General features: G+C 71.6%; 56 protein-coding genes (2 of these 56 cut by a window edge). 23 read left to right on the forward strand and 33 right to left on the reverse strand.

Features of this window, described 5'->3' with window-relative positions; genetic code table 11:
- From R9Z33_RS19870 to R9Z33_RS19880, 3 genes are all read left to right on the forward strand, one after another.
- Nucleotides 1-4, forward strand: the 3' portion of a protein-coding gene (locus tag R9Z33_RS19870; RefSeq protein ID WP_318648299.1) for a Bug family tripartite tricarboxylate transporter substrate binding protein. The gene continues 977 nt to the left of window position 1, outside the view; only the last 4 of its 981 coding nucleotides appear in the window; the start codon falls outside the window, past its left edge; the stop codon is at nucleotides 2-4.
- 61 nt (nucleotides 5-65) lie between these two features.
- Nucleotides 66-665: a glutathione S-transferase N-terminal domain-containing protein gene (locus R9Z33_RS19875; RefSeq protein WP_318648300.1), complete on the forward strand. Its 600-nt coding sequence runs from the start codon at nucleotides 66-68 to the stop codon at nucleotides 663-665.
- 72 nt (nucleotides 666-737) lie between these two features.
- Nucleotides 738-1298, forward strand: a complete 561-nt coding sequence (locus R9Z33_RS19880) for an HD domain-containing protein (RefSeq protein ID WP_318648301.1) — start codon at nucleotides 738-740, stop codon at nucleotides 1296-1298.
- Between the two features lie 6 nt (nucleotides 1299-1304).
- Here R9Z33_RS19880 and R9Z33_RS19885 read toward each other — a convergent pair whose 3' ends face one another.
- The gene (locus R9Z33_RS19885) at nucleotides 1305-2282 is read right to left on the reverse strand and encodes a Bug family tripartite tricarboxylate transporter substrate binding protein (protein ID WP_318648302.1); all 978 of its coding nucleotides are present in this window, start codon (nucleotides 2280-2282) and stop codon (nucleotides 1305-1307) included.
- Entirely contained in the window at nucleotides 2279-3625 is a 1347-nt protein-coding gene (locus tag R9Z33_RS19890) for an LLM class flavin-dependent oxidoreductase (RefSeq protein WP_318648303.1), read from the reverse strand. The genes R9Z33_RS19885 and R9Z33_RS19890 overlap by 4 nt, the downstream gene beginning before the upstream one ends.
- A 105-nt stretch (nucleotides 3626-3730) precedes the next feature.
- Here R9Z33_RS19890 and R9Z33_RS19895 point away from each other — a divergent pair, with 105 nt between their 5' ends.
- A complete protein-coding gene (locus tag R9Z33_RS19895; RefSeq protein ID WP_318648304.1) occupies nucleotides 3731-4690 on the forward strand; it encodes a Bug family tripartite tricarboxylate transporter substrate binding protein in 960 nt (319 codons plus the stop codon).
- Between the two features lie 4 nt (nucleotides 4691-4694).
- The gene (locus tag R9Z33_RS19900; RefSeq protein WP_318648305.1) at nucleotides 4695-5657 is read left to right on the forward strand and encodes an NAD(P)-dependent oxidoreductase; all 963 of its coding nucleotides are present in this window, start codon (nucleotides 4695-4697) and stop codon (nucleotides 5655-5657) included.
- On the opposite strand, the gene R9Z33_RS19905 is transcribed toward R9Z33_RS19900, so the two are convergent.
- Genes R9Z33_RS19905 through R9Z33_RS19915 form a run of 3 tightly spaced genes read right to left on the reverse strand, consistent with a single transcriptional unit; the run spans nucleotide 5654 to nucleotide 7828 of the window.
- The gene (locus R9Z33_RS19905) at nucleotides 5654-5959 is read right to left on the reverse strand and encodes a hypothetical protein (RefSeq protein WP_318648307.1); all 306 of its coding nucleotides are present in this window, start codon (nucleotides 5957-5959) and stop codon (nucleotides 5654-5656) included. The two genes, R9Z33_RS19900 and R9Z33_RS19905, sit on opposite strands and share 4 nt — an antisense overlap.
- A gap of 6 nt (nucleotides 5960-5965) precedes the next feature.
- Entirely contained in the window at nucleotides 5966-6844 is an 879-nt protein-coding gene (locus R9Z33_RS19910) for an N-formylglutamate amidohydrolase (protein ID WP_318648308.1), read from the reverse strand.
- 18 nt (nucleotides 6845-6862) lie between these two features.
- Nucleotides 6863-7828, reverse strand: coding sequence for an isocitrate lyase/PEP mutase family protein (locus tag R9Z33_RS19915; RefSeq protein ID WP_318648309.1), 966 nt, complete (start codon nucleotides 7826-7828; stop codon nucleotides 6863-6865).
- A gap of 69 nt (nucleotides 7829-7897) precedes the next feature.
- Between R9Z33_RS19915 and R9Z33_RS19920 the strand changes: the two genes are divergently transcribed.
- Complete coding sequence (locus tag R9Z33_RS19920) at nucleotides 7898-8701, forward strand: DUF169 domain-containing protein (RefSeq protein WP_318648310.1); 804 nt, start codon at nucleotides 7898-7900, stop codon at nucleotides 8699-8701.
- 36 nt (nucleotides 8702-8737) lie between these two features.
- Here the strand turns inward: R9Z33_RS19920 and serS are convergent, their stop codons facing one another.
- From serS to argS, 10 genes are all read right to left on the reverse strand, one after another.
- Nucleotides 8738-10009, reverse strand: coding sequence for a serine--tRNA ligase (gene serS / locus R9Z33_RS19925; protein WP_318648311.1), 1272 nt, complete (start codon nucleotides 10007-10009; stop codon nucleotides 8738-8740).
- Nucleotides 10010-10077: 68 nt separating this feature from the next.
- Nucleotides 10078-10830, reverse strand: coding sequence for a twin-arginine translocase subunit TatC (tatC, locus tag R9Z33_RS19930; RefSeq protein WP_318651678.1), 753 nt, complete (start codon nucleotides 10828-10830; stop codon nucleotides 10078-10080).
- Between the two features lie 52 nt (nucleotides 10831-10882).
- Complete coding sequence (gene tatB, locus R9Z33_RS19935; protein ID WP_318648312.1) at nucleotides 10883-11485, reverse strand: Sec-independent protein translocase protein TatB; 603 nt, start codon at nucleotides 11483-11485, stop codon at nucleotides 10883-10885.
- Between the two features lie 73 nt (nucleotides 11486-11558).
- Entirely contained in the window at nucleotides 11559-12659 is a 1101-nt protein-coding gene (locus R9Z33_RS19940) for an ABC transporter ATP-binding protein (protein ID WP_318648313.1), read from the reverse strand.
- A 40-nt stretch (nucleotides 12660-12699) separates the two neighbouring features.
- Nucleotides 12700-13347, reverse strand: a complete 648-nt coding sequence (gene scpB / locus R9Z33_RS19945; protein WP_318648314.1) for an SMC-Scp complex subunit ScpB — start codon at nucleotides 13345-13347, stop codon at nucleotides 12700-12702.
- Nucleotides 13337-14101, reverse strand: a complete 765-nt coding sequence (locus R9Z33_RS19950; protein WP_318648315.1) for a segregation and condensation protein A — start codon at nucleotides 14099-14101, stop codon at nucleotides 13337-13339. The genes scpB and R9Z33_RS19950 overlap by 11 nt, the downstream gene beginning before the upstream one ends.
- The gene (locus tag R9Z33_RS19955) at nucleotides 14098-14790 is read right to left on the reverse strand and encodes a site-2 protease family protein (RefSeq protein ID WP_318648316.1); all 693 of its coding nucleotides are present in this window, start codon (nucleotides 14788-14790) and stop codon (nucleotides 14098-14100) included. Before R9Z33_RS19955 ends, R9Z33_RS19950 begins: the two co-directional genes overlap by 4 nt.
- A 13-nt stretch (nucleotides 14791-14803) precedes the next feature.
- Nucleotides 14804-15730 carry a beta-N-acetylhexosaminidase gene (gene nagZ / locus R9Z33_RS19960; RefSeq protein WP_318648317.1) on the reverse strand — a complete coding sequence of 309 codons (927 nt, stop codon included), beginning with the start codon at nucleotides 15728-15730 and terminating at the stop codon, nucleotides 14804-14806.
- A gap of 1 nt (nucleotide 15731) precedes the next feature.
- A complete protein-coding gene (locus R9Z33_RS19965; RefSeq protein ID WP_318648318.1) occupies nucleotides 15732-16460 on the reverse strand; it encodes an SPOR domain-containing protein in 729 nt (242 codons plus the stop codon).
- A complete protein-coding gene (gene argS, locus R9Z33_RS19970; protein WP_318648319.1) occupies nucleotides 16457-18241 on the reverse strand; it encodes an arginine--tRNA ligase in 1785 nt (594 codons plus the stop codon). Before argS ends, R9Z33_RS19965 begins: the two co-directional genes overlap by 4 nt.
- Before the next feature lie 162 nt (nucleotides 18242-18403).
- Here argS and R9Z33_RS19975 point away from each other — a divergent pair, with 162 nt between their 5' ends.
- Nucleotides 18404-19768 (forward strand): calcium-binding protein, encoded by a 1365-nt coding sequence (locus R9Z33_RS19975; RefSeq protein ID WP_318648320.1) that lies wholly within the window; start codon nucleotides 18404-18406, stop codon nucleotides 19766-19768.
- 76 nt (nucleotides 19769-19844) lie between these two features.
- Here R9Z33_RS19975 and R9Z33_RS19980 read toward each other — a convergent pair whose 3' ends face one another.
- From R9Z33_RS19980 to R9Z33_RS19995, 4 genes are all read right to left on the reverse strand, one after another.
- Nucleotides 19845-20141, reverse strand: a complete 297-nt coding sequence (locus R9Z33_RS19980; protein WP_318648321.1) for a DUF2934 domain-containing protein — start codon at nucleotides 20139-20141, stop codon at nucleotides 19845-19847.
- A gap of 93 nt (nucleotides 20142-20234) precedes the next feature.
- On the reverse strand, nucleotides 20235-21206 hold the full coding sequence (locus tag R9Z33_RS19985; protein WP_318648322.1) for an NAD(P)H-dependent flavin oxidoreductase: 972 nt from the start codon (nucleotides 21204-21206) through the stop codon (nucleotides 20235-20237).
- Nucleotides 21203-22150, reverse strand: coding sequence for a Bug family tripartite tricarboxylate transporter substrate binding protein (locus R9Z33_RS19990; protein ID WP_318648323.1), 948 nt, complete (start codon nucleotides 22148-22150; stop codon nucleotides 21203-21205). Before R9Z33_RS19990 ends, R9Z33_RS19985 begins: the two co-directional genes overlap by 4 nt.
- Nucleotides 22147-23337 (reverse strand): acyl-CoA dehydrogenase family protein, encoded by a 1191-nt coding sequence (locus R9Z33_RS19995; protein ID WP_318648324.1) that lies wholly within the window; start codon nucleotides 23335-23337, stop codon nucleotides 22147-22149. The genes R9Z33_RS19990 and R9Z33_RS19995 overlap by 4 nt, the downstream gene beginning before the upstream one ends.
- Before the next feature lie 143 nt (nucleotides 23338-23480).
- On the opposite strand from R9Z33_RS19995, the gene R9Z33_RS20000 reads away from it, so the two are divergent.
- From R9Z33_RS20000 to R9Z33_RS20030, 7 genes are all read left to right on the forward strand, one after another.
- A complete protein-coding gene (locus R9Z33_RS20000; RefSeq protein WP_318648325.1) occupies nucleotides 23481-23891 on the forward strand; it encodes an ATP-binding protein in 411 nt (136 codons plus the stop codon).
- 109 nt (nucleotides 23892-24000) lie between these two features.
- Complete coding sequence (locus tag R9Z33_RS20005; RefSeq protein WP_213617368.1) at nucleotides 24001-24324, forward strand: STAS domain-containing protein; 324 nt, start codon at nucleotides 24001-24003, stop codon at nucleotides 24322-24324.
- Between the two features lie 31 nt (nucleotides 24325-24355).
- Entirely contained in the window at nucleotides 24356-25153 is a 798-nt protein-coding gene (locus R9Z33_RS20010) for a CheR family methyltransferase (protein WP_318648326.1), read from the forward strand.
- Complete coding sequence (locus tag R9Z33_RS20015) at nucleotides 25150-26082, forward strand: chemotaxis protein CheW (RefSeq protein ID WP_318648327.1); 933 nt, start codon at nucleotides 25150-25152, stop codon at nucleotides 26080-26082. Before R9Z33_RS20010 ends, R9Z33_RS20015 begins: the two co-directional genes overlap by 4 nt.
- Complete coding sequence (locus R9Z33_RS20020; RefSeq protein WP_318648329.1) at nucleotides 26079-27098, forward strand: chemotaxis protein CheB; 1020 nt, start codon at nucleotides 26079-26081, stop codon at nucleotides 27096-27098. The genes R9Z33_RS20015 and R9Z33_RS20020 overlap by 4 nt, the downstream gene beginning before the upstream one ends.
- Nucleotides 27098-27802 carry a response regulator gene (locus tag R9Z33_RS20025; RefSeq protein ID WP_318648330.1) on the forward strand — a complete coding sequence of 235 codons (705 nt, stop codon included), beginning with the start codon at nucleotides 27098-27100 and terminating at the stop codon, nucleotides 27800-27802. The genes R9Z33_RS20020 and R9Z33_RS20025 overlap by 1 nt, the downstream gene beginning before the upstream one ends.
- A 2-nt stretch (nucleotides 27803-27804) precedes the next feature.
- The gene (locus R9Z33_RS20030) at nucleotides 27805-30234 is read left to right on the forward strand and encodes a chemotaxis protein CheA (RefSeq protein ID WP_318648331.1); all 2430 of its coding nucleotides are present in this window, start codon (nucleotides 27805-27807) and stop codon (nucleotides 30232-30234) included.
- Here R9Z33_RS20030 and R9Z33_RS20035 read toward each other — a convergent pair.
- Both R9Z33_RS20035 and R9Z33_RS20040 read right to left on the reverse strand, forming a co-directional pair.
- Nucleotides 30222-31388 carry a PP2C family protein-serine/threonine phosphatase gene (locus R9Z33_RS20035; RefSeq protein ID WP_318648332.1) on the reverse strand — a complete coding sequence of 389 codons (1167 nt, stop codon included), beginning with the start codon at nucleotides 31386-31388 and terminating at the stop codon, nucleotides 30222-30224. The two genes, R9Z33_RS20030 and R9Z33_RS20035, sit on opposite strands and share 13 nt — an antisense overlap.
- A complete protein-coding gene (locus R9Z33_RS20040) occupies nucleotides 31385-32971 on the reverse strand; it encodes a methyl-accepting chemotaxis protein (RefSeq protein ID WP_318648333.1) in 1587 nt (528 codons plus the stop codon). Before R9Z33_RS20040 ends, R9Z33_RS20035 begins: the two co-directional genes overlap by 4 nt.
- Before the next feature lie 99 nt (nucleotides 32972-33070).
- Here R9Z33_RS20040 and R9Z33_RS20045 point away from each other — a divergent pair, with 99 nt between their 5' ends.
- Nucleotides 33071-33820 (forward strand): aspartate/glutamate racemase family protein, encoded by a 750-nt coding sequence (locus tag R9Z33_RS20045; RefSeq protein WP_318648335.1) that lies wholly within the window; start codon nucleotides 33071-33073, stop codon nucleotides 33818-33820.
- Nucleotides 33820-34296, forward strand: coding sequence for an ureidoglycolate lyase (locus R9Z33_RS20050; protein ID WP_318648336.1), 477 nt, complete (start codon nucleotides 33820-33822; stop codon nucleotides 34294-34296). Before R9Z33_RS20045 ends, R9Z33_RS20050 begins: the two co-directional genes overlap by 1 nt.
- 117 nt (nucleotides 34297-34413) lie before the next feature.
- On the opposite strand, the gene R9Z33_RS20055 is transcribed toward R9Z33_RS20050, so the two are convergent.
- The 4 genes from R9Z33_RS20055 to R9Z33_RS20070 form a co-directional block, all read right to left on the reverse strand.
- Nucleotides 34414-35358: an N-carbamoyl-D-amino-acid hydrolase gene (locus R9Z33_RS20055; RefSeq protein ID WP_318648337.1), complete on the reverse strand. Its 945-nt coding sequence runs from the start codon at nucleotides 35356-35358 to the stop codon at nucleotides 34414-34416.
- A gap of 58 nt (nucleotides 35359-35416) precedes the next feature.
- Nucleotides 35417-35974, reverse strand: coding sequence for a hypothetical protein (locus R9Z33_RS20060; protein WP_318648338.1), 558 nt, complete (start codon nucleotides 35972-35974; stop codon nucleotides 35417-35419).
- A gap of 183 nt (nucleotides 35975-36157) precedes the next feature.
- Complete coding sequence (locus R9Z33_RS20065; protein WP_318648339.1) at nucleotides 36158-36604, reverse strand: MaoC/PaaZ C-terminal domain-containing protein; 447 nt, start codon at nucleotides 36602-36604, stop codon at nucleotides 36158-36160.
- Between the two features lie 2 nt (nucleotides 36605-36606).
- The gene (locus R9Z33_RS20070) at nucleotides 36607-37914 is read right to left on the reverse strand and encodes a DUF445 domain-containing protein (protein ID WP_318651679.1); all 1308 of its coding nucleotides are present in this window, start codon (nucleotides 37912-37914) and stop codon (nucleotides 36607-36609) included.
- 185 nt (nucleotides 37915-38099) lie between these two features.
- Here R9Z33_RS20070 and R9Z33_RS20075 point away from each other — a divergent pair, with 185 nt between their 5' ends.
- Together R9Z33_RS20075 and R9Z33_RS20080 are read left to right on the forward strand one after the other, a co-directional pair.
- On the forward strand, nucleotides 38100-38834 hold the full coding sequence (locus R9Z33_RS20075) for a metal ABC transporter ATP-binding protein (protein WP_318648340.1): 735 nt from the start codon (nucleotides 38100-38102) through the stop codon (nucleotides 38832-38834).
- A gap of 3 nt (nucleotides 38835-38837) precedes the next feature.
- Nucleotides 38838-39707: a metal ABC transporter permease gene (locus R9Z33_RS20080; RefSeq protein ID WP_318648341.1), complete on the forward strand. Its 870-nt coding sequence runs from the start codon at nucleotides 38838-38840 to the stop codon at nucleotides 39705-39707.
- Here the strand turns inward: R9Z33_RS20080 and R9Z33_RS20085 are convergent, their stop codons facing one another.
- The 4 genes from R9Z33_RS20085 to R9Z33_RS20100 form a co-directional block, all read right to left on the reverse strand.
- Nucleotides 39708-40448 (reverse strand): DUF1194 domain-containing protein, encoded by a 741-nt coding sequence (locus tag R9Z33_RS20085; RefSeq protein WP_318648342.1) that lies wholly within the window; start codon nucleotides 40446-40448, stop codon nucleotides 39708-39710. It lies immediately after the preceding gene.
- 190 nt (nucleotides 40449-40638) lie between these two features.
- Entirely contained in the window at nucleotides 40639-41274 is a 636-nt protein-coding gene (locus R9Z33_RS20090; RefSeq protein ID WP_318648343.1) for a glutathione S-transferase family protein, read from the reverse strand.
- 35 nt (nucleotides 41275-41309) lie between these two features.
- Entirely contained in the window at nucleotides 41310-41876 is a 567-nt protein-coding gene (locus R9Z33_RS20095) for a DUF924 family protein (RefSeq protein WP_318648344.1), read from the reverse strand.
- The gene (locus R9Z33_RS20100; RefSeq protein ID WP_318648345.1) at nucleotides 41873-44734 is read right to left on the reverse strand and encodes an FAD-binding and (Fe-S)-binding domain-containing protein; all 2862 of its coding nucleotides are present in this window, start codon (nucleotides 44732-44734) and stop codon (nucleotides 41873-41875) included. Before R9Z33_RS20100 ends, R9Z33_RS20095 begins: the two co-directional genes overlap by 4 nt.
- A gap of 122 nt (nucleotides 44735-44856) precedes the next feature.
- On the opposite strand from R9Z33_RS20100, the gene R9Z33_RS20105 reads away from it, so the two are divergent.
- The gene (locus R9Z33_RS20105; RefSeq protein ID WP_318648346.1) at nucleotides 44857-46041 is read left to right on the forward strand and encodes a pyridoxal-phosphate-dependent aminotransferase family protein; all 1185 of its coding nucleotides are present in this window, start codon (nucleotides 44857-44859) and stop codon (nucleotides 46039-46041) included.
- 2 nt (nucleotides 46042-46043) lie between these two features.
- Here the strand turns inward: R9Z33_RS20105 and R9Z33_RS20110 are convergent, their stop codons facing one another.
- The gene (locus R9Z33_RS20110) at nucleotides 46044-46622 is read right to left on the reverse strand and encodes a histidine phosphatase family protein (RefSeq protein WP_318648347.1); all 579 of its coding nucleotides are present in this window, start codon (nucleotides 46620-46622) and stop codon (nucleotides 46044-46046) included.
- Between the two features lie 134 nt (nucleotides 46623-46756).
- On the opposite strand from R9Z33_RS20110, the gene otnI reads away from it, so the two are divergent.
- Nucleotides 46757-47539, forward strand: a complete 783-nt coding sequence (gene otnI, locus R9Z33_RS20115) for a 2-oxo-tetronate isomerase (RefSeq protein WP_318648348.1) — start codon at nucleotides 46757-46759, stop codon at nucleotides 47537-47539.
- Between the two features lie 91 nt (nucleotides 47540-47630).
- Complete coding sequence (locus R9Z33_RS20120) at nucleotides 47631-48506, forward strand: 2-hydroxy-3-oxopropionate reductase (RefSeq protein WP_318648349.1); 876 nt, start codon at nucleotides 47631-47633, stop codon at nucleotides 48504-48506.
- Nucleotides 48507-48526: 20 nt separating this feature from the next.
- On the opposite strand, the gene R9Z33_RS20125 is transcribed toward R9Z33_RS20120, so the two are convergent.
- Both R9Z33_RS20125 and R9Z33_RS20130 read right to left on the reverse strand, forming a co-directional pair.
- A complete protein-coding gene (locus R9Z33_RS20125) occupies nucleotides 48527-49486 on the reverse strand; it encodes a Bug family tripartite tricarboxylate transporter substrate binding protein (protein ID WP_318648350.1) in 960 nt (319 codons plus the stop codon).
- Entirely contained in the window at nucleotides 49483-50337 is an 855-nt protein-coding gene (locus tag R9Z33_RS20130) for an NAD(P)-dependent oxidoreductase (RefSeq protein ID WP_318648351.1), read from the reverse strand. The genes R9Z33_RS20125 and R9Z33_RS20130 overlap by 4 nt, the downstream gene beginning before the upstream one ends.
- A gap of 70 nt (nucleotides 50338-50407) precedes the next feature.
- Here R9Z33_RS20130 and R9Z33_RS20135 point away from each other — a divergent pair, with 70 nt between their 5' ends.
- Both R9Z33_RS20135 and R9Z33_RS20140 read left to right on the forward strand, forming a co-directional pair.
- Nucleotides 50408-51073: a DUF2848 domain-containing protein gene (locus R9Z33_RS20135; RefSeq protein WP_318648352.1), complete on the forward strand. Its 666-nt coding sequence runs from the start codon at nucleotides 50408-50410 to the stop codon at nucleotides 51071-51073.
- An 8-nt stretch (nucleotides 51074-51081) separates the two neighbouring features.
- Complete coding sequence (locus tag R9Z33_RS20140) at nucleotides 51082-53310, forward strand: mechanosensitive ion channel family protein (protein WP_318648353.1); 2229 nt, start codon at nucleotides 51082-51084, stop codon at nucleotides 53308-53310.
- Nucleotides 53311-53450: 140 nt separating this feature from the next.
- Here the strand turns inward: R9Z33_RS20140 and R9Z33_RS20145 are convergent, their stop codons facing one another.
- On the reverse strand, nucleotides 53451-54285 hold the 3' portion of the coding sequence (locus R9Z33_RS20145; protein WP_318648354.1) for a M20/M25/M40 family metallo-hydrolase. It continues 593 nt past the right edge of the window; only the last 835 of its 1428 coding nucleotides appear in the window; the start codon falls outside the window, past its right edge — the gene reads right to left on this strand; its stop codon occupies nucleotides 53451-53453.

The raw sequence follows: 54285 nt of genomic DNA on the forward strand, positions 1-54285 counted from the left end.
ATAGCTCGGCTTGCCTCATTCCGGCTTCGGCCGGAGAGTTGCGTGATCAACAATGGAAACGCGCCATGAAACTCGCCTATTCCCCCGCCAGCCCCTATGTCCGCAAATGCATGGCCTCGGCCATCGCGCGCGGCATCGAGGGCCAGATCGAGCTCTGGACGGTGCCGACGGTGGATCCGTCCCTCGTGCCGGTGAACCCGCTCTCCAAGGTGCCCTCGCTGGTCACGAAGGAGGGGCAGTGCCTCTATGACAGCCCGGTGATCTGCGAATATCTCGACAGCATCGGCAGCGCCGCGCCGCTCTTTCCCGCCCCCGGCCCCGCGCGCTGGAACGCGCTGCGCCAGCAGGCGCTGGGCGATGGCATCATGGACGCGACGCAGCCGCGCCGCCGCGAGGTTGCCCTGCCGCAGGATGAGGGCCGCGTCACCTACATCCAGGGCCAGCAGCTCAAGGTCGCCCGCGCGCTCGACGCGCTGGAGGCGGAAGCCGACAGCTTGGGCATGCTGACCACCATCGGCGAGATCACCATCGCCTGCGCGCTGGGCTATCTCGATTTCCGCTACGCGCATGAGCCCTGGCGCCCGGGCCACCCCAAGCTCGAGGCCTGGTATGCGAAGGTCGTGGCCCTTCCGCCCATGGCGAAGACCATGCCCCCCGCCGGGTGACAATTTCGCGACGGGGGTTCAGCACCGGCCCCCGTCGCGCTTAACATGCGCGCCGCCCACGGAGATTGCCGCATGTCCGCCACCGACCCGCGCCTCGCGCAGATCGCCGAACTCATCGAGCTGAAGGCCGATGGCCAATACGGCCTCGCCGACATCAACCAGCGCCAGCACGCGCTGCAATCCGCCTGGCTGGCCGAGCGCGCCGGCTGCTCCGAGGCGCTGATCGCCGCCGCCCTGCTGCACGACATCGGCCACATGGTCCACAACCTCGGCGAGAACCCGGCCGAGGCGGGCGTGGATGATGAGCATGAGCGGCTGGGCTACGAATTCCTGGCCGGCATGTTCGGCCCCGAGGTGACCGAGCCGGTGCGTCTGCACGTCGCCGCCAAGCGCTACCTCTGCGCCAAGGAGCCCGACTACTTCGCCAAGCTCTCCAAGGATTCCGTGCTGAGCCTCAGCCTGCAGGGCGGGCCGATGTCGCCGGAGGAGGTCGCGGCCTTCGAGGCGGTGCCGGAACACGCCGATGCGGTGCAGCTTCGTCGCTTCGATGAGCAGGCCAAGGTGAAGGGGCTGGAGACGCCCCCCGCCGCGCATTTCCTGCGCTATGTCGAGCGGGTGATCCGCCCGGCCTGAGGCGGGCTATTCGCGCTCGATCCCGGCGCGGCGCACCACCTCGGCCCAGCGCGCGCGCTCCGCCGTGAGCATGCGGTCCATGTCTTCCGGCGTGCCGCCCACCGGCTCCGCCCCCCAGCCCGCCAGGCGCTCGCGCACCTCGGGAATGCGCAGGATCTGGTCGATCTCGCGGGCCAGCCGCCGGCGGATCTCCATGGGCGTGCCGGCGGGTGCGGCGTAGCCGAGCCAGGCATTGGCCTCATAGCCGGCGATGCCCGCCTCCTGCAGCGTCGGCACATCGGGCAGCAGCGAGAAGCGCCGCGCGCCGCCGACGGCCAGCGGCCGCAGCGTGCCATTCCGGAAATCCTCGAGGAAGGAGGGCGCCTGCTCGATGACGAGCTGGATGCGCCCGGCCAGAAGATCGGTGCGCGCGGGCGCGCCGCCGCGATACTGCACCATCTCCATCTCGACGCCGCCCGCCAGCGCGCGGAACATCTCGACCGTGAGGCGCGAGGCCATGCCCGAGGTCGCGAAATTGATCGAGCCCGGCCGCGCGCGCGCCAGCGCCAGGAATTCCGCGACATTGCTGACGCCGAGCGATGCCGGCACCACCATCACATAGGGAATCAGCGCCACCATGGAGACGCCGACGAGATCGCGCGCCGGGTCATAGGGCAGCGTGCGATAGACGAAGGGGTTGACCGCCATGGGCCCCGGGCTGCCGGCGAGCAGCGTGTAGCCATCGGGCGCCGCCTTCGCCACCGCATCGGCGCCCAAGATGCCGAAGGCGCCCGCGCGATTCTCGACCGCCACCTGCTGGCCCAACGGGCGCGCGAGGTTGTCCGCGATCAGCCGCGCGATGAGGTCGGTCGCGCCACCCGGCGCGAAGGGGACGACGACGCGCAGGGGCCGCGCGGGCCAGGCCTGCGCCTGCGTCGGCGTCTGGGCCTGGGCCAGCGAAGGGGCCGCGAGGGCGGCAAGGGTGGCGCGGCGGGTGAGGCTCATTCGGCGGCCCTCCCGGCCTGGGCGAAGAAGCGGTTTTCCGGCCGCGCAAGGCCGAGATTGTCGCGCAGCGTCCGGCCCGAATACTCCGTGCGGAACAGGCCGCGCCGCTGCAATTCGGGGACCACGAGCTTGATGAAGCGCTCCAGGCCCGTCGGCACCACCGGGGCCGCGATCATGAAGCCGTCGCAGGCCTTTTCCAGGAACCAGCGCTCCATCAGGTCGGCCACCTGCGCAGCGCTGCCCTTGAAGAAATTGCCCGCCATCTGCGGCAGGATGGCGCGATAGGTTTCGCGCACCGTCAGCTTCTGCTCCAGCGCCTTCGCCACGATCGCCTTGCCGATGCCGGTCGGCCCGACATGCTCGAAATCCAGGGCGGGAAACGGCCCGTCCAGCGGATAGGCGGACATCTTCACGCCCACCATCTTCGAGAGGTAGTCGAGGCCGACGGCGGGCGGCACCAGGTCATCCAGCTCGCGCGCCAATTGCTCCGCTTCTTCCTCCGTCTCGGCGGCGATGATGGTGACGCCGCTCAGGATCTTCAGGCTGTCCGCGCTGCGGCCATATTTCGGCAGGCGGCCCTTCAGGTCGGCGTAGAGTGTCTGCGCGCGCTCGATCGTTCCCTCGATCGCGAAGACGCAATCGGCCGTCGCGGCCGAGAGCTCCTTCCCCGTCTCCGACTGCCCGGCCGAGAAGATGACGGGATGCCCCTGCGGCGGGCGCGGCGCGTTCAGCGGCCCCGCCACCTGGAAATGCTTGCCCCGGAAATTCAGCGCATGGACCTTGGAGGGGTCGAGGAAGCGGCCCGACGCCTTGTCCTGCGGGAAGGCGTCATCCGCCCAGGAATCCCACAGCCCCTTCACGATCTGGGCGAATTCCCCCGCGCGCTCGTAGCGGTCATCGCGCGGCACATGCTCCTCATGGGAGAAGTTCAGCGCATCGCCGGGGTTGGAGGTGGTGACGAGGTTCCACCCCGCCCGCCCCTTGCTGATGTGATCGAGCGAGGCGAAGCGCCGCGCCACGGAAAACGGCTCGTCATAGGTCGTCGTCGTGGTGGCCACGAGGCCGACATGCTCCGTCACCATCGCCAGCGCCGAGAGCAGCGTCACCGGCTCGAAGACACCCGGCCGGTCGGAGGGGCTGGTGGCGGCGAAGAGGTCGGGCTTGTCGAGGTTCCGGACGCCATTGCCGTCGGCGAGGAAAAGCAGGTCGAAGCGGCCCGCCTCGGCGATGCGCGCGAGGCGGATGGCGTTCTCCAGGTTGCTGGCGGGCTTGTCCCAGGCGGTGGGGTGCCGCCACTCGCCCACATGGGAGCCCTGGGCATTGGCATTGGCGGCCAAGATCATGTGTTGGGGCATCGGCGCACTCCTGACGGGGGAAGCTTCGCGCCGGAGGCGCATGGCATGCAAGCGCGGCTTGACGCTTTCCCCGCCGGGCGGCGCAATGCGGGGATGAACCGCCGCACCCTCCTCGCCGCCCTGCCCTTCCTGCCCGCGCCCGCCCTGGCGCAAGGCTTCCCCTCACGTCCCATCCGCATCCTGGTTGGCTTCGCCGCCGGCGGCTCGACAGACGTCTTCGCCCGCAGCATGGCACCCCGCCTGCAGACCCTGCTGGGCCAGCCCGTGGTGGTCGAGAACCGCCCGGGCGCGGGCGGCAACATCGCGACGGAAGCGACGGCACGCAGCGCGCCCGATGGCTATACGCTGCTGCTCGGCACCATCGGCCCGCTCGCCATCAACCCCACGCTCTACGGCAATCTCAGCTTCGACCCGCTGACCGACCTCACTGCCATCACGTTGGTGGGCGAGGTGCCGAACGTGCTGGCCGTGCCGGCAGACCGCCCCTATCGCAGCGTGGCCGATATCATCGCCGCCGCGCGCGCGCGGCCGGGCACGCTGAATTTCGGCTCCTCCGGCATCGGCTCCGCCGGGCATGTGGCGGGCGAGCAGCTGAACCTGATGGCGAATATCCAGACCGTCCACGTGCCCTTCCGCGGCGGCGGCGCGCTGATGCCCGAGCTGCTGGCCGGCCGCGTGGATTTCGCCTTCACCACCGCGCTCAACGCCATGCCCCAGGCCGAGTCCGGGCGCCTGCGCGTGCTGGCGGTACCCAATGCCACGCGCGTCTCGCTCATCCCCCAGGTGCCGACGGTGGCGGAGAGTGGGCTGCCGGGCTTCGACGGGATGGACTGGGCCGCGCTCATGGCCCCGCGCAACCTGCCGGTACCCATCCTGGCGCAGCTCAACCAGGCGGCCACCGCCGTGCTGCGCGACCCCGAGCTGGTGCAGAACATGGCCGGGCGGCGCCTCGTGCTGATGCCCACCACGCCCGAGGAAGCGAGCGCCTTCCTGCGCGCGGAGACCGCGCGCTGGGCGCCCGTCATCCGCGCCTCGGGCGCACGGCCGGACTGAGGCGGTGCGGGTCTATCTCAGCCACGGCACCCTCTCCTTCCCCGGCTATTTCGGCGCGCGGGCGCTGGCCGCGCTGCAAGAGCACGCGGAAGTCGTCCGCAACATGACCGAGGCCGAGTTGCGCGACGAGGCGCTGGCCGAGGCGGCGCGCGGCTGCGACGCCATCATCGCGTATCGCGGCAGCCCGGGCACCGAGGCGACCTTCGCGAACAGCCCGCAGCTCAAGGCCTTCCTGCGCTGCGCGGTGGATATCAGCACGGTGGATGTCGCCGCCGCCTCGCGCCACGGCATCCTCGTCACGCAGGCCACGCCGGGCTTCGTGGATGCGGTGGCGGAACTCGCCATCGGCTTCATGGTGGACCTGGCGCGCGGCGTCAGCCGCTCGGTGCAGGACTACCGCGCGGGGCGCATCCCGGAGGTGCGGCCGGGGCTGCAGTTGCGCGGCGCGACGCTGGGGCTGGTGGGCCATGGCCGCATCGCGCGGCGGCTGGCCGAAATCGCGAACGCCATGGGAATGCGCGTGCTGGCCTATGACCCGCAGACCGGCACGCATCCGCTGGACGAGGTGCTGTCCCAGCCGGACATCGTTGTCTGCCTCGCCCTCTCCACGCCCGAGACGCGGCACATGATGAACGCCGCCGCCTTCGCCGCCATGCGGCGGGGCGCCTTCTTCATCAACCTCTCGCGCGGGGAACTGGTGGATGAGGCGGCGCTGGTGGCCGCGCTCGATTCCGGCCATCTCGCCGGTGTGGCCATGGATGTCGGCAGCTTCCCGGACCAGATGCCCAACCCCCGCCTCGCCGCCCGCCCCGACGTCATCGCCACGCCGCATGTGGGCGGCCTGACGCCCGCCGCGGCCGAGCACCAGGCGATGGACACGGTGCGGCAGATCGCGGCACTCGCCGCCGGGCGCCTGCCCGAGGGCGCGGTGAATGCGGCGCAGGCAACGCGGTTGAACCTGGCCTAGCCGCCCCGGCGCCGGTGCCGCCACCAATCCTGTAGCGGCCCCAGCACCAGCAGTGGCGAGGCGGCCAGCGTCATCAGCGCCAGCACCGCCGCCCAGCCGCGGGCGCCCGAGGCGAAGGCCGCGACCGTGGCTCCGGCCAACCCGCCCACCACCAGCCCGCCCAGGGCGAAGAGCCCCAGGATCAACCGGTGCCGGTGTGAGAGCCATTCGGGCGGCGGCACCTCCGGCGCCAGCGGCTTGCCGTCGCGCCCCACATCGGTGACGCGCGCCGGGTCCAGCCCGAAGGGCCTTTCCTCCGCCATCGCGCCCTACTTGCCGCCCTTGAGCAGCCCGCTCCAGCCGAGCTTCAGCAATTCCCCCACCAGCGCCGAGATCTCCGCCTGGAAGGCCGCGAAGCTGGGGGCGCGCTCCACCCGTCCCTCATCCATGTAGAGGCTGCGGGCGATCTCGATCTGGATCGCGTGGATGTTTTCGCGTGGGCGGCCGTAATGGCGGGTGATGTAGCCGCCGGCATAGGGGTCGTTGCGTTGCACGCGCCGCCCGCGCGCCTGCAGCAGCGCCTCGATGGCACGCGTGGCGCGCGGCGCGCAGGCCGAGCCATGTGCGTCGCCCAGCACGAATTCCGGCGCCTCGCCGGCGCCACCTGGCCCGGCGCCGCTGGGCATGGAATGGCAATCCACCAGCAGGCAGAAGCCGAACCGCTCGCGCGTCTCGGCCACCAGCGCCGCCAGCGTCGCATGGAACGGCTCCCAGGAAAGCCGCACGCGACGCTCCGCCTCCTGGAAGGAGAGCCGCCGCCGGTAGATCGCCTCGCCATTCGCCACCACGCGGGCGATGGTGCCGAGGCCGGCGCCCACGCGCGGGCTCGCGGAATTCACCCAGTCGGGCAGCGGCTCGTCGAACATGCCGGGGTCGAGCTCCCACGCCTCGCGATTCGCGTCGCACCAGGCGCGCGGGAAGCGGGCGGCGAGCAGCGGCGCGCCGAGCGCGGGGGCGGCGGCGAAGAGCTCCTCGACGAAGGCATCCTCGCTCTTGCGCAGCGCCGTCGCATCGAGCCGCGCCGCGGCCAGGAACTCCTCCGGATAATCGCGCCCCGAATGCGCCGAGACAAAGACCAGCGGCGCCACGTGATGCACGGGGCGCGTCAGGTCGAAGGCGCGCGGGCGCAATTCGGCCGGAGCGATCATGTCAGGCGCCAGCACGCGTCATCCGCGCGGCGCATCCGGGCGATGGCCCAGCCCGCCCTCGTATTTCTCCTGCGCCTCGGGGGGCAGATAGGCCTGCTCCAGTGCGCGGATCTCGTCGAAGCCCGAGAATTTGTGCAGGTTGCCAAGGCGGTGGTTGGACAGCCGCTCGGTCATCCGCGCCTCGGCCATCGGGCCATCCCGGCGCAATTCGGCGGCAAGGTCGCCCATCGCCATGATGGATTGCCGCAGCAACGCGCCGGGCAGGATGCAGGTGGCGATGCCCAATGCGCCCATGCGCTCGGCCGTCATGCGCGGCGAGATGCCGGTCATGTTGTAGAAGACCGGGCCCTTCACCTCGCGCGTGATGCGCTCCACCTCGGCCTCGCTCGCCGGCCCTTCGACGAAGGCCTGGTCGGCGCCGGCATCGAGGAAGGCATTGGCACGCCAGATCGCCTCGTCCAGCGAGCCGCCATGGGCGCCGCGGCTGTCGGTGCGCGCGATGATCAGGAAGCTCGGATCCAGCGCGCGGCGCGTATCCGCCGCGGCACGGATCTTCGCCACCGCCTCGGCGCGGCCGATCACCTCGCGCCCCGCGACATGGCCGCACCGCTTGGGCGCGACCTGATCCTCCAGATGGATGCCGGCGACGCCGGCGCGGATGAACTCCTCCACGCAGCGCACCACGTTGATCGCGTTGCCATGGCCCGTATCGCCATCGGCGATCACGGGGACGCGCACCGCACTCGCGATCAGCTTCGCGTTCAGCGCCATCTCGCTGAGCGTGGCGAGGCCCGCATCGGGCAGCCCGAGCAGGCCGATCGATGTGCCGTAGCCCGACATGTACACCGCCTCGAACCCGGCCTCCTCCAGGATCAGGGCGGAGAGCGCGTTGTAGCAGCCCGGCACCACCAGCGGCTTGTGCTGGGCCAGCAGGGCCCGCAGGCGCTCCCCCGGACGACCCGTCTCCGCCTGACCCAACCGCATGCCACTCTCCCGTCTTCCGCCGGGCGAGACCCCGTGCAACGCTGCCGAGAATAACAGGAGAACGCCGCCATGCCAGATGGAACCACCGAAGCGCCGCCCAACGCCGCCGGCCTCGCCGAGCTCGCCAGCGCCCTCTCCGATCTTTTGCGCCTGCGCACCCTGCCGATCGGCATGAAGCTCTTCCGCGACGCCGAGAGCATGCAGCAGGTCCAGGGGCTGCGTCGGCCCACGCCGGGCAAGCGCTTCTCCACCTGCCAGCTGGTCACGCAGGCGCGCCTCGCCGGATTCACGCTCGGCGTCACGCATGAGAACGTGCCCGAATTCAGCAATTGCGGCGGCGTGATCGGGCTGAACACGCCCTCCGAGCTCTACCTCTCCGGCCGCAAGATGGAGGGCGTCTGGTTCGAGAACATCGAAGCCTCAGCCGCGCATCAGGCGCAGATGCCGCGCGTGCCCGCCGAATACCACGGCCTCGTCATCTCGCCGCTGCGCGCGGCGCGGCTCGATCCGCCCGACATCTGCCTCTTCTACGCGAACCCGGCGCAGATGATCCTCTTCATCAATGGGCTGCAATGGCGCAACTATCAGCGCTACGACTTCTCCATCACGGGCGAGAGCGCCTGCGCCGACAGCTGGGGCCGCGCGCTGCGCGACCGCACCGTCTGCCTCTCGCTCCCCTGCTACGCCGAGCGCCGCTATGGCGGTGTCGCGGATGACGAGATGCTGATGGCCTGCCCGCCCGCCGACCTCGCGCGCGCCGTGACGGGGCTGCGCGGGCTGTCCAAGGCGGGGCTGCGCTACCCGATCATGCCCTATGGGCCGCAGGCCGACCCTGCGGAGGGGATGGGAAAGAGCTACGCCGGCAAGAGCTGAGCGCGGGCTCCGCCCGAACCCGCTGGGGCCGCCTCTTTAAACAGACGGGGCCCCAGACCCCACTACCGCAACGCCCATCCAGGGGCGCAATACTTCAGGTACCAAAATGGTCCCATCGGGTTGCTGGTGGGTTTCCATGACGGCGATCAAGGCACGGCCCACAGCCACGCCCGAGCCGTTCAGCGTGTGCGGCAAGACCATCTCCTTGCCGCGCTTGAACCGCGCCTTCATCCGCCGCGCCTGAAAATCCCGGCAATTGGAGCAGGAGGAAATCTCCCGCCACGCCTTCTGCCCCGGCAGCCAGACCTCGAGGTCATAGGTCCGCGCGGCGCCGAAGCCCGTATCGCCGGCGCAGAGAAACACCCGCCGCCAGGTCAGGCCCAGCGCCGTCAGCACCGCCTCGGCGCAGCGCGTCATGCGCTCATGCTCGGCGTCGCTGTCCTCGGGCCGCGTGATGGAGACCATCTCCACCTTGCTGAACTGGTGCTGACGCAACATGCCGCGCGTGTCCCGCCCCGCACTCCCCGCCTCGCTGCGGAAACAGGGCGTCAGCGCGGTGAAGCGCAGCGGCTCGACCGGCTCGGCGATCACCTGGTCGGCAACGAGGTTGGTCAGCGGCACCTCGGCCGTCGGGATCAGGTAGTGGTCGCCCGTCTTGAACAGGTCTTCCTCGAATTTCGGCAGCTGGTTCGTGCCGTAGAGCGTGGTGGCGTTCACCAGCAGCGGCGGGTTCACCTCCATGTAGCCATGCGTGTCCACATGCAGGCCCAGCATCCACTGGCCAAGCGCGCGCTCGAGCCGCGCGAGCGCGCCCTTGAGCACCACGAAGCGGCTGCCCGACAAGCGCGTCGCGCTCGCGAAATCCATCAGGCCCAGCGCCTCGCCCAGCTCGAAATGCTGCTTGGCGCCGGGCAGATCCGCCGGCGTGCCATGGGTGTGGAGCACGACATTCGCCGTCTCGTCGCGGCCCTCCGGCACCTCGGCATCAAGGATGTTGGGCAGCACCTCCAGCCCGGCCGTAAGCTCGCGCTCGGTGACGGCGGGCAGATCGGAGGCGGCATGCGCCTGGATCGCCGCGACCTCGGCCTTCAGGCGCTCGGCCTCGGCGGTGTCGCCACGCTTCATGGCGCCGCCGATCTCGCGGCTCAGTTCGTTGCGGCGGCTCTGCGCCGCCTCGGTGCCGCGAATCGCCTCGCGCCGCGCATCATCGAGCGCGATGAGCATGGAGGACTGCGCCGGAAGCCCCCGCCGCGCCATCGCCGCGTCGAAAGCCGCCGGATCGGCGCGCACCGCCCTGATGTCATGCATGGTCAGATCACCGTGAAAACCAAGGCTGCGCCGTTAGGCCAGCCGAGGCAGAGGGTCAACCGATCCGGCTAAGCCGTTTCTTCCTTCGGCGGCTTCGGCGTGGTCCAGGCTGCGAAGAGGATCGAGATCTCGTAGAGCAGGATCAGCGGCACGGCCAAACCCACCTGACTGATCACGTCCGGCGGCGTGATGATGGCCGCCACGACGAACATGCCGACGATGGCGTAGCGCCGCCCCTTGCGCAGGCTCTGCACGTTCAGAATGCCGACCTTGCACAGCAGGACGAGGCCCACCGGCATCTGGAAGGCGAGGCCGAAGGCCAGGATCATGTGCATGACGAGCGAGAGATACTCGCTCACCTTCGCTTCGAGCTGGATCGGCACGGTGCCGGCACCGGCCGGCGTCTCGAAGCTGATGAAGAAGTGCCAGGCCAGCGGGAAGATGAAGTAGTAGGCGAGCGCGGCCCCCAGCAGGAACAGGATGGGCGAGGCGATCAGGAAGGGCATGATCGTCCGCTTCTCGGACCGATACAGCCCGGGCGCGATGAACAGCCAGAGCTGCGTCGCCCAGATCGGGAAGGAGAAGAAGATCGCGCCGAAGAAGGCCACCTTCAGGTAGGTGAAGAAGGCCTCGTACAGCGCGGTGAAGATCATCCGCCGGTCGCCGCCGCCCTGCTCGTACAGCACGTTGGCCAGCGGCTGCGCCAGGAAGCCATAGATGTTCGTGCTGAAATAATAGCAGAGCGCGAAGGCGATGAAGAACGCACCGACCGACCAGAGGAGCCGCTGCCGCAGCTCCATCAGGTGCTCGATGAGCGGCATCGGCTTGTCGTTGATGGGATCGTCGTCTTGCGCGGTGTTGGACAAGGCGGCCTCAGGCGGTCTTGGCCGCGGCTTCCGCCGCGGGCGTGGCGGGCGCAGCGGGTGTCGCGGTCGCAGTCGGGGTCGAGGTCGGCGGCGTCATCGGCGCGGGCTCGGGCGGCGGCGCCACGTTCAGCGGCGCGGGCGTCGAGGGCGGCACGAAGGAGGGCATGTCGGGCGCGGGCGGCGTCGGCAGCGGGTCGGGCGCCTTGTAGGGCGCCATGGTCTGGGGCGGGATCATCGCCGGCGCATCGGGCATGTCCCGCGCGGTGGGCGGCGGCGTCCAGGTCGGCGTGCTGCTGCCCAGCGGATTCTCGGAGAAGGTCTTGGTGAGTGTGCCGTCGGCATCCACCGTCTTGGTGATCTCGCCCTTCAGGTCGAAGCTGCGGATCTCGTTGATGGCGCCCTTCACCTCGGCGATCTGGTTGCGGACCTCGTCCAGCTTGGCCTCGCGCACCAGTTCATCGGCCTGCTGCTGGAAGCTCGCGAGCTTCTGCTTGCCGGTCTTGATCAGGTCCGCGATTCCGCGAATGGCGCCGGGCAGGTCCTTGGGCCCGATCACCACCAGCGCCACCACGGCGATCAACAAAATCTCGGACCAGGCGAGGTCGAGCATCCCATCCCCAATACGGTTTCAGCAGCCCTGGATACCAGCAGGCCGGGCAGCCGCCAATGCGGCTTGGCGCTATCTAGGCGCTCTGGGCCTCGGTTGCACCCTGCCCCCCCCCTGGAATACCCCCCTGGGCGCGCGGAAAAGCGAAGGCGCGGCCGGGGTCGAGCGCCACGCCCACCATCTGGCCTCGCACCAGGGCGGCGCCCGGCGGCAGCCGGGCATGCAGGTGGAGCACGCCCCCCTCGCCATCCGCCACCGCCATATGGACCAGGGTGGTGGCCCCGAGCAGGCGGCAGGCCTCGACCTCGGCCAGCGTGCTGCCCTCCTGGCCGGCCGGGAGGATGCGAAGCCCCTCGGGCCGCAGCAGCAGCTCGGCCGGGCTGCCCTCGGGCAGGCCGCCGGCCGGCGCGCAGCCGATCACGCTCCAGGCCTGGCCCTCGCGAATCCGCGCCGGCAGCCGGTTCACCTCGCCCAGGAAGGTGGCCACGAAGGGGTCGGCCGGCTGGAGATAGAGCTGCTCGGGCGTGCCGAGCTGCACGACGCGCCCCTCTCGCATCAGGGCGATGCGGTCAGCCATGAACATCGCCTCCTCGGCGTCATGCGTCACGATCAGCGCGGGAATCCCGGCCTCCTGCAACACATGCAGCGTGTCATCGCGCACCTGTTCGCGCAGGCGCGCATCGAGGCTCGCGAAGGCCTCGTCCAGCAGCAGCACGGCCGGGCGCGGGGCCAGCGCACGGGCCAGCGCGACCCGCTGCTGCTGCCCGCCGGAGAGCTGGTGTGGCCAGGCGCTGGCATAGGCCTCGAGGCCCACGCGGGCCAGCGCCTCGGCCACACGCCAGACGCGATCGCCCTTCGGCATGCCGCGCAGGCCGAAGGCGACGTTCTCCTGCACGGTCAGGTGCGGGAACAGCGCGTAGTCCTGGAAGACAAAGCCCACATGCCGCTGCTCGGGCGGGATTTCCTGCCCCGGCTCGGCCAGCACACGGCCATCGAGCAGGATTCGCCCCTGCTGGAGGTGTTCCAGCCCCGCGACCAGGCGCAGCAGCGTCGTCTTGCCATCGCCCGAGGGGCCGAGGAGGCAGACGATCTCGCCGCGCGCCACCTCGATGGTGATGCCGCGCAGCACCTCGCGCTCGCCATAGCTGTGGCGGATGTCGGAGAGGATGAGGCTCATGCCGCCTTGTGGGCGGGTCGGCGCGCCCTGTCCATAAGGCCTATGCCGCGTGCTGCCCCTCGGCGATGAGCGGCGGCGCGCCGGTGGGCGGCGGCGCCAGCTCCATCGCGGCGATGTCGCTCGAGACCAGCTCCTCCTTGCGGGGCAGCTCGTTCAGCGACTTCAGGCCGAACTGGTCCAGGAAGCGCGCCGTGGTGGCCCAGAGGGTGGGGCGGCCCGGCGCCTCCTTGCGGCCGCGGGGTGCGATCAGCCCGGCCTCCAGCAGCGCGTCCAGGCTGGCCTGGGCCAGGGCGGCGCCGCGGATCTCCTCGATCTCGGCGCGGGTCACCGGCTGGTGATAAGCGATGATGGACAGCGCCTCCATCGCCACGCGCGGCAGGCGGCGCGGCACCTCCACCACGCGGGTGATGGCCGGCGCCAGGTCCTGCGCGGTGCGGAAGGCATAGCCGCCGCCCACCTCCACCAGTTCCACCGCGCGGCCGGCGGTGCGGGCGAGCAGCGCGGTCAGCACGCTCTGCGCCTCGATTCCCGGCGGCAGGGCCAATTGCACCCGCGCGGCCGGGACCGGGCGCTCGGAGGCGAAGATCAGCGCCTCGGCAATGCGCAGCCCGTGCTCGAAATCGGCCGGGTTCACGGTGGGCGCGGCCTCGATGACCGCGGGCGGCAGGCTGTCCGTGTCAGCTGGCATGATAGAGTTCCCCCTCATGGCGGCGCAGCAGGATCGGCCCGAAGGCCTCCTCCTGCCGCAATTCGACGCCGCCCCCCCGGGCGGCCTCCAAGGCGGCGATCAAGGTGCTGGCGACGGCTGCCTTGCGGTCGAGCGGCGAGAGCAGGCCCTCGGGCAGGAAGCTGGCCAGCGTGTTCCAGCCGGGCGTGCTGCCGATCAGCCATTGCAGCCGGGCCAGCGCCTCGGCCACCGACCAGAGCTTGCGGGGCTTGGGCGTGAAGGGGCGGTCCGCCGCACCCCGCCGCCGCGCCGTGGCATAGGCGCGCAGCAGCGAAGCGAGGTCGGCCACGATGCCCGAGCGGTCCTCGACGCGCAGGGATTCGGGGGCGCCGCGGGCGAAGACCTCGCGCCCCAGCTGCGCCCGGCTTTGCAGCCAGGCGGCGGCGGCGCGCATGCGGTCCAGCTCGGCCAGGCGCTCCGTCAGGCGATGCGCGGCGAGGATGGGGTCCTCCTCCTCCGGCCCGCGCTCCTCCTCGGGCAGCAGCAGGCGGGATTTCAGCCAGGCGAGCCAGGCCGCCATCACCAGCCAATCGGCCGCGAGTTCGAGGCGCACGCGGCGCGCGCCCTCCACGATGGCGAGGAACTGGTCCACCAGCGCCAGGATGGAGATCTGGCGGATATCCACCTTTTGCGCGCGGGCCAGTTCCAGCAGCACGTCGAGCGGGCCCTGGTATCCCTCCAGCTCGAGCTGGAGCGATTCCTGGACGCCGCTCACCGGGTCACCCCGGCGGCGCGGAGCGTGAAATCGAAGGCGGGGCGGATGATCTCACGGACGAAGACATCCATGGGCTGGAAGGCCGGGATCAGCGCCGGCAGCAGGAAGAGCACGCCGATCACGAGGAACAGCCCCGCCGGCTCCAGCCGCGCATAGGCCATGGCCGCGCGCATCGGCAGCAGGCCGACCACGATGCGGCCGCCATCAAGCGGCGGGATGGGGAAGAGGTTGAACAGGCCGAGCACCAGATTCGCGAGGATGGAAAGCGCCAGGAAGCGATAGACCAGCGCCATCGAGTCGGCCGAGAGACTTCCCTCCAGCCAGGAAGCCGGGTGGATCAGCAGCGCCGCGATCAGGGCCAGGGCGAAGTTCATGGCCGGCCCCGCGATCGCCACCCACATCATGCCCACGCGGGGATTGGCGAAGTTGCGGATATCCACCGGCACGGGCTTGGCCCAGCCGAACATGACATCCACCCGCCCCGTCGCCAGCAATTGCGAGACCAGCAGGATGCCCGGCACCAGCAGCGTGCCCACCGGGTCCACATGACGGATCGGATTCAGCGAGATCCGGCCCATCCACTTGGCGGTGGGGTCGCCGAGCGCCAGGGCCGCATAGCCATGCGCCGCCTCGTGCAGGGTGATGGCGATGATGCTCGCCAGCACCGCCACCGCGAGGTCGGGCAGCATGTCCAGCACGCGGCTAGGCCGCCCGGCTTTGCCCGCGCGAGGCGGCGAGGCGGGCCAGGGCCCGCTCGGTGAGCGGCGGGCAGGCCTCCAGCACGGCGGCGGTCTCGGCGAAGCGGCCCGAGCAATGCAGCACCGCATCGCAGCCCGCGCCGAGCGCGGCCAGGGTGAGCTCCGGCAACGTCCCGGCCAGCGCCTTCATGCCAAGGTCGTCCGACAGGAGGAAGCCCTCGAAGCCGATCTCTCCGCGGATCACCGCCGCGATCACGCCGGGCGAGAGGGTGGCGCAGCGCGCCTCGTCCAGGGCGGTGTACAGGATATGCGCCGTCATGCCCCAGAGATCGGGCGCGCCGAGCGCCCGGAAGGGAGCGAAATCGGCGGCGAGTTCGGCGCGGCTCGCGGTCACGACCGGCAGCGCCTCATGGCTGTCGAGCGTGGCGCGGCCATGGCCGGGGATGTGCTTGATGACGGGCTGGGTGCCGCCCTGGCGCAGCCCCGCGATCCAGGCGCCCGCGAGGCGCGTCACCTCGGCGGGCTCGGCCGAGAAGGCGCGGTCGCCGATCACCTGGTGCATGCCGGGCAGGCGCAGGTCGAGCACCGGGGCACAGACCACGTCGAGGCCCACGGCGCGGCATTCGGCGCCGATGGCCGCCGCCGTCGCCTGGGCTGCCTCGGCCGGCCCGTTCTCGAAGCTGGCGGCGGGGGGATGGGCGCGCCAATGGGGCGGCTTGAGGCGGGCGACGCGCCCGCCCTCCTGGTCCACCAGGATCGGCGCCTCGCGCCCCAGGCAGTCCCGGATTTCGGCGGTCAGCGCGCGCAGTTGCGCCGGATCGGCCACGTTGCGGGCGAAGAGGATGGCGCCGAGCGGGCGGTGCCGGCGGAGCAGCGTCGCCTCCTCCGCCGTGAGGCGGAGGCCGGCGACGCCGATGATGGCGGCCTTCATCTCAGCCGCCCGCCGGGATGCAGGCGATCTCCCGGGCGCGGATCGGCTCGCAGAAGGCGCGGGCCGCGGCGGAATCGGCGAAGCCGCCGGTGCGGACGCGCCAGAGTGTTGGCTGCCCGTCGCGTTCCAGCCGGGTGATGATGGGCTGGCGGCCGGCGAGTTCCGGAATGCGGCGCTGCAGCCGCTCCCACTCGCTGCGGGCGGCTTCCTCGCTGCGGGTCGCGGCGAACTGGACCATGAAGCGGCCACCGCTGGCGGGCGCGGTGCGGGCCGTCTGCTGCGCGGGCGCGGGGGCCGCGGCCGGGCGCGCGGGCGGCTGGGCCGCGGCGGGTGCCGGCGCGGCCGGGGTGGCGCTGGCGGGCGCGGGCGCGGGCACCGGCTGGCTCTGGGCGCGCAGCGCCTCGGGACGCGGCGTCTCGGGCCCTGGGCCGAGGCGTGCCTCGGTCGGCCGGTCCTGGCGTCCGTTGCGCTCGAAGATGAGTTCCTGCTGGTGCGGCACCACGGCGCCGCCGGGCGTGTCGGGCCTGACCTTGAAGGGCCGGCCATCGGTCTCGATCAGGGGCACGCCGCGCGGCCCCATCATGGACATGCCCCAGATGATGCCACCCGCCAGCAGGACGGATCCCGCGAGGCCGGCGCCGATCATCCAGAATTTCGGCGGGATCCCCCATCCCGACGACTCCCTCTCCGGCGGGCGGACCCGCCAGGAGGGCTGCATCACATCGCTCATCTCATCTCCTCGACCGGCGTGACCCCCATCACGCGCAATCCGGACCTGACCACAGCCGCTGTCGCGGCCACCAAGGCGAGTCGCGCCTGCGTCGCCGCCGGCTGATCCGCCTGGATGAAGCGCAAGGTGGTGTCGTCCTTGCCCTTGTTCCAGAGTAGATGAAAGTCGCTCGCCAAGTCATTCAAAAAGAACGCCACGCGATGCGGTTCCCGTGCGGCCGCCGCGGCGTCCACCACGCGCGGCCAGGCGGCAAGGCGCCGAATCAGGCCGAGCTCGGCCGGATCGGTCAGGCTGTCGAGCGGGGCCAGGGCCAGGGCTTCCGGCGCAGGGTCCCCCGCGCCGCGCAGCACCGAGCGGCAGCGGGCATGGGCGTATTGCACGTAGAACACGGGATTATCACGCGATTGCTGGACGACGAGGTCCAGGTCGAACTCCATCTGCGCGTCCGATTTGCGGGTCAGCATGGTGAAGCGCACGGCGTCGCGCCCCACCTCGTCGATCAGGTCCCGCAGGGTGATGTAGCTGCCCGCGCGCTTGGACATGCGGACCGGCTGGCCGTCCTTCACCACATGCACGATCTGCGTCAGCACCACATCCAGGCTCACGCGCTTGCCGCTGAGTGCGGCCACCGCCGCCTGCATGCGCTTCACATAGCCGCCATGGTCGGCGCCCCAGACATGCACCAACGCGCCGAAGCCGCGCTCGATCTTGTGCAGGTGGTTGGCGATGTCATTGGCGAAATAGGTGCCCGTGCCGTCCGACTTGCGCAGCGGGCGGTCCGTGTCGTCGCCGAACTGCTCGGAGCGGAACAGCGTCTGCTCGCGCTCCTCCCAATCCTCGGGCGGCTTGCCCTTGGGCGGCGGGAGGGTGCCCTGGTAGATCAGGCCCTGGCTGTCCAGCAGCACCTCCGCCTTCTCCAGCAGCCCGTCGCGGACCAGCTCGGCCTCGCTGATGAAGATGTCATGCCGCACGCCGAGGGCGGCGAGGTCCTCGCGGATCTCGGCCATCATCGCGGCGACGGTGAAGTTCCGCACCAGGGCGAGCGTTCCGGCATCGGGCGGAACCAGCGCCGCGCCATGCTCGGCCGCCAGCGCCTGGCCGACGGGGATCAGGTACTCGCCGCCATATTGCAGGGTGGTGCCGTAGGCGGCCTCCACCGCCGCCTTGCGCGCCTCGGGCTCGGCGCCCTCGGCCCAGAGGCCATGCGCCGCGACGGGCAGCGCCTCCAGGTAGCGCCAATAGGCCGCCCAGGCCAAAGCCTGCACCTGCGCGCCGGCATCATTGATGTAGTATTCGCGCGTCACCTGATGCCCGGCCTTGGCCAGCAGCGCGGCCAGCGCATCGCCCACCACGGCGCCGCGGCAATGGCCTACATGCATCGGCCCCGTCGGATTGGCCGAGACATATTCCACATTCACCGTGCCGGGCTTCTCCGCGCCCTGCCCGAATTCCTCGCCCTCGCGCAGGATCACCGCCACCTGGCCGCGCAGGTAATCCTCGCGCAGGCGCAGGTTGACGAAGCCGGGGCCAGCCGGCGTGGCCTCCTCCACCTCGGGCAGCTCCCGCAGCGCCGCCGCCAGGTCGGCCGCCAGCTTGGGCGGCGCCAGCTTCGCGACCTTGCCCACCACCAGGGCGGCGTTGGTCGCCATGTCGCCATGGCTCGCCTCGCGCGGGGGCTCCATGGTGACGCGGGCGAAGGCCTCCGCCGGCAATTCGGGGAGAAGGGTGCTGAGGGCCGTGATCGTGCGGTCCCGCAAATGGGCGAAGATGTCGTGGCTCATGATGCCCGCTTGTGCGGCCACGCCGCCGGTTCGCGCAAGTGGCCCGGCCCCGGCCGGCGTCAGGCGGGCGGAAGGCCCAGCCTTGTCAGGGCCGGAACGTTTTAATGTTTACAAGCCGGCCGGCATCGGCTCCGCTCCGTCGCAACCGGAAGGATGCATGTGATGGCGATCTACTTCGGCACGGTGGCCGCCGACAGCTTCATGGGCGGCAGTGCGCCGGATGCCATCGACGGCGCCCCCAGCGCCGACCCGTCGCTCGACACCGGCGCCGATACGCTGCGGGGCGGCCTGGGGAACGACACCATCTACGGGCGCGCCGGGGCGGACCTGCTGAGCGGCGGCGGCGGCTGGGACGAGCTGAGTGGCGGCGATGGCAATGACGTGCTGCTCGACAACGCGAATGGCGGCTCCCTCTCGGGCGGGGCGGGGGACGACATCATCACGGCCGTGAACATCGGCACCCTGATCTATGACTACCTCTACATCCACGGCGACGACGGGGACGACCGCATCACCGTGACGGGCAGCGGGATCGGCGGCGGCGGGCCCGCCTATCTGTGGGGCGACAACGGCAACGACACGATCAGCGGGTCCGCGGCCGGCGATGGCGTCTATGGCGGCACCGGCAACGACCGGTTGGCCGGCAATGAGGGAAATGACAGCATCTTCGGCGATGTCGGGCACGACACGCTGGACGGGGGCGCGGGCGCTGACGAGCTCTCCGGCGGCGCCGGCAACGACATCTATGTCGTGGACAACGCGGGCGACAGCGTCGTCGAGGCCGCGGGCGAGGGAACCGACACCGTCATCACCACCCTCGCCGCCTACACGCTCGGCGCGAATGTGGAACGGCTCACCGCCACCGGGGGCGGCGACTTCAGCGGCACCGGCAATGGGCTGGCCAATATCCTCCGTGGCGGCGGCGGGGATGACAGCCTCTTCGGCGGCGATGGCGATGACAGGCTGCATGGCGGGCTCGGCGCGGACAGCCTGGTCGGCGGTCGCGACGACGACACCTACTACGTGGACCACCTGGATGACGTGGTGGTCGAGGCCGCGGGCGAAGGCGCCGACACGGTGGTGACCACCCTCGCCGCCTACACGCTCGGCGCGCATGTGGAGCGGCTCACCTTCGCCGGGAGCGGCGACTTCACCGGCACGGGCAATGGGCTGGCCAACTTCCTCACGGGCGGTGACGGGGATGACAGCCTCTTTGGCGGGGGTGGCAATGACAATCTGCGCGGCGGTGCCGGGGCGGATGAGCTGACCGGCGGCCAGGGCCATGACATCTTCCGCTTCAATCGAAGCCAGGCGCAGGGCGATCTCGTGGTGGATTTCGCGGGCAACGGCGCCGCGCAGGGGGACCGGCTGTTGTTCTCGGGCTATGGAACCGTGGCCGAGGGGGCGAGCTTCACGGCGCTGTCCGCGACCACCTGGCGGGTGACCTCGGCCGATGGGTTGACGCAGGAGGTCATCACCTTCGCCAACGCGGCCAATATCCACGCTTCCGACTGGAGTTTTGTCTGAGGCGCGGCGCCCGATGGGCGCCTCAGCGCGCCGCCGGGACATCGTGCCCAGGCATGGCCCGCGCCCGGAGCCAGGCTCATCGCTCCGCGGGCTTGGAGGGATAGGCCCACCAGGCGGCGAAATACCGCGCCGCCGCGGCGCCCCAGCCCGTCTCGGCCGGCGCGGCCTCGGGCTGCGGCGAAGCGGCCGCGGCCATGGCGGGCGATGGAGCGCGCGCGGGCAGGCCCGGCTCGGGCGGCGCGGCGGCGATCAACCCCTCGGCCTCGCGCCAGTACCGCTCCGCCTGGCCTTCGGGGCAGCCGGCTTCCTGCCAGAGTTGATAGGCGAGGCGCTCCGTCCTCACCCGGTTCAGGCTGTCATCATGCAACGTCAATGCGGGTCCGATCCTGGAATGCGCCGGGAAAGCCAGGGCGCGACGCGAGCATAGCACGCGCCCCCGGCTTGCGGCGAAACCAGCGCCGGGGGCTCAGCCGCCGCCGAAGACCCCGCGCAACCGGCCCATGCCGGCCTGGGCGTCGGCCACCATGCGGCGCACCACCTCGCCGGCCGGGAGGAGTTCCTCGATCAGCCCCACGCATTGCCCGGCCCAGGCGAAGCCCTCCTCCATCCGGCCTTCATCGGTGGCGATGGCGTTCACCGTGCCCGCGATCATCGGGATGAGTTCCTCGGGCGTGGCGCCGGCATTTTCGCGGGCGAGGAGGTTCTGCGCATAGGCGCTGACCAGCGCGCGGCCCGGCTGCCCCAGGCTGCGCTTGATGATCATGGTGCCCGAGGGCTCGGCGGCGAGGATCGCGTTCTTGTAATTGGCATGGGCCTGCGCCTCCTGCGTCGCGACGAAGCGCGTGCCCATCTCGACCCCCTCAGCGCCCAGCGAGAGCGCGGCGAGCAGCCCCTGCCCCGTCGCGATCCCGCCCGAGGCGAGGACGGGGATGGAGACGGCGCGCACCACGCGCGGCACCATGATGAAGGTGGTCTCGTCCGAGCGGCCGAGATGCCCGCCGCCCTCGTAGCCCACGGTCGCCACCATGTCCGCGCCCGCGGCCTCGGCCTTCTTCGCAAGCTCGGGCCCGGCGATGAGGACGAGGGTTTTGGCCGCGCCGTTGATGCGCTTGATCCAGGGCGCGGGATTGCCGGCGGTGAGCGCGATGACGGGCACGCGCTCCTCCAGCGCGACTTCCAGCATGGCGGTGATGTCCATGCGTCCCAGCGGGAAGTTCACGCCGAAGGGCTTTTGCGTGAGCGCGCGGCAGCGGTTGATTTCCTCCCGCAGCGCATCGGCCCCCGCATTGCGCGAGAGATCGAGGCCCGAGGTCGCGATCTGGCCGAGGCCGCCCGCTTCCGAGACGGCGGCGCAAAGCTCCGCCTTGGCGACGCGCGCGAGACCGCCCTGCACGATGGGATAGGCGATGCCGAGCATCTCGGTGACGCGGGTCTTCATTCGGCGGTGGCTCCGGAGAGGCGGACGGCTTCCGCCCATTTGCTGATCTCGGCCTGCAGGAAGGCGGGAAAGCGGTCGGGCCCGATGCCGCCGGGCTCGATCCCCATGCCGCGCAGCCGCGTGGCCTGCGCCTCGGTCGCCGCGAGGACGACCTGCGCGACGCGCTGCACGAGCGGCATGGGCGTGCCGGCCGGTGCCATCAGCGCCTGCCAGGCCACCGCCTCGAAGCCCGGCCAGGTCTCCGCCACGGTCGGCACATCGGGCCAGTCGGGCAGGCGGTTGGCCGTGGACATGGCGATCGCGCGGATGCCGCCGGCGCGGATCTGGCCCGCACTCGGCGGCAGGTTCTCGAAGGTCGCCTGGATGCGGCCGGAGAGGAGTTCGGTGATGGCGGGCGCCGAGCCGCGGAAGGGCACGTGCACCGCCTGAAAGCCCGCGCGGTGGCGCACGAGTTCCATGGCGAGGTGCGGCAGCGTTCCGATGCCCGCGCTGCCATAGGTGACGCCCTGCGGCTGCGCCCGCGCCCAGGCGATGAATTCCGGGAAGGTCCGGGCCGGCACGGAAGGGTGGACGGCGAGCACATTGGGCACGAGGCCGATGACGCAGACGGGCACGAAGTCCCGCACCACGTCGAAGGGTAGGCGGCGGTAGAGCGTCACGTTGGCCGCGTGCGCGGCGGCGATGGTGAGCCAGGTGCTGCCGTCATTCGGTGCGCGCGCCACGAATTCCGCGCCCAGGTTGCCGCCCGCGCCGGGCCGGTTCTCGACGACGACATTCACGCCCATCGCCTCGGTCAGCGCCTGCGCTGCGAAGCGCGACAGCGTGTCGGAGGCGCCGCCGGGCGTATAGGGGCTGACGATGCGCATCTGCCCAGCCGGAGGGGCCTGTTGGGCCTGGGCCAGCGCCGGCAGCGCCAGGCCCGCGAACAGCGTGCGGCGCTTCATGCCCTTGCTCCCTTGATCATGTCCTTGGCGATCAGCATGCGCTGCACGTCCGACGCACCCTCGAAGATGCGAAAGAGCCGCACGTCGCGATAGAACTGCTCCACCACCGTGCCGCGCATCCAGCCCGCGCCGCCATGGATCTGCACCGCATGGTCGGCCACGCGGCCCACCATCTCGCTCGCGAACAATTTGCAGCAGGCGATGTCGGCGATGATCGGGCCCTGTGCCTCGCCCGCCGCATCGAAGGCGCGGGCGGTTTCCAGGATCATGCTGCGGGCCGCCTGGGTCTCGGCCCGCATGTCGGCGAGCTTGGCCTGCACCAGCTGGAATTCCGCGAGCGGCTGGCCGAATTGCCGGCGGTTCATGGCGTGGAACAGCGCCTCCTCGATCAGCCGCTGCGCCTGACCGACGCAGGTGACGGCGACGTGCAGCCGCGCATGGTTGATGCCGCGCATGGCGGTCTTGAAGCCGCCCCCCTCGCGCCCGCCGATCAGGTTTTCCGCCGGCACGCGGGCGTCGTTGAAGAAGACCTCGCTGGTGGCGCTGCCATCCTGCCCCATCTTGCGGTCGGCCGGGCCGAAGCTGACGCCGGGCGTGCGCGCGGGAACGATGAAGGCGGAGATGCCGGCCGCATCGCGCGTGCCGGCCTCGGTGCGCGCCATGACGATCAGCACCTGCGCCTGGCGCGCATTGGTGATGTAGCGCTTGCTGCCGTTCAGCACGTAGTGGTCGCCGTCGCGCACCGCCATGGTCCGCACGCCGCCGGCATCGCTGCCCGCCTCGGGCTCGGTGAGGCAGAAGGCGGCCGTCACCTCGCCGCTCGCCATGCGCGGCAGCCATTCGGCGCGCTGGGCATCGGTCCCGTTGTAGAGGATGGGCTGCGAGCCAAGGCCGATGGTGGTGGAGAACCGCGCGCGGAAGACGCTGGAGGCGCGCGTCACCTCGAACATCACGCGCACCTGCTGCTCCATGGTCAGCCCCAGGCCGCCCCAGCGCGTCGGGATGGAAATGCCGAAGAGACCCGCCGCACGCAGCAATTCCGTCAGATCCTCGGGCAGCGTCTCCTGCCCCTCCAGGCGCGGCTCGGCCGGGATCAGCTTCTCGCGCACCAGGCGCGCGATGCCGTCGAGATAGGATGTGAATTCGGCAGGCGTGGCCGTTTCGGCCACGGGCAGGGCATCGTTCATGGGTTCCTCCGTTGGGCGGCAGCATCCGGTGGCCAGGGCGCGCGAGTCAAACGATGCGCGCCGCGGCCGGGGGGGGCGGAGGTATTCAGCCAGCCCGCAAACCCGGTATAGGTGAAAGTGGAAGCATCCGAGGAAAGCCGCGCTTGGACACGCCGCCTTTTCAATTGCGCCTGCCGGCGAGCCTGGACAGCGTCAGCACCCTGCTCGACGCGCTCGAATCCTATGCGGAGACGGCCGAGCTCTCGCCCGGCATCGCCGCCCGCCTCAACCTCGTGGCGGAGGAGATCGCGGCCAATGTCGCCATGCATGCGACGGGCGCGAGCTTTTTCGAGCTTCGCGTGACGCCCGCCGCCGGCGCACTGGCCCTCTCCATCGAGGATGACGGCCCGGAATACGACCCGCTGGCCCGCGCCGTGCCCGACACGACGGCCGCGCTCGAGGAGCGCGAGGTGGGCGGCCTCGGCGTGCATCTGGTGCGGGAGATGACGCGGGATGCACGCTATGAACGCGCGGGGGGGCTGAACCGCCTTTCCTGCGCCCTGCCGCTCGGCTGACCGGTCGCTCGGTTGAACGGACCCGCTTTCGGCTTGGCCGCATTCTCGGCTAGCCTGTTTCCACATCGCCGCCCCAATGCGCGGCAGAACCTTCATGGAGACTGCGCTGATGGAAATCACTGAAACCCAGGAAGGCGGGAAGGCCGTGGCCATCCTCGACGGCCGGCTGGACACCGCGACCGCCGGTCTGACCGAGACGCGCCTGCTCGCCATGCTGGAGAAGGGCAGCGTGATCGCCGACCTGTCCGAGGTGCGCTACGTCTCCTCCGCCGGGCTGCGCGTGCTGCTGAAGGCCGCCAAGCAGGCCAAGGCGACGGGGGCGAGCTTCGCCGTGGTGGGCCTGCAGGCCCCGGTGCGCGAGGTCTTCGAGATCAGCGGCTTCGACAAGATCATCCCCGCCTTCGCGACGCGCGCCGAAGCCGCGCAGGGCTGACCACGGGGGGCCGACCGCGGGGGGGCTGAGCATGGCGCGCGGCACCGCCGCCGCCACAACCGGAACCGGCCACGAGGCGGCCGTGCTGGCGGCGCTCGGGGCGCTGGCGGGCCTGGCCCCCTCCCCCGTGCTGACGGCGCGACTGCGGCGCGCCGCCGATCTCGTCGCCGCCTGCGACCCCCATCGCGCCCATCACGAGGACCCCGCCTGGGCCGCGCTGCTCGATGCGGTGACGGTGCAGGAGACGCGCCTCTACCGCCACCCGCCCCAGGCCGGGCTGGTGGGCGGGCTGCTGCCCGGAAGCCTGGCCCGCGCCCGGGCCGAGGGGCGGCCGCTTCGGATGCTCTCGGCCGGCTGCGCGACGGGCGAGGAGGCCTTCACCCTCGCCGCCCAGGCGAGCCACGCCATGGCCGATGCGCCCGGCACGGGGCTGGAGATCCTCGGGCTCGACCTCTGCCGGCCAGCGCTGGAAAGCGCCGCGGCCGGCGTCATCGCATCCGGCCTGGGCGACCCGCTCGCCCTCGTGCCCGAGCCGCTGCTCCCCTGGCTCGCCGGGCCGGACGGCGCGCCCCGGCTGCATCCCGCGCTGCGCCGCAGCCTCGATTTCCGCCGCGCCAACCTGCTGGACGGCTTCGGCCACGCCCCGGCCTTCGACGTGATCTTCTGCCGCAACGTGCTGATCTACCTGACCGATCCGGCACGCGCCCAGGTCACCGGCGCGCTGGCGGCCGCGCTCCGGCCCGGCGGCGTGCTGGCGCTGGGCCCGACCGACCGCGCGCCGGCCGGCCTGCAGCCGCAGGGCGAATCGGTCTGGATCAAGCCGGCATGAGCCGGCACCCCCTCCCCGGCGGCGGCTGGTTCACCCTGGCCGAGGGCGAGGCCCGGCGCCACGACGCGCCGCCGCGCCCGCCCGCCCCCGCCGCGCCGCGCCTCGCCGCCCCCGCCCCGATGGCACCGCCCCGCCGGGCGATGGGGCTGGCCGCGCTGCATCTCTCGCTGGGCGGCGTGGCGCTGGCCATCCCCTCCGCGCTGGCCGAGCACATCATCGCCATGCCGGTGCTGCGGCCCCTGCCCGGCGCCGCCCCTGGCGTGGCGGGCCTGGCCGAGACGGATGGCGGGCCGGTGCTGGTCCTGGAGACCGGCTTCGTCGCCGGCCAACCCGCCCCGGTGGAGGAGGCACCCGGCCTGCTGCTGGTGCTGCGCGAGGGCGGGCGCCGCTTCGGCCTGCCCGCCGCGCGGATCGAGGCCGGGCCCGCCATCGCGGCCACGCGCGCCTTCCAGGCCTGGCTCGCCTCGCCCGAGGCGGCAGCGGCGCTCGCTTTCGCGCCGGCCGTGCTGGAAGCCGAGGCGGCGCGGCCCGTACCGCAGCGGCGCCTCGTCATGTTCCAGGCGGCCGGGATGGAGCTGGCGCTGCCCGCGGAATCGGTCGTCGCCGTGCTGCCGGCCACGCAGCCCCTGCCGACGCCGCGCCGGGGCCTGGCCGGCCTCGCCACGCATCGCGGCGCGGTGCTGCCGGTGCTGGATGGCGGGCTGGTGCTGGGCGGGCGCGCGGCACTCACGGGCGGGGCCGCGCCCCTCATCCGCCTCGCCCTCTGGCCGGAGGTGCTGGTCGCGGTGGAGCAGATCGGCGGCGTGCGCGCCCTGCCGGCGGCCGATGTCACGCCGCTCGCGCAGCGCGACGGCCTGGTCGCGGCCTTCGCGCGCCTCGGCGGCGCGCCCGTGCCCATCCTCGCCCCCCACCGGTTCGGCGCGCTGTGACCGCGCCGATCCCCGTGCTGGTGGTGGATGACAGCGCCTTCATGCGGATGGCGCTGCGCCGCATCATCGAGGCGGAGGGCGACCTGCGCGTGGTCGCCGATGCCGCGGATGGCGAGGCCGCGATCGCCGCCGTGCGCCTGCATCAGCCGGCCGTGGTGGCGATGGATGTGGAGATGCCCGTGCTCGGCGGCATCGAGGCGACGCGGCGCATCATGGCGCTGCCGCACCCGCCCGCCATCATCATGGTGAGCCAGCACACGCAGGATGACAGCCCGGCCGCGATTGCAGCGCTGGCTGCGGGTGCGGCCGACTACATCAGCAAGGAGGCTGGGCTCGGCGGGCTCGACCTCGGTCATCTCGACCAGGCGCTGCGCGGGCGGATCCGGCACTGGGCCGGGCAGCGGCGCGCCCCGCCCGCGGCCAGCCCGCGCGGCGCGGCCCCGGCCGCCGCGGCGGAGGCGCCGCCGCCACTGGTGCTCATCGCCGCCTCCACCGGCGGGCCGGATGCGCTGGCGGAGCTGCTGGCGGCGAGCGGCCCGCTGCCCGTGCCGGTGCTGATCGCGCAGCACATGCCCGATGGCCTGGCGCCCGAGCTCGCGACGCTGCTGACGCGCCGCGCCGGCTGGCCCGTCATCGTCGCCACCCATGGCGCGCCGGTCACGGCGGGGCAGGCCACGCTGCTGCCGACCGATGGCGTGCTGCTGCGCGCGGCGGGTAACCTCGTGCTGCGGCTCGCCCCCAGCGGCGCGGCGGTGCACCCCTCGGCCGATCTGCTCTTCCGCTCGGCCGCCCTGCTCGGCCTGCCGGCCTGCGGCGTGGTGCTGACCGGCATGGGCCAGGATGGCGCAGCGGGGGCGGCGGCCCTGGCCGAGGAAGGTGGGCGCATCCTGGTGCAGAGCAGCGAGACTTCGGTTGTCGCCGGCATGCCCGAGGCGGCAAGCTCGCGCCTGGGCGGGGCGGAGGCCCTCTCGCCCGAGGCGCTCGGCCTCCGGCTGCGTGCGATGTGGAGGGCGTGATGGACGAGGAATTGCTGGCCGCCTTCCGCGAGGAATTCGCGCCGCTCTGCGCCGCGCTGGCCAGCGCCGCCGACCTCGCGGCGGCACAGCGCGTCCTGGCGCAGATGCAGGCCATGGCGGATGGCATGGAGATCGCGCCCCTCCAGGCCCGGCTGCGCGCCTTGGCCGAGACCGAGGCGCTGGCGGAGCTGCAGGCCGCCGCCCCCGCCCTGGCCGCCTTCGGCGCGGCCGAGCCGGACGCCGAGCCGCCGCCGCCCGTCGAACGTGGCCCAGTCGAACGTGGCCCAGTCCGCACCCTCATCGTGGATGATAGCGCCATGATGCGCCGCCTGCTCCGCGGCATCCTGGCCGGCGACGCGCGCTTCGCCGTGGTGGGCGAGGCGGCCGACGGCGCGGCCGGCCTCGCCGCGCAGGCGGAACTGCGGCCGGACCTCACCCTGCTCGACCTCGAGATGCCGGTGCTGGACGGCTTGGGCTTCCTGGCCGAATGGGCGCTGTCCGGCCATGGGCAGGTGGTCGTGGTTTCCTCCGCCGCGCATCCGGGCAGCCCGGCGGCGCTGGAGGTGCTGCGGCGCGGCGCCTGGGCGGCGGTGGCCAAGCCCTCCGGCGCCCTCTCGCCCGACCTTGCCGAGCGCAGCGGCGCCGAGATCCTCGCCACGCTGCGCGAAGCCACCGGGCTTGCGACATCGGGGCTCGCGGCCTGAGCATGGAAGCCGACGATCCCCTCTGGCAGGAATTCGCGGCCGAGACGGCCGAGCACCTGGATGCGCTGGAAAGCGGCCTGGCCGGGGACGGCGCGGTGGATGTGCTGTTCCGCGCCATGCACAGCCTGAAGGGCATGTCCTCCGCGATCGGCGCGCATGGCATCGGCACGCTGGCGCACAAGGCGGAGGATGTGCTGGGCCTGGCCCGCGCCGGGCGGCTCGCGCTCAACCCGCCGGTGCGGGCCGCGCTGCTGGCCGCAGTGGATGCGCTGCGCGGCCAGCGCGTGGCGCTGCTGGAACGCAGGCAGGACCAGCCGCCCCCGCCCGAATTGCTGGCGCGCCTCGGCGCGCTGGCCGAGGGCCGGCCCGAGCCGGCCGCGGGCCCGGCCGCCACCACCGCCGCCATGGGCGAGGACCCGCTGCGCGCGACCCTCGCCTCCCGCCTCGCCGATGAATGGCCGCGCCTGCTGGCCGAGCCGGGGCGCGCCACCCGCCTCGCCGCCCTGGCGCGGGAGGGGGGCCTGCCGCGCCTTGCCGGGCTGCTGGAAGCCGTGCCGGAAGCCGAGGACCGCCTGGCCGCGCTGGGCCGGTTGCGCCGAGCGCTGATGCTGCTGCAGCCCGGCGAAACGCCGCCCTGCCTGGCGGGCGATCTGCGCGCCCAGGCCATGGCGACGCGCCTGGCGCTGGCCGGCCCGCGCCAGGCGCTTGCCGAGGCCGCCGGGCGGCTCGCCGCTGCCGCCGATGCGCTGGGCGACGAACAGGCGGAGCTGCTGGCGCGACAGATCCAGGACCTGGCCGCGCGGCCGGGCGAGGCGCCGGCGCAGCGCCTCGCGGAATCCCGCGCCGCCTTCGCCACGCTGCTCGACGGCCCCCGCCTCGCACCGCTGGCCGAGACGCTGCGCCCCGCGCCGCCGCCGCTCACGCCGAGTCTCGCCGCCGCCCTGCCGCCCTCGGCCCATGCCCGCGCCGCCGCCGCCATGGCCGCCGGCCGCCGCATCTGGCGCCTGCGCCTCGGGCCGCTCCCGACCGCCGAGGCCATCGCCGAGCCCTTCCTCTCCCGCGTGGGGGAGGTGCTGGGCAGCGCCGGCCCGCCCGAGGCGCTGGACATCTTCCTGGCGAGCGACCTGCCGCCCGGGGAACTGGCCGCGCTGCGCGCCGAGGCCGACCCGGATGGCGGTGCGCTGACCGACCTCGCGGCCGCGGACGCGCCGCCGCCCGCGCCCACCATGCGCGTCCGGCAGGACCGGATTGATGCGGTGATCGCGCTGGAGGCCGAGCTGCGCGCCGCCGCCCTCTCGCTCGGCGAGGCGATCGCGGCGCCGCAGGCGCGCGCCGCCTTCGAGGAGCTGGCGGCGCTGCAATCCGCCCTGCCACCGGCCACCGCGGCCCGCCTCGCCGGCGCGCTGGAACGGCTGCGCGCCGCCACGGGGGCGGCCGAGCGGGCCCAGGGCCGGCTGTCCATCGCGCTCGGCCAGCTCGACGAGGCGGTGCTGGAACTGCGCGTGACGCCCTTCGCAACGCTGGCCATGCGCCTGCCCCGCGTGTTGCGCGCGACGGCGGAGGCGCAGAACAAGCAGGTCGCGCTCGAAGTGGTGGGCGAGGAGGTCCAGATGGACCGCTCCCTCTCCGACCTGCTGGCCGACCCGCTGCTGCACCTGGTCCGCAACGCCGTGGACCACGGCATCGAGACGGCGGAGGAGCGCATCGCCCTTGGCAAGCCCGCCACCGCGCGGCTGCTGCTGGTGGCGGAGCGCCTGCCCGGGCGGCTCGTGCTCAGCTTCTCCGATGACGGGCGCGGCATTGACGAGAAAGCGGTGCTCTCCCGGGCGCTGGCCCGCGGACTGATCACGGCCGAGGCGGCGGCACGGATGAGCCAGGAGGAGATCCATGCCCTGCTCTTCCTGCCCGGCTTCTCGACGCGCGAGGCGATCAGCGAGACCTCGGGCCGCGGCGTCGGGCTCGACGTGGTGCAGGATGCGGCGCGGCGGGCGGGCGGCTCGGTGCGCGTGGAGAGCAGGCCGGGCCAGGGCACGCGCTTCGTGCTCGACCTGCCGCTGACGGCGGCGATGCAGCCCGTGCTGCTGGTGGAAGCGGGCGGCCAGCCCTATGCGCTGCCGGCCGGGCGCGTGGAATCCGTGATCCGGCCGGAGCAGCTTGCCCCCGGCCAGGCGATCACGACGCTGGAGGCGGTGCTGCACCTGCCGCCCGCCGAGAGCAGCGCCATCGTGCTCGTGCGCCGGCCGGCGGGGCTGCTGGCGCTGGCCGTGGAGCGGGTGGGGCGCCGCACCGATCTTCTGCTGAAGCCGCTGCACCCGGCGCTGGCCGGAACACCGGGCGTGGGCGGCGTCGGCGTGCTTGGCAATGGCGAGCCGGTGCTGCTGCTGGAGCCCGACAGCCTGGACAGCGCCCAGGCGGCCGTTCAGCCGGCGTAGCGCACGGCCAGCACCGTCACGTCATCGGCCGGCGGCGCGCCGCGCACGAAGCCTGCCACCTCGCGCAGCAGCGCCTTGATGGCAGCGGCGGGATCGGCCTCGCGGCCCAGTGCGGCCAGCACGCGCTCCTTGCCGAAGAGCGCCTTGTCGGGGTCATGTGCCTCGGTCACGCCGTCGCTCAGCAGCAGCATGGCCTCGCCCGGCGCCAGCGCGAAGGGCGCGCTGGCATAGGGCAGGTCCTCCATGATGCCGAGCGGCGGCTGGATCTTGAAGCCGTCCATCACCGTGACACCCGCCGCCGAGAGCCGCAGCGCGGGCTCATGCCCCGCGACGCAGATCCGCCCCTCGCCCGTCTCGGCGTCGAGGATGGCGAGTGCGGCGGTCACGAAGGTCATCTCCGGATTGTTGGCGGCGAGGTCGCCATTGGCGAGCGCCATGAGGTCCGCGGGGTCGGGGATTTCGCCGCGCGATGCGGCCATCTGCACGCCCGCGCGGATCAGGCCGAGGCTGCGCGCCATGGTCAGCCCGGCCGAGGCGCCCTTGCCCGCCACATCGGCCACCACGAACATCAGATGCCGCGGGCCGATCCATTGCATGTCGTAGAGATCGCCCCCCACCTCGCGCGCCGGCTCCATATGGGCCGCGACGGTGACGCGCCCGCGCGAGATGGCGGCGAAATCGCCGGGCACGAGGGAGAGCTGCGCGCGCCGCGCGCTTTCCAGCTCCGCCTCCAGCGCCTGCAGCCGCTCGGCCGCCAGGTCGCGCAGGCGCTTCTTCTCCAGCACGGCCTGCAGGCGGGCGCGCAGCAGCGGCGGGTCGAAGGATTTGGGCAGGTAGTCCTCGGCGCCCAGTTCGATGCAGCGGATCACGCCCGACATCTCGGTCTGCGCCGAGATGACGATGACCGGCGGTGCATTGCCCTGCCCGTGCAGCCGCTCCAGCACGCCGATGCCGTCCAGCTCGGGCATCTCGAGGTCGAGCAGGACGACATCGAAGGGCTGGGCCGCGATGGCGGCCAGCGCCTCCACGCCATTGGTCGCCATGGCGGGCTCGGGATAGCCGAGCTCGGCAAGGCGGCGCTTGAGCAGCAGGCGGTTGAAGCTGCTGTCGTCCACAACAAGGATCTGGGGCACCACCGGGATCGCGGCGCTCATTCGGGGCGCACCGCCATGCTTTCCACCGCGCGCCGCGATTCCGCCGCGAGGCGGGAGAGATCGATCATGGTCACGGTGATTTCCTCGGCGGCCGTGGCGTTGGACTGGCCGATGCGGGTGAGGGTCGCGACGCGCTCATCGAGCGAGGCGACCGTGGTCTGCTGCTCCTCCATCGCGACGGCAATGGCGGCGGCGAGGCGGGCGCTCTCGCCGGTCAGTTGCTCGAAGCCGTCCATCGCCACGCCCACGGCGGCGGCGGTGCCCGCCCCCTCGCGCGTGCGACGGCCGGCGGCAAGCACGACATCGGCGATCTCCTGCGCCAGCGCCTCGGTGTTGGCGGCCAGCGCCCGCACCTCCTCGGCGACGACGGCGAGGCCGCGCCCGTGCTCGCCCGCGCGCGCCGCTTCGATGGCCGCGTTGATGGCGAGGATGTTGGTCTGCGTCGCGATCTTCGCGATGGTGCCGGCGATGCGCGTGACGCGCTCCGTGTCGTCGCCCACCGCATCCACCGTCTCGATGAGCTGGCGCACCTTCTCCAGGCTTTCGCCCAGCAGGCTCTGCGCGCGGCTCGCCGTGTCGCGCGCCTGCTGGGTGCTGCGGCCCACATCGGCCACCGCATCGGCGGTGTGGGACAGTGCATCCGAGACCTGGCGCAGCTCGGCCAGCTGGGTCATCGCACCCTCGCTCACCTGGCCGATCGCCTGGCTCGCCTGGTTGGTGACGACGGCGGTGCGGCGCGCGCCTTCCAGCGCCTGCTCCATCAGCCGGTTGGAGTTGGCGAGGTTCGTCTTGAACACCTCAACGGCGCGCGCCATCTCGCCCACCTGGTCGGCGCGGCCGGCGCCCGGGATCTCGACCTCGGCATCACCCCGCGCAAGCCGCTGCATCGAGACGGCGAGGCGCGAGAGCGGGCGGGCCGTGAGCAACACCAGCACGAACCAGACGAAGCCGAGGCCGAGCAGGCCGATCCCTGCCGCAATATAGGTGTATTTACGCCCTTCCTCCTGCAGCGCCCGGGCGGTGGCGAGGTTCGCATCCGCATCCGCCTTGGTGATGGCGCGCGCGCGGCTGGCGAGGTTGTTGAAGGCCACCACCATGTCCAGCCACTCCTCCTGGAGGGGCGCGTACTGGTCCCGCGCGCGGCGGGCGAAGGCGTCGCGCACGCGCTCGCCAAGGTCGGGCAGGCGGGCGGCCATGTCCTGCGCGGCGGCGGCCACCACGGCGTCCACCCGCGCGCCCACCAGGCCATAGAGCTGGTTGAAGCTCTCGCTGATGCCGGCGGCGTTGCGGACCATGCGCGGCGCGGTCACGGTGGGCGGCAGCACACCGGCGAGCACGGCGGCGAAGGCCTGGGCGAAATCGGCCACGTCGTTCGAGAAATCGTCCACCGCCTCGATCGCGGCGCGGTCGCGCACGCCCATCTGCTCGATGATCGCGCCCTGACGCGTCAGCATGAAGAGCGAGTTGGCGGCAAGGAAGGCCAGCACCGAGAACATGAGCGCCAGGATCATCGCGGCGCGCGTGCCGATCCGGCCGAGCAGCCTGACGCGCCCCTGCGCGCGCGGCGCGGGCGGATCGCTCACGGGTTGGGTCATGCCGGGGGCCTGGGTGTCGGGAGCCATCAGGGGCTAGGATAAGCCCATTCGCGGCCCCTCGGCCACCACTCCATCAGGACCCGCCCCATGCACAGCGCTGCGCCCTGCCGCATCCTCGTCGTGAACAGCAACACGACGGATTCCGTGACCGCCCGCATCGCCCGCGCGGCCGAGGCCGCCCTGCCGGCCGGTTGCAGCGTGGAGGCGGTGAGCGCGCCCTTCGGCCTGCCGCTGATCGTCACACGCGCCGACTGGTCGGTCGCGGGGCCGGCCACGGTGGCGGCCCTGGCCGCGCGACGGGGCCAGTTCGATGCGGCCGTGGTGGCCTGCTTCGGTGACCCCGGCGTGGATGCGGCGCGCGAATTGTTCGACGTGCCGGTGGTGGGGATCAGCGAGGCGGCCTTCCACGCGGCCTGCATGCTCGGCCGGCGCTTCGGCGTCGTCAGCTTCACGGCGGCGCTGAAGCCCATGTTCGTGGATTGCCTGGAGCATGCGGGCCTCGCCCATCGCTGCGCCGGCTTCCGCATGGGCCCGGCCTTCTCGGGCGATCCGGGGCGCGTGGCGGAGGAGCGGCGCGACATGATCCTCGATCTCTGCCGCGCCAGCATCGAGCAGGACGGCGCGGAGGTGGTGATCCTGGCCGGCGGGCCGCTGGCCGGCCTCGCGCCCGAGTTGGCGGCGGATGTACCGGTGCCGCTGGTGGACGGCACGGCGGCCGGCGTGCGGCTGGCCGCGGCCCTCGCCGGCCTCGCCCCCACACGGCGACCGCATCGCACCCGCGCGCTGACCGGCTATGAGCCGGGGCTGACCGGGCTTTACGCGGAAGGCCCGCGCTGATGCCGCGCACCATCCGCCTGCAGCCGTTGACGGCCGAGGCCTTCCGCCCCTTCGGCGACGTGATGGACCCGCCGCCGCTGGGCGCCCGGCCCGCGCTGGGCGAGAGCCTCGTCGCGCGCGATGGCGCCCTGCTGCCGGGCCTCGCCTTCAACCATGCGGAGCCGGTGGCGCTGCCGCTGCTGGCCACGCAGATGGAGCGGCACAACCGCTCAAGCCAGTGCTTCGTGCCGATGGATGTGGCGCGCTGGGTGGTGATGGTGGCGCCCGACCGGGACGGCGCGCCGGACATGGCGGGGCTGCGCGGCTTCCTCGCGCGCGGAGACCAGGCGGTGAACTACCACCTGGGCAGCTGGCACCACCCGCTGCGCGTGCTGGACCGGCCGGGCCGCTTCGCCATCCTCATGTGGAGCACGGGCGAGAAGGCGCGGGACGAGGAATGGGCGACACTGCCCGAGCCGGTGCTCCTGACGGAGTAGCGCCCGGCCCGGCCCGCGCGGACGCGTGACGAAGCATCCGGCCGCAACGCGGCCGGCGCACCCGTGGCGCGGCGAAGCCAAGGCGGCGGAGCCGCCGCCCGGCGCTTGAGGGCAAAACTACGCCGGCGGTTCCGCCCCCACCTGCTCCACGATGCGCCGGTAGTGCTGCGGCCGCCGGTGCTGCGCGAAGTTGAACATCTTCTCCTTGCCCTGCAGGCAATCGTCGAGATCGGCCTCGGCCAGGATCACCTCGTCGCTCAGCGTCTTGGCCTGGGCCACGACGATGCCGTTCGGGCTGACGATGCAGGAGCCGCCGATCAGGCCCGAGCCATCCTCGTTGCCCGCCTTGGCGACCGCGACCGCCCAGGTCGCGTTCATGTAGGCATTGGCCTGCACCGCCATGGTGGAGTGGTGGGTGCGAAGCTCCGCACTCTCGCCGTCGCCCCCGTTCGGGTCATAGGCGGCGGAGTTGTAGCCCATCACCATCACCTCCACCCCCTGCAGCCCGTAGCAGCGCCAGCCCTCGGGCCAGCGGCGGTCATTGCAGATCAGCATGCCCATGATGGCGCGGTGCCACTCTGTCGGTCCGCGGAAGGCAGGGAAGCCCAGGTCGCCATATTCGAAATAGCGCTTCTCGAGCTGCTGGAACCGCGCGCCGGCGCGGGGCTCGACCGAGCCCGGCAGATGGACCTTGCGATACTTGCCGAGGATCTGCCCATCGGGGCCGACCGTGATGGCGGAGTTGAAGCGCTGGCCCTCCGGCGTCAGCTCGGCATAGCCCAGATGGAAGCCGACGCGCAGCTCGCGCGCCCGGTCGAAGAGGCGCTGGCAATTGGGGTTGGGCATCTCCCGCTCGAAATAGGTGTCGAGCTCCTGCGTGTTCTCGATGAACCAGCGCGGGAAGAAGGTGGTGAGCGGCAGCTCGGGGAAGACGACGAGCTGGGCGCCTTGCTTCGCGGCTGATTCCAGCAGCGCGATCAGGCGGTCGAGCGTGTGAGCGCGGGTGTCGGCGCGCTGGATGGGGCCGGTCTGTGCGCCGGCGAGCGTGAGGATGCGAGGCATCCCCACACTTCATGGCCAGAGCGCCGGGGCGTCAATGCCCCGGCGGCCTGGAAGGCCATCACCGCATCGGGGTGATTTCGATGGCCAGTGCCTCTTCGTAGGTCATGTCCACCTGCTCGCCCACGCGCAGCTGGCTGATGAAGCGGCGGATGTCGGGGTTGGTGGCGGTCACGGTGCGGTTGAGGCCGCCCGGGCCCGTGAAGCTGACCGTGCTGGTCGCGGTGTCCACGGCGGTGATGGTCACGCGGCCGCTGCGCACGCGCGTCACCTCGCCGCCCGGGCGGGCGGCGTCGCGCTCGGCGGTCAGCGTCGCGGTGGCCGGGGGCGCGCTCGAGAGCGGGCGGGCGGCGCGGGCGACGAGGGCCTGGAAATACACCACCGTCACGTTGTCGCCGGGGCGGAGCTGGTTGAAGCGCGTGACGCCACGGCCGGCGATCATGGTCAGCAGGGCGCCGGACTGCGCGCCGGCCGAGCCACGGACCAGCACCTCGCGCGAGGTGGCGTCCACCGTCTCGATCACGCCGCGCAGGATGGTCGTCTGCTCGGCATCCACCGAGGCACAGGCCGAGAGCAGCGGGAGGCCCAGGGGGAGGGCGAGGAGGCTGCGGCGTTTCATGTTCTTCTCCGTTGTGTCGGGCGGGATGGTTCCGGCCCCGGCGGTCATGTTGCATGCGGCTGTCGCATGCGGCCTGGTCCGGCGCCGCATGATCCAGTGCAGCCGCAGCAAAGCATGCCGCATCGGCGCGAACAACGGGCGCGTCCTTCCCATTCCGGCAAGGCGACGTTCCGTAACCGGCTTTCAGCGCTTGAAGAAATGCGTAGCCGTCATCTCGATGACCATCATGTCATCCGCGATGCGCGTGCCGATGTGGCGGAACACCGCGACGCCGAGCTCGGGGCGCGAGCGCGAGGGTTTCAGGCTCGCCACGATGCTCTCCACCGCCACCGCCTCGCCGGGGCGCAGCGGGGCCGGCCATTTCGTCGTGATCTCGCTGCCGCCGAGGCTCACCTCGCGGAAGATCCCGCTGCCGAGGATCAGGCCGAAGCAGGCGCCCATGGTGTGCAGGCCGCTCGCCACCAGCCCGCCGAAGAGGGGGGCGGATTTCGCCGCCACGGGGTCGGTGTGGAAGGGCTGCGGGTCGAATTTCTCGGCATAGGCGATGATCTCGGCCTCGGTCAGCGCGAATTGCCCGAAGGCGAAGCGCTGGCCCAGCGAGAGCTCGTCGAAGGAACGCAGCGGCTGCATGGTCAATGGATCACCCTTCCCCCCGTGAGCCAGTAGATCAGCAGGTAAAGCCCACCCCCGGCCAGAGCCCCCACCAGCGTGCCGTTGATGCGCACGAATTGCAGGTCCCGCCCCACGCGCAGCTCGATCTTCTCGGTCACCTGCGCGGTGTCCCAGCCCTTCACCACGCCTGCGATGAAGTCGGACAGGCGCTGCTGGGCCGAGGGCAGCAGCGTGGCCAGCGTGCGCTCCACCGCGCCGTTCAGCTTGTTGCGCGCGGCAGTGTCCTCGGCCAGGAACTGGCCGGCATTGGCGAGCGCGCCCTCGAGGATGGCGACGGTGCGGCCATTGGGGTTCACCGCATCGGCCGCCAGCGCGCCGCGCAGGCGGGACCAGGCATCGCCCAGCCAGTCGGTGACGGTGGGGTGCGAGAGCGCGCGGCGGATCGCGGCCCCGAGCGCCGCGGCGCGCTCGGGCTCGGTCTCGAGGCGTGTGATCTCGGCGTCAATCCAGGCCTCGAAGGCCTGGCGCAGCTCGCTGTCGCCCGGCTCCTGCTTGTCGAGCTCGGCGTTCAGCACGGCCAGCACGCGATCCGCCACATAGGCGCCGGCGGCCCAGCCGACGACGGCGCCGCCCGTCTCGCGCACGCGGCGCTTGATGGCCTCGCGCAGCTCCTCCTGCTTGGCGAGGAGGATGGTCTTGAGCTGGGCGAGGGCCAGGTCGAACACCGCCTGGTGCTGCCCGCCCGCGATCAGGCTGCGGAGCGCGCGGGCGACGACGGGCGCCGCACCCGGCCCGCCCGCCACGCGCGGCAGCAGGCGGGACATGAGGCGCCGCGCGCGGCCATCCTCCAGCGTCACCAGCAGGCGCGGCAGGGCGGCGGCCAGCGCCTGGGCGGCGGGGCGCGAGGCCTCGCGATCGGCCAGGAAGCCCGCCAGGATGCCCGCCACGTCGAGGCGGGCGATGACGCGCTTCACCTCCGCCTCGGTGAAGACGTGGTTGGCGACGAAGCGCCCCAGCCCCTGGCCCAGGCGCTCCTTCTGGCGGGGGATGATGGCGGTGTGGGGGATGGGCAGGCCGAGCGGGCGGCGGAACAACGCCGTCACCGCGAACCAGTCGGCGAGGCCGCCCACCACGCCGGCCTTGGCCGAGGCGGCCAGCAGGTCCGCTCCGAAGCTCGGCGGCAGCTGGTAGGCGAGCCAGACCAGCCCGCACATGAAGACCAGCAGGAAGGTGGCGAAGGCGCGATGCCGCGCGAGGGCGCGGCGCAGGTCGTCATCGGGGTTGGCCATGGGGCGTTCATAGGGGTGGATGGCGCCCAGGGGAATCACCAAGGGGAATCTCCAAGCCCGGGGAGCCGCCTTGCTTGGCGCGGCGCACCCGCCATGTTATGGCATAACATCATGGCCGGCTGGACCCATCCCCTCGACCTCGCGGCTTCGGCCCGGCTGCGCCTTGGCTGGGCGGCGGGCATCGTCGTGCTGATGTGGCTCGCCATCGCCTGGGCACTCTCGACATGACGCGCCCCTTCCTCACGATCGAGAACCTGACCGTCACGCATGGCCGGCACCCGGCCGTGCACCATGTCAGCTTCGCGCTCAAGCCGGGCGGCCTCATGGCCGTGGTCGGCCCCAATGGTGCCGGCAAGTCGAGCCTGCTGCGCGCCATCGCCGGGCTGCACAAGCCGGCCGAGGGGCGCATCGCCGGCTTCACCCCGGGCCAGGTCGCGCTGCTGCCGCAGCAGGCCATGCTGGACCGCGCCTTCCCGCTGACCTGCCGGGACGCCGTGCTCTTCGGCCTCTGGGGCGAGAGCGGCGCCTTCCGCGCCACGCCGCGGCCCGAGCGGGTCGAGGCGGCACTGGATGCGGTGGGCCTGCATGGCTTCGCGCGGCGGCCGGTCGGCTCGCTCTCGGCCGGGCAGTTCCAGCGCGTGCTCTTCGCGCGCCTGCTGCTGCAGGACGCGCCGGTGATCCTGCTCGACGAGCCCTTCAATGCGCTGGATGCGCGCACCGCCTCCGACCTGCTGGGCGTGATGCGCCGCTGGCATGGCGAGGGGCGGACCATCCTGGCCGTGCTGCACGACCTTGACCTCGTGCGCCGCGAATTCCCCGAGACGCTGCTGCTGGCGCGCGAGGCGGTGGCCGTGGGCGCCACCGAGACGGTGCTCTCGGCCGAGAACCGGCTGCGCGCGCGGATGATGTCCGAGGCCTGGGCCGAGGATGCGGCCCCCTGCGAGCGCGAAGCCGCCTGACCCATGCTGTATGAGGCGCTGATCGCGCCCTTCGCCGAATTCGGCTTCCTGCGCCGCGCCCTGGTGGGCTGCCTGGCCATCAGCCTCTCGGCCCCGCCGCTCGGCGTCTTCCTTATGCTCCGCCGGATGAGCCTGACGGGCGATGTGCTGGCGCATGGCATCCTGCCCGGCGTCGCGCTCGGCTTCGTACTGGCGGGGCTCTGGCTGCCGGCGCTGGCGCTGGGCGGGCTGCTGGCTGGCCTCGTCGTCGCGCTGGGGGCGGGCGCGCTCGCGCGCGCGACGGGCGGGCGTGAGGATGCGGCGTTGACCGGGCTCTACCTGACGGCGCTGGCCGCCGGCGTGACGCTGATCTCCTGGCGCGGCTCGGCGGTCGAGCTCACACAACTGCTCTTCGGCTCGGTGCTGGGCGTGGATGATGCGGCGCTGCTGCTGATGGGGGGGGCCGCGACGGCCACCCTCGCCTTCCTCGCCATCGCCTGGCGGCCGCTCATCCTGGAATGCTTCGACCCGAGCTTCGCCCAGGCGGTGGGGCTGCGCGGCAGCGTCTGGCACCTGGGGCTGCTGGCTCTGGCGGTGCTGAACCTGGTCGCGGCCCTGCAGGCGGTGGGCAGCCTGATGGCGGTCGGGCTGATGATGCTGCCCGCCATCGCCGCGCGGCACCTGGCGCGGGAACTGGGCGGCATGGTGCTGGCGGCGGTCGGGATCTCGGTGGCGGCGACGCTGGTGGGGCTGCTGGCCTCCTACCACCTCGATGTGCCGAGCGGACCGACCATCGTTCTGGTCGCCGCGGCCTTCTGGGTCCTGGCGCTGGTGGCGGGCCCGGTGGACGGGCTGCTGGCGCGGCACCGGCCGCGCCGCCACCTGGACGGCTGATCACACCGTCGCGCGTTCCACCAGCGGCCCCGGCGGCGGCGCCACGGCCACCTCGCGGATGATCTTGCGGCGCACCGCCTGCTCGAAGCTCTCGAAGCCGTCCGCCACCATCAGGAAGGCGCCCGGGCCGCCGATCACGCGCTCGCGGTAGTATTCATCGAGCGGCTGCATGGCGCCGAGGCCGGGCGGCGGCGGCGTGCGGTCGAGCACAGCGAGGCCGTTCAGCACGATGCCCTGGTTCAGCGCATCCTCGCGCGCGGCGCCGACCTCGCGGCCAGAGTTGTTGATGCCGTCGCCCGAGATGTCCACGACGCGGCGCGTGCCCTCGAAGCCCTGGCCGAAGAGGCGCGCGGCATAATCCATGGCGCCGGAGATGGAGGTGTAGAGATGCGTGCGTCGCGGGGCGGCGTCGATCGCCTGGGCGAAGCGCTCGGCCGCCTGCGGGCCGTCCAGCTTCATCCAGGGGACGAGCATCTCCTGGATGTTCCAGTCGGACCAGGTGAAGAAGGTGCAGGCGATGGAGCCGATCGGGCCGCGGGACATCGCCTCGACCAGGCGCCGGTCGCGGAAGGCGGCGGCGTAGCCCTTGAACTGCATCTCCTGCTCTTCATTGTCCACGGAGCGGGAGACATCCACCGCCAGGACGAGTTCCACGTCCACGGCCTCGGTCGCCCGCGCGGCGTGGGTGCGAAGCACCACCGGCGCGGCCAGAGCGGCGGTGATGAAGTGACGACGAAGCATGCGAGCCCCCTGTGGTCTGTGGAGCCGTGCTTGCGGTTCTTCCCATTACGAAAACGTATCTATGCAGATTCGGTCAGAGTGCAAGACCCAATTTGTGCAGTGCAGCACGCCGGGACCCCCCGGTCCCGTGACCTTTCCGTCATTCCGCCTAAGAAATTGTTAACCGGGCTGACGATTCAGCCCGGCAGGCTCATCCCTTGAAGGCGGTGCCACCGATCCGCGGATCCGCATTCAGCCGGGCCGCGAGGGCCGAGAGGCGGGGGAAGCGGCCGGTGATCAGCCCCGGCATGACGCGCGCGGCGAAATCATGCCCGCAGAGCGCCGTCACATCGGCCTGGGTGAGGCGGCCGAGGCAGAGGAACTCCCCGGTCAGCATGGTCTCCAGCGCGGCGAAGCCGCCCAGGAACTGGCCCTCGAGATTGGCCAGCCCTTCCGGCCAGCTCAGCCCCTCCGGCCGGCGCTGCCCCTCGTAATAGGCGGCGACGGCCTTCTCGGTGGCGCCCAGCGCGATCTGCAGCACGCGCATCACCTGGCGGCGCTCGGCCCCTGCGCGGGGGAGAAGGGCGGCGGGGCCGGCCAGCTCGTCCAGATGGTCGATGATGGCGCTGGAATCGATCAGCACCTCGCCGTCATCCAGGATCAGCGAGGGCACGCGGCCCACCGGGTTGTAGCCCTTGATCGCGGCCCCATCCGTCACGGTGGAGAGCGCCAGGCTCTCATAGGGCATGCCGTAGAGCGAGAGCGTCACCGCGACGCGGCGAACGAAGGGGGAGAGCGTGCGGCCGACGAGTTGCATGGTCTTGTCCTGGACGTTGATGGTTCGCATTGAAACCGCCCTGGCCGCGCGGTCAAACGGGCGGGTCAGAAGCCCGCGCCGGGCTGTGCCAGATAAGCGCGCTCGGCCGGGGTGCTCTCGCGCCCCAGCACGGCGTTGCGGTGCGGGAATCGGCCGAAGCGGGCGATGACGGCGCGATGCGCCCAGGCATAGGCGATGACGCCGCCAGGGGCCGCATGTGCCGGCCAGTCGCGCAGCCCCTCGAAAAGCGCGACGGAGAGGTCCTGCGCCGGCAGCGACTCCGCGTGCTCGAACGGCAGATAGAGGAAGACCCGCTGCGTGGGCGTGAGCAGGAGGTCGAGGCGCCGCCCCAGCACCACGCGCCGGGCCAGCGTCTCGGCATGCGGGTCGCTCGCGAAGGCCTCGGGCGAGCCGCGGAACAGGTTGCGCGGGAACTGGTCGAGCAGGAGGAAGAGCGCCAGCGCACCCTCCGGCGTCTCGGCCCAGGCATCGAGCGCGCCCTCGCGCGCGGGAACCACCAGCGCGCCGAAGCGGGCAGCGATCTCGGCGTCGAAGGCGTCGTCCTTCCTGAACCAGGCCTGACGGAACTGGTCCGGGCCATCCGCGAACCAGAAGTCCAGGATCTCCTTCACAGCGAGCGGTCCAGCACGCGGATGGAGTGCAGCGCCTCGCGCCCGCTGAGATCGGCGATCTGGTGGCGGCAGGAGGTGCCGTCAGCCACGATCACGTCGCTGGCCGGGGCGGCGCGCACGGCGGGCAGCAAAGAGAGTTCGGCCATGGCCTTGGATGTCTCCAGGTTCTTCGCCTCATAGCCGAAGGCGCCGGCCATGCCGCAGCAGGAGGAGGCGATGGGCTTCACCTCCATGCCCGGAACGCGGCGCAACGCCTTCACCGCCGCCGGGAAGGCGCCGAAGGCTTTCTGGTGGCAATGGCCATGGATATGCGCCACGGGCGCGCCGGGCTTGAGCGCGGGCAGCGTGCCCTCCTTCTCCAGGAACTCCGTGACGAGGAAGGCGCGCTTGGCCAGCGCCTCGGTCTCCGGCCCTGGCAGCAGCGCCTGGAACTCGTCGCGCAGCGTCATCAGGCAGGAGGGTTCGAGGCCGATCACCGGCGCGTCGGATTGCGACAGCACCGCGAGCGTGCGCCGCGCCTCGGCCCGCGCTTCCTCTACCATTCCGGCCGCGAGGTAGGTGCGGCCGCAGCAGAGCGGGCGGCCGCCGGCACTCGCCACTTGCGCCGAATAGCCGGCGGCGTTCAGCACGCGCACGGCGGCGTGCAGGTTCTCGGGCTCGAAATAGCGGTTGAAGGTGTCGGCGAAGAGCAGCACCTCGCGCGCCGCGCCCTCCTTGCGGCAACCGTCGCGGTCGAGGAAGGGCGGGGCGGCGAATTCGGGAAGCTTGCGGTCGGCCGCGATGCCCGTCACGCGCTCCATCAACTTCGCCAGCAGCGGCACGCGGTTCCGGAGATTGGCGAGCCAGGGCAGGCTTGCGGCCCAGGGCGCGTAGCGCGGCAGCCAGGCGACCAGGCGGTCCTTCAGCGGCACGCCCTCTTTTGCGTTGCGTGCGGCCAGCACCTCGATCTTCATGCGCGCCATGTCCACGCCCGTCGGGCATTCGCGCTTGCAGCCCTTGCAGGAGACGCAGAGCGACATCGCCTCCTGCACCTCCTCGCTCGCGATGCCGCCGGGGATCTGGCCGGTCAGCGCCAAGCGCAGCGTGTTGGCGCGGCCGCGCGTCAGGTGCTGCTCCTCGCGCGTCACGCGATAGCTCGGGCACATGACGTTGGCGTCGAACTTCCGGCAGGTGCCGTTGTTGTTGCACATCTCGACCGCGCCCAGCAGGCCGGCCTGGGGCCCCGGATGCGCGGACCAGTCGAGCACGGGCTTCACGTCGCTCAGCGGCGTGTAGTCGGGCGGGTAGCGGAAGAGGCTGCGGTCATCCATGCGCGGCGGGCGCACGACGCGGCCAGGGTTGAGCAGCGCGTTGGGGTCGAACTCGTCCTTCACCGCCTCGAAGGCGCGGACAATGCGCGGGCCGAACATGCTCTCATGGAATTCGGAGCGGACGATGCCATCGCCATGCTCGCCCGAATGGCTGCCCTTGTATTCGCGGACGAGTTCGAAGCAGCGCTCGGCGATCTCGCGCATCTTCCGGACGTCGCCGCCCTCCTTCATGTTCAGCACGGGGCGGACATGCAGGCAGCCGACGCTGGCATGGGCATACCAGGTGCCCTTCACGCCATATTCGTCGAAGACGGCGGTCAGGCGCTCGGTGTAGTCGGCGAGGTCCTCCAGAGAGACGGCCGCATCCTCGATGAAGGAGACCGGCTTCGCATCCTGCTTCTGGCTCATCATGATGTTGAGCCCGGCCTCGCGCACCTCGGCGATGGCGGCCTGGAAGCCGGCATCCACCGCATGCACCACCTGCCCGGGCAGGCCCAGATCGCCCATCATCTCGTCGAGCGAGGCCAATTGGCGCATCAGCTTCGCGTCGTCATCGCCATGGAATTCGACGATGAGCAGGCTGTCCGGCTCGCCGATCACCATCTGGTCGATGGTGGCGCGATAGATCGGAATGGAGCGGCCGAGGTCGATCATCGTCCGGTCCACCAGCTCCACCGCCTCGGGGTCCAGGGAGACGAGGTGCTTGGAGGCCTCCATGGCGCGGCGGAAGGTGGGGAACTGGCAGATGCCCACCACCTTGCGCGGCTTGATGGGCCAGAGCTTGAGGTCGAGCGCCGCCGAGAAGGCCAGCGTGCCCTCGCTGCCCACCAGCAGCCGCGCGAGATTGCCGCGCCCGTTCATGCGCGCATCCGGCGTCAGCGCATCGAGGTTGTAGCCGCCCACACGGCGAAGCTGCGCCGGGAATTTCTCCGCGATCTCGGCCGCCTCGCGCTCGCCCAGCGCGTGCAGCCGGGCGACGAGGTCGGTGTTGGGCGCGTTCTCGCCGAACACGTGCCGGGAGCCATCGGCGAGGATCGCGTCGATCGCGCGGACATTGTCCGCCATCAGCCCGTAGCGGATGGATTTGGAGCCGCAGGAATTGTTCCCGGCCATGCCGCCGATGGTGCAGCGCTGCCAGGTGGAGGGGTCCACCGGGAAAAACTGCTTCGTGGATTTCAACGCCTCGTTCAGCGCGCCCAGCGTGATGCCGGGCTCCACGCGGGCCGTATCGCCCTCCACGCTCAGCACGCGGCGCAGATGCTTGGTGCAGTCCAGCACCAGCGCGCGGTTCACCGTCTGCCCGCATTGGCTGGTGCCACCGCCGCGCGGCAGGACGGGAATCCCCTCCTCCCGGCAGATCGCCATGGCGGCTTCGACATCGGCGGTGGTCTTGGGCACCAGAACGCCGATGGGCTCGACCTGGTAGATGCTGGCATCCGTCGCATAGCGGCCGCGATCGGCGGGGGCGAAGAGCACGCTCCCTTCCGTCTCGCGCTGCAGCCTGCGGGCCAGGCGGGAATCTCCGATTTGGGGTGCGATGGCGTTCATGGCGCCTTTCTAGCCCCGCTTCGGCGCGGCGCCAGATGGATAATCCTCATGCCCCGCACAAGCCGAACTCATTGGCAGGCAGGGCCGGTTCGGGGCATGAGGGGCCAACCCAGGAGGACCCCATGGCCTATTTCCAGACCCGCACCACCCCCGGCCGCCATTTCCTGCAGATCCCCGGCCCCTCCAACGTGCCGGACCGCGTGCTGCGCGCCCTCGACAACCCGACCATGGACCATCGCGGCCCCGATTTCGGCGTGATGGGCAAGCAGGTGCTGGGCAAGGTCAAGAAGATCTTCCAGACCGAGAGCAACGTCATCATCTTCCCGGCCTCCGGCACCGGCGCCTGGGAAGCGGCGCTGGTCAACACGCTGAGCCCCAATGACCGCGTGCTGATGTGCGAGACGGGCCACTTCGCCAGCCTCTGGCGCGAGATGGCCGAGCGCCTGGGCATCCGCCCGGAATTCCTGAAGGGCGATTGGCGCCGCGCGGCCGAGCCGGACGCCATCGAGGCCTATCTGCGCGCGGACAAGGGGCATGAGATCAAGGCCGTCTGCGTCGTCCACAACGAGACGAGCACGGGATGCACCAGCCGCATCGCCGAAGTTCGCGCCGCGATTGACGCCGCCGGCCACCCGGCGCTGCTGCTGGTGGACACGATCAGCGGCCTCGGCTCCATGGAGTTCAAGCATGATGCCTGGGGCGTGGACGTCACCGTCTCCGGCTCGCAGAAGGGGCTGATGCTGCCGCCCGGCCTCTCCTTCAACGCGGTCTCGGCCAAGGCCATCGCCGCCAGCAAGAACGCCAAGCTCACCCGCAGCTTCTGGGATTGGGCGCCGATGATCGCCTCCAACGCCACGGGCTATTTCCCCTATACGCCGGCGACCAACATGCTCTACGCGCTCGACACCGCGCTGGACATGATCTTCGAGGAAGGGCTGGACAATGTGTTCGCCCGGCATGACCGCATGGCCGAGGCCACGCGCCGCGCCGTGCGCGCCTGGGGCCTGGAGATCCAGTGCGCCGAACCGCGGCACTATTCCTCCGTGCTGACGGCGGTGCGCCTGCCGGAAGGCCACAGCGCGAACGCTCTGCGCGCCACGATCGGCGAGCGGTTCAACATGTCGCTCGGCAATGGCCTGGGGCAGTTGAACGATCGCGTCTTCCGCATCGGTCATCTGGGCGATATCGGCGAGTTGCACCTGATGGGCACGCTGAGCGGCATCGAGATGGGGCTGCGCATCGCGGGCGTGCCGCACAAGCCCGACGGCGTGCGCGCGGCGATGGACTACCTCTCCGGTAACGCCTGACCTCAGGCTTCGATCGGACGCCAGCCATGGCGCAGCGCGCGGCCCTCGGTATCGAATGCGAAGAGGTTGCCGCCGCCCCCGCCGGGCTGTTCTTCCGCCCGGCTGATCGGGACGCCCTTCAGATGGCAGAGAAGCAGCGCGCCCACGCCGCCATGGGCGATGATGGCGACGTCCCCGTCGGGCGCCGCCATCGCGATCACCTGCTCCACCGCCGCCACGATGCGGCGCTGCGCATCGCGGGCGCGCTCCCATCCCCGGACACTGAGGTCGGGGGCGGCGAAGAAGGCGTCGGCCACCTGCTCGAACTCGGCCTTGGGAAGATAGCCGGTGGCCGAACGGTCATTCTCGCCCAGGCTCTCCAGGATCCGAGGCGTCAGGCCAAGGCGCGCGCCCAGGAGATCCGCCATGTCGCGGGCCTTTCGCTCGGCGCTGGTGAACAGGCTGCGGGTCTGGGCCAGCCAGGGTTGCCCGAGCATCAGGCGGGTGCGCCGCAACCCCTCGGCCGAGAGCGGCCACTCCGGGACCGGGGCGCCCGGGTCGATCACGACCTCAGGGTGGGTGATGAAGCGGATCACGGGCATGGCGGTGCGATACCCTTCGGCGCGAAAGCCGGCAACGCCGCAACACGCGACCCCGCAACACTGGGCTAGCCCATGGGTCCGCGGCATTCTATGCATCGAACCACGGCACATGGATGCCGCGCGGAGACGTCCCCATGCCCAAATTTGCCGCGAACATCTCGATGATGTTCAACGAGGTGCCCTTCCTCGACCGCTTCGCCGCCGCGCGGGCCGCGGGTTTCGAGGCGGTGGAATTCCTTTTCCCCTATGAATTCCCGGCGGCCGAGATCGCCAAGCGCCTGGAGGGCAATGGCCTCTCCCAGGTGCTGTTCAACGCGCCGCCCGGCGATTGGAACGCGGGCGAGCGCGGCATGGCCTGCCTGCCCGAGCGCCGCGCCGAATTCAAGGACGGCATCAAGCGCGCGCTGGAGTACACGACGGCCCTGAAGTGCCCGCGGCTGCATGTCATGGCGGGCCTGACGCCGGCGGGTGCGGCGCGCGACACGCTGCTCGCGACCTATGCCGCCAATCTCGACTTCGCGGCGGAGGAATGCGCCAAGGCCGGCGTGAAGCCGGTGATCGAGCCGATCAACCACCGCGACATCCCGGGCTTCTTCCTCAACACCACGAAGGAAGCCACGCGCATCATCGACGCGCTGGGCATGGACCGCGTGGGCCTGCAATTCGACCTCTACCACTGCCAGATCACCGAGGGCGATGTGGCGCGCCGCGCGGCCGAACTCCTGCCCTACATCGCCCACATGCAGGTGGCCGATAACCCCGGGCGCAACGAGCCGGGCACGGGCGAGGTGAACTGGGATTTCGTCTTCAACGCGATCGACGCCAGCGGCTTCCGCGGCTGGATCGGTTGTGAGTATCGCCCGAAGGGCGAGACGGTCGCAGGCCTCGGTTGGTTCGCCAAATATCGGGCGGCATAGCCGCCAGCCGGCTGATTCAGACCTTCGCGCCCTGCGGCGCTCCGGTCATCAGGCGGCCCCTCTCCTCATTGGCAACAAGGACACGTCCCACATGAACATCGGTTTCATCGGCCTCGGCATCATGGGCCTGCCCATGGCGCAGAACCTCGCCAAGGCGGGCCACACCATCATCGCGCCCGAGCGCGCCTCGCTGAAGGCCGAGACGCGCGCTGCCTTCACCATCGTGGCCGATGCGACCGCGGTCGCGAAGGCGGCGGAGATCATCATCCTCATGGTGCCGGACACGCCCGATGTGGAGCGCGTGCTGTTCGGCGCGAATGGCGTGGCGGCAGGGTTGTCCGCCGGCAAGCTCGTCATCGACATGTCCTCGATCAGCCCGACGGCGACGAAGGACTTCGCGGCGAAGATCAACGCGCTCGGCTGCGACTACATTGATGCGCCGGTCTCCGGCGGCGAGATCGGGGCGAAGAACGCAGCGCTCACCATCATGATCGGCGCCTCCGAGGCCGCCTTCGCGCGCGCCCTGCCGCTCTTCGAGCTGATGGGCAAGAACATCACCCGCGTGGGCGAGAACGGCGCGGGCCAGGTGACCAAGGTCGCGAACCAGATCATCGTGGCGCTGAACATCGAGGCGGTGTCCGAGGCGCTGGTCTTCGCCAGCAAGGCGGGCGCGGATCCGGCCAAGGTGCGCCAGGCGCTGATGGGCGGCTTCGCCAATAGCCGCATCCTGGAGGTGCATGCCGAGCGCATGATCAACCGCACCTTCAACCCTGGCTTCCGGATCGAGCTGCACCAGAAGGACCTGAACCTCGCCCTGCAATCGGCGAAGGAACTGGGTGTGGCGCTGCCCAACACGGCCTCCGCGCAGCAGCTCTTCTCGGCCTGCGCGGCGATGGGCGGCAGCCAGTGGGACCATTCGGGCATGGTCCAGGCGCTGGAGAAGATGGCCGACCACAAGATCGGCTGAACGGAGAAGGAGCCGGGCTGCTAGCTCGGCTCCAGCCCCACCTCGCGCGCCAGCCGCGTCAGGCTGGTGATCTGGTTCTGCAGGTAGTCCCGCCACTGTTCGGGCTGCATGGCGCGCGGCGCGAAGCCGAGGCGGCCCAGCCGCTCCCGCACATCCGCCTGCGCCAGCACGCGGGCCAGCGCGGCATTGAAGCGCACCACCACCGGCGCCGGCGTGCCCGCCGGCGCGGCAAGCCCGAACCACACCGTCAGCTCATAGCCCGGCAGCGTGGCCGAGATCGGCGGGATCTCGGGCGCCAGCGGGAAGACGCCCGGCGTCGTCACCCCCAGCGCGCGCACCCGCCCCTCCCGCACCTGCGCGAGGCCCGAGGCGAAGTCGGTCAGCGTGGAATCGATGCGGCCCGCCAGCACCTCGGTCAGCGCCTCCGGCCCGCCGCGCGAGGGCACGGCCAGCATGCGCACGCCCGCCATGCGGTTCATGAGCTGGCTGCCGATGAGCGCGCTCGCATTGCCGTGGCTGAAGGTCAGCTCACCCGGGCGGCGCCGCGCCAGCTCCAGCAATTCCGCGACATTCCGCGCCGGCGAGGAGTTGGGCACCACCAGCAGATAGGGCGCCTCGGCCAGGAAGCCCATCTGCGTGAAGTCGCGGATCGGGTCATAGGCCAGGTTGCGGACGAGGTAGGTGTTCAGCGCGCCATTCGTCACGCTCAGCACGGCCATGGTGTAGCCGTCGGGTGCAGCACCCTTCACTGCCATGGTGCCGACCACGCCATTGCCGCCCGGCCGGTTGTCGATGATCACCGTCTGCCCCAGCTCGCGCGAGAGCGGCTCGACCAGGTTGCGCACCAGGCTGTCGGTCACGCTGCCGGCCGGAAAGGCCACGACGATGCGGATCTGCCGCTCGGGCCACGACTGCGCGGTGGCGGCAAGCGGCGCGAGCAACGCCGGGGCCGCGAGCGCCGTGCGACGTGTGAGGGTCATGGCTTGGCCTTCCCGGTGATGTAGCGATGGATTTCCGTATTGTCCGCGCGCGGGCCGAGCACGCCCAGCGCCTCCGTCCAGCGCGCGCGCAGCAGGGCCAGCAGCGGCGCCTCCGCCCCCGTCGCGGCCGCGATGCCGCCCGCCGTCTCCAGGTCCTTGCGCATCAGGCCGAGCTGGAAGCCGCCCGCGTAGCGGCGCGAGGTGATCTCCTGCGCGAGCTTGGTCTCGGAGGCGATGTTGCGGCCGGAGCTCGCATTCAGCACCTGGGCGAAGATGCCGAGGTCGAGCCCCTGGGCCTCGGCCATCTGCGCCGCCTCGCTCACCGCCAGCAGGCCGGCCGCATAGACGTAGTTGTTCAGCGCCTTCATCGCATGCGCGCTGCCGATGGCGCCGGTGCGGATGATCGCTTCGCCCATCGCGCGCAGCACCGGCTCGGCACGGGTGAAATCCGCATCCGCGCCGCCCACCATGATGGCCAGCGTGCCGGCGCGCGCCTTGGGCACCGAGCCCGAGACCGGCGCATCCAGCATCGCGCAGCCCTTTTCCGCCAGCGCCGCGGCCCAGCGCCGCGTCTCGCCCGGCTCGCTGCTGCCCATGTCGATGAGGAGCGAGCCGGCCTGCAGCGCGGGCAGCAGGCCGGCCATCACGGCGGCCACGGCCTTGCTATCGGGCAGCATGAGGATGATGAGGCGGCTCGCCCGCGCCAGCGCCGCGGCATCGGCCATGGCGGGCACGCCCTCCAGCGTCACCCCCGCGGCGTCGAGCGTCGTGAGCGGCACCTGCTTCGCCGCCAGGTTCATCGCCATCGGCCGGCCCATCATGCCAAGCCCGATGAAGCCCACATGTTCCATGCGGCCCCCCTCCCCTTTTCTGTCCGCCCATGTTCCGATGCGGCTTCCCGCTTGTCCAGGACGCCCCCAAATGCGCATGCTCGATTTCACGCTCGATGGAAGCCCGATCCGCCTCGGCATCACCGACCTCGTCATCGCCGGCTGGACCGGGCGGGACGCGCACAAGCTGCAGGAGCACATCGACGAGCTGGCCGCGCTCGGCATCGCGCCCCCGGCGACGGTCCCCTGCTACTACCGCGCCGGCCTCGAGACGCTGACCCAGGACGCGGCGGTGGATGTGCTCGGCCATGACAGCAGCGGCGAGGGCGAGTGGATCCTGCTCGAGACGCCGGAGGGCCGCTTCATCGGCTGCGGCTCGGACCACACCGATCGCAAGGTGGAGGCCTATTCCATCCCTGTCTCCAAGCAGATGTGCCCGAAACCCATCAGCGCCGCCCTCTGGCGCTGGGAGGAGGTGGCGCCGCATTGGGACAGCCTCGAGATCCACAGCGAGATCCGGGAGGGCGGCGCCTGGGTGACCTACCAGCGCGGCCTGGTCGCCGCGATGCGCCACCCGGAGGACCTGCTGGAGAAGGCCCGCGCGCTCGGCGTGCCGACCGGCCACGGCCTGCTCATGTTCGGCGGCACGCTGGCGGTGCATGGCGGCATCCGCCCTGCCGCCGATTTCCGCGTGACGCTGCATGACCCGGTGCGCGGCCGCGGCATCACCCACGGCTACACGACGCGCAGCCTCTGAGACCCGCCATGCGCCGCCTCGCCACCGTCCTTCTCCTGCTCCTGCTGCCGCTCGCGGCCCTGGCGAATGGCCCCTGGACCGGCGAATGGATCACCAGCTGGCGTGACGACGGGGACCACCTGATCCTCCGGCAGGAGGGCAGCCGCGTCACCGGCAGCTATCCCCTCTATGGCGGGCGGATCGAGGCGGTGGCGGAGGGCCGCACCCTGCAGGGGAGCTGGACCCAGGGGAATGACAGCGGTCGTTTCCTCTTCGTCATGGACCGTGACGGCGCCAGCTTCACCGGCCGCTATGACGACGGCGAATGGTGGACCGGCTCACGCACCCAGGCGCCGCCGGCCACCACCGGGCTGAACCAGTCCACCCCGCGCGACGCCTTCCGGCAATTCATCGTCAGCGGCAACCTGGCCCGCGGCGGCCGGTCGGATGCTTGGGCGCTGGCGATCGGCGCCGTGGATTTCTCGGGGCTGGAGGCCGGGCTGGGGCGGCAGGAGCATCTGCGCCTGGTGCAGGAACTCTTCGCGCTGATCGACCTCACCACCTTCCGCATCAGCGCCATTCCGCTCGCCACCGATGCGGCCGAGGTGCCCTTCACGCTGCACCAGTCGGGCAGCGGCGCGCGGCTGCACCTCACCCTGGTCCGCGGCGAGGACGGGTTATGGCGGCTGCGCATGCCCGATGCCGCCGCGTTGGATGCGGCGCGGCGGCAATTGCTGGTGCTGACCGGCGGCCGCTTCCCACCGGCCGATGCCTGGCGGCAGATGCGCAACCCGCGCGACACCATGCGCAGCTTCCTGGAGGGCATGGCCGATTGGCAGGGCGAGGGCCGGGCGCTGGCGCTCTCCACGCTCGATCTCTCGGCGGTGCCCGAGGTGCTGCGCGAGGGCGAGGGCGCGATGACCGCGCAATTCCTCCGCCGCGCGCTGAACCACATCGGCCTGGTCGGGCTGCAATCCATCCCGAATGACGGCGCGGACCGCGCGCCCTACATCCATTTCAGCCATCCGGCGGGCAGCATCGTCATCGCGCCCGTGAGCCAGGAGGCGAATGCACCCTGGCGCTTCACCGCGCAGACCGTGCGGGACGCCGCGCGCATCTTCAACGCGGTGGAGAGCCTGCCGCCGCCACTGGCCACACCCCCCGGCCTGATCCCGCACGCGCGCTTCTTCGTGCTGCGCGACCTGACGAAGGCACATGCGCCGGCGTTGCTGGGGCGGATCGGCCAGACGGAATACTGGCAGATCCTGCTGGGACTTCTGGTCATGTCGGGGGCCGTGCTGGTGGGCACCATCGGCGCGCGGCTCGCGCGGCGCGGGATGGACGCGGTGGTGGGCGGGGAGGAGAGCGGCGCAAGCTTCACCTGGGCGCTGGGCATCGTCATCGGCATCAGCCTCGCCGCCTTCTTTCCGGACCTGATCGGGATGCCGGAGCATTTCCGGCGCTATTCCCTGCCCTTCTTCGGCATCTGCCTCACCATCGCGGCCAGCGTGGTCGCATGGCGCGTCTTCGGCGCCGCGGGCATCATCCTGGCGCGCATCTCCAGCCGCTCAGCCAGCGCGACGGACGACATCCTCTTCACCCTGCTGCTCGCCACCGCGCGGCTCATGGTGGTGGTGGCGGGCTTCCTCAGCGTCGCGCATTTCCTCTCGATCCCGACGGGCGGGATCATCGCGGGCCTGGGCATCGGCGGCCTCGCCTTCGCCTTCGCCTCGCGCGAGACGCTGTCGAACGTCTTCGGCGCGGGCATCCTCGTCACCGACCGCCCCTTCCAGCGCGGCGACTGGATCAGCAGCGGCGAGATCGAGGGCGCGGTGGAGCATGTCGGCATCCGCTCGACCCGCGTGCGCACGGCGCAGGACAGCGTGATGGTGATCCCGAACGGCAAGCTCTCGGACTCCACCATCAACAACCTCGGCTCACGCCGGCTGCGCCTGCTGAAGACGACGCTGCCGGTGACCGGCGGGGCGAACCCGCAGGCGCTGGAGAGCTTCATCCAGGCGCTGCGCCAGCGCATCCGCGAGGATGAGATCTTCGTCGCCGAACGCACCGATATCGGCCTCGCGGCCATCAATGAGGGCGGGATCGGCGTCGAGGTCATCACCTACATGAAGGTGGCCAGCGCCGCGGCCGAGCGCGAGACGCGCCACGAATTCCTGCTCGACGTGGTGCATCTGGCGCAGGCCTGCGGGCTGACGCTGGGCCAAGGGATGCTGGCCCCGGAAGGGCCGGTGGCTTAGTTTTTGCCCTCAGACGCCGGGCGCGGCCTCCGGCCGCTTGGCTTCGCCGCGCCACGGTTGCGCCGGTCCAACCGTCTGATTGGGCGGCGCCGGCCGCTGTGCGGCCGGACCATTTTGTGAGGGCCGCTCCCGCCCGGCCCCTACGCCGCCTTCTCACCCAGGTCCCACCACATGCCGGCAAAGGCCAGCAGCCCCTCGCGCGCCGGCGCGGGCAGCAGGTGCTCGTCGGGGCCATGCTGCTTGCAGCCATTGTAGCTGTGCGGCACCCAGACCAACGGCACACCCAGATGATCCACGAAGACATCCCCCGGCAGCCCGCCCGAGGAATTCGGGATCACCTGCACATGCTTGCCGAGCGAGCGCTCCATGCTCTCCCGCGCCCAACGCACCCAGGGGTGGTCGGGTGAGGTGCGGGAGGCGGGCATGCGGATGCCGGCATTCTCGATCGCCACGTTCTGGAAGCCGTTGGCATCCAGGTGGCGGCGCAGGCTCTCCGCGAAGGTCGCGGGATCGGTGTCCACCGTGTAGCGGATCTGGCAATGCGCGCACGCATCGGGCGCCACCGCATTCACCGGCGCATGCGGCTGGCCGCTCGTCATCGCCAGGATGATCAGGCTGTTCCAGCCATAGATCTTCTCGGCCGCGGTCAGCCCCGGCTCGCCCCAGCCGGCGTCGATCGTCGCGGCCTCGCCACCGCCGCCGACTTCGCAGCCCTGCAGCACACCGCGCACCTCGGCCGGCACGCCGTTGCGGGGCAACCAGTCGCGCACCAGGATCTTGCCGTTGCGGTCCATCATGCAGCCCAGCGCATGCGAGAGCATCACGGCGGGGTCGGTCGTCAGCCCACCCCAATGGCCGGAATGCACGCCACCATCGCGCAGCTTCACCACCAGGTCGAAATGGAAGGTGCCGCGCGTGCCGGTCGCGATGGTCGGAATCTCCGGCATCACGCGCGGGCCGTCGCTCGCGATCAGC

It is taken from the genome of Sediminicoccus rosea (assembly GCF_033547095.1).
In the GTDB taxonomy this organism is placed as follows: domain Bacteria; phylum Pseudomonadota; class Alphaproteobacteria; order Acetobacterales; family Acetobacteraceae; genus Roseococcus; species Roseococcus rosea.

Excerpts from the sequence above, each read along its gene's own strand:
- R9Z33_RS19875 (WP_318648300.1), top strand. The coding sequence starts at position 66 with ATGAAACTCGCCTATTCCCCCGCCAGCCCCTATGTCCGCAAATGCATG.
- R9Z33_RS19880 (WP_318648301.1), top strand. The coding sequence starts at position 738 with ATGTCCGCCACCGACCCGCGCCTCGCGCAGATCGCCGAACTCATCGAG.
- R9Z33_RS19885 (WP_318648302.1), bottom strand. The coding sequence starts at position 2,282 with ATGAGCCTCACCCGCCGCGCCACCCTTGCCGCCCTCGCGGCCCCTTCG.
- R9Z33_RS19890 (WP_318648303.1), bottom strand. The coding sequence starts at position 3,625 with ATGATCTTGGCCGCCAATGCCAATGCCCAGGGCTCCCATGTGGGCGAG.
- R9Z33_RS19895 (WP_318648304.1), top strand. The coding sequence starts at position 3,731 with ATGAACCGCCGCACCCTCCTCGCCGCCCTGCCCTTCCTGCCCGCGCCC.
- R9Z33_RS19905 (WP_318648307.1), bottom strand. The coding sequence starts at position 5,959 with ATGGCGGAGGAAAGGCCCTTCGGGCTGGACCCGGCGCGCGTCACCGAT.
- R9Z33_RS19910 (WP_318648308.1), bottom strand. The coding sequence starts at position 6,844 with ATGATCGCTCCGGCCGAATTGCGCCCGCGCGCCTTCGACCTGACGCGC.
- R9Z33_RS19915 (WP_318648309.1), bottom strand. The coding sequence starts at position 7,828 with ATGCGGTTGGGTCAGGCGGAGACGGGTCGTCCGGGGGAGCGCCTGCGG.
- R9Z33_RS19920 (WP_318648310.1), top strand. The coding sequence starts at position 7,898 with ATGCCAGATGGAACCACCGAAGCGCCGCCCAACGCCGCCGGCCTCGCC.
- serS (WP_318648311.1), bottom strand. The coding sequence starts at position 10,009 with ATGCATGACATCAGGGCGGTGCGCGCCGATCCGGCGGCTTTCGACGCG.
- tatC (WP_318651678.1), bottom strand. The coding sequence starts at position 10,830 with ATGCCGCTCATCGAGCACCTGATGGAGCTGCGGCAGCGGCTCCTCTGG.
- tatB (WP_318648312.1), bottom strand. The coding sequence starts at position 11,485 with ATGCTCGACCTCGCCTGGTCCGAGATTTTGTTGATCGCCGTGGTGGCG.
- R9Z33_RS19940 (WP_318648313.1), bottom strand. The coding sequence starts at position 12,659 with ATGAGCCTCATCCTCTCCGACATCCGCCACAGCTATGGCGAGCGCGAG.
- scpB (WP_318648314.1), bottom strand. The coding sequence starts at position 13,347 with ATGCCAGCTGACACGGACAGCCTGCCGCCCGCGGTCATCGAGGCCGCG.
- R9Z33_RS19955 (WP_318648316.1), bottom strand. The coding sequence starts at position 14,790 with ATGCTGCCCGACCTCGCGGTGGCGGTGCTGGCGAGCATCATCGCCATC.
- nagZ (WP_318648317.1), bottom strand. The coding sequence starts at position 15,730 with ATGAAGGCCGCCATCATCGGCGTCGCCGGCCTCCGCCTCACGGCGGAG.
- R9Z33_RS19965 (WP_318648318.1), bottom strand. The coding sequence starts at position 16,460 with ATGAGCGATGTGATGCAGCCCTCCTGGCGGGTCCGCCCGCCGGAGAGG.
- argS (WP_318648319.1), bottom strand. The coding sequence starts at position 18,241 with ATGAGCCACGACATCTTCGCCCATTTGCGGGACCGCACGATCACGGCC.
- R9Z33_RS19975 (WP_318648320.1), top strand. The coding sequence starts at position 18,404 with ATGGCGATCTACTTCGGCACGGTGGCCGCCGACAGCTTCATGGGCGGC.
- R9Z33_RS19985 (WP_318648322.1), bottom strand. The coding sequence starts at position 21,206 with ATGAAGACCCGCGTCACCGAGATGCTCGGCATCGCCTATCCCATCGTG.
- R9Z33_RS19990 (WP_318648323.1), bottom strand. The coding sequence starts at position 22,150 with ATGAAGCGCCGCACGCTGTTCGCGGGCCTGGCGCTGCCGGCGCTGGCC.
- R9Z33_RS19995 (WP_318648324.1), bottom strand. The coding sequence starts at position 23,337 with ATGAACGATGCCCTGCCCGTGGCCGAAACGGCCACGCCTGCCGAATTC.
- R9Z33_RS20005 (WP_213617368.1), top strand. The coding sequence starts at position 24,001 with ATGGAAATCACTGAAACCCAGGAAGGCGGGAAGGCCGTGGCCATCCTC.
- R9Z33_RS20010 (WP_318648326.1), top strand. The coding sequence starts at position 24,356 with ATGGCGCGCGGCACCGCCGCCGCCACAACCGGAACCGGCCACGAGGCG.
- R9Z33_RS20015 (WP_318648327.1), top strand. The coding sequence starts at position 25,150 with ATGAGCCGGCACCCCCTCCCCGGCGGCGGCTGGTTCACCCTGGCCGAG.
- R9Z33_RS20025 (WP_318648330.1), top strand. The coding sequence starts at position 27,098 with ATGGACGAGGAATTGCTGGCCGCCTTCCGCGAGGAATTCGCGCCGCTC.
- R9Z33_RS20030 (WP_318648331.1), top strand. The coding sequence starts at position 27,805 with ATGGAAGCCGACGATCCCCTCTGGCAGGAATTCGCGGCCGAGACGGCC.
- R9Z33_RS20035 (WP_318648332.1), bottom strand. The coding sequence starts at position 31,388 with ATGAGCGCCGCGATCCCGGTGGTGCCCCAGATCCTTGTTGTGGACGAC.
- R9Z33_RS20045 (WP_318648335.1), top strand. The coding sequence starts at position 33,071 with ATGCACAGCGCTGCGCCCTGCCGCATCCTCGTCGTGAACAGCAACACG.
- R9Z33_RS20050 (WP_318648336.1), top strand. The coding sequence starts at position 33,820 with ATGCCGCGCACCATCCGCCTGCAGCCGTTGACGGCCGAGGCCTTCCGC.
- R9Z33_RS20055 (WP_318648337.1), bottom strand. The coding sequence starts at position 35,358 with ATGCCTCGCATCCTCACGCTCGCCGGCGCACAGACCGGCCCCATCCAG.
- R9Z33_RS20060 (WP_318648338.1), bottom strand. The coding sequence starts at position 35,974 with ATGAAACGCCGCAGCCTCCTCGCCCTCCCCCTGGGCCTCCCGCTGCTC.
- R9Z33_RS20065 (WP_318648339.1), bottom strand. The coding sequence starts at position 36,604 with ATGCAGCCGCTGCGTTCCTTCGACGAGCTCTCGCTGGGCCAGCGCTTC.
- R9Z33_RS20075 (WP_318648340.1), top strand. The coding sequence starts at position 38,100 with ATGACGCGCCCCTTCCTCACGATCGAGAACCTGACCGTCACGCATGGC.
- R9Z33_RS20080 (WP_318648341.1), top strand. The coding sequence starts at position 38,838 with ATGCTGTATGAGGCGCTGATCGCGCCCTTCGCCGAATTCGGCTTCCTG.
- R9Z33_RS20085 (WP_318648342.1), bottom strand. The coding sequence starts at position 40,448 with ATGCTTCGTCGTCACTTCATCACCGCCGCTCTGGCCGCGCCGGTGGTG.
- R9Z33_RS20090 (WP_318648343.1), bottom strand. The coding sequence starts at position 41,274 with ATGCGAACCATCAACGTCCAGGACAAGACCATGCAACTCGTCGGCCGC.
- R9Z33_RS20100 (WP_318648345.1), bottom strand. The coding sequence starts at position 44,734 with ATGAACGCCATCGCACCCCAAATCGGAGATTCCCGCCTGGCCCGCAGG.
- R9Z33_RS20105 (WP_318648346.1), top strand. The coding sequence starts at position 44,857 with ATGGCCTATTTCCAGACCCGCACCACCCCCGGCCGCCATTTCCTGCAG.
- R9Z33_RS20110 (WP_318648347.1), bottom strand. The coding sequence starts at position 46,622 with ATGCCCGTGATCCGCTTCATCACCCACCCTGAGGTCGTGATCGACCCG.
- otnI (WP_318648348.1), top strand. The coding sequence starts at position 46,757 with ATGCCCAAATTTGCCGCGAACATCTCGATGATGTTCAACGAGGTGCCC.
- R9Z33_RS20120 (WP_318648349.1), top strand. The coding sequence starts at position 47,631 with ATGAACATCGGTTTCATCGGCCTCGGCATCATGGGCCTGCCCATGGCG.
- R9Z33_RS20125 (WP_318648350.1), bottom strand. The coding sequence starts at position 49,486 with ATGACCCTCACACGTCGCACGGCGCTCGCGGCCCCGGCGTTGCTCGCG.
- R9Z33_RS20130 (WP_318648351.1), bottom strand. The coding sequence starts at position 50,337 with ATGGAACATGTGGGCTTCATCGGGCTTGGCATGATGGGCCGGCCGATG.
- R9Z33_RS20135 (WP_318648352.1), top strand. The coding sequence starts at position 50,408 with ATGCGCATGCTCGATTTCACGCTCGATGGAAGCCCGATCCGCCTCGGC.
- R9Z33_RS20140 (WP_318648353.1), top strand. The coding sequence starts at position 51,082 with ATGCGCCGCCTCGCCACCGTCCTTCTCCTGCTCCTGCTGCCGCTCGCG.